Source organism: Streptomyces sp. SID13666 (genome assembly GCF_010548325.1).
Taxonomy (GTDB): Bacteria; Actinomycetota; Actinomycetes; order Streptomycetales; family Streptomycetaceae; genus Actinacidiphila; species Actinacidiphila fildesensis.
Window position 1 is genome coordinate 1 of the sequence record NZ_JAAGLX010000033.1, and the last position, 57,671, is coordinate 57,671.

Sequence of the window (57,671 nt, forward strand, 5' to 3'; positions counted from 1 at the left end):
GGATCCAGCCGCACGCCGGCCCCCCGCTCCCCGACGACCTCGACGAACTCATCAGCCGCCGCCGCGGCACCCGCTTCCTGCTCGCCCACCCCCGCACCATCGCCGCCATCGGCCGCGAATGGACCCGTAAAGGCCTCTACCCCGGCAACGCCGAAGTCGACGGCAGCAGTGTTCTCGCCTGGCGCGGCGTGCCCATCCTCAGCTGCGGAAAGATCCCGATCAGTGAGGCCCGCACCAGCTCGATCATCGCGGTGCGTACCGGGGAGGACAACCAGGGCGTCATCGGCCTGCGCCAGACCGGCATCCCCGACGAGTACGAGCCCGGACTCAATGTGCGGTTCATGGGACTGAGCGAGAAGGCCATCATCAGCTACCTCGTCAGCACCTACTACTCCGCCGCGGTACTCGTCCCCGACGCCCTCGGCATCCTGGAGAACGTCAACATCGCCAACTGGCGCTGAGAACTGTCCCGGTGGCCGGGCCCGCCCGTCACACGGGCCCGGTCACGCCGCGGGTACCGAGAAGCAGAGGAGTTTGCCCGAGCTGCTCACGTAGAGCTGGTCGTCGACGGGGAACGCCGCCCAGTAGCCGGATCCGCCGCTGACCGGGTAGTGCCAGACCTGTTTTCCGGTGCCGGCGTGGAAACCGTAGAGGCCTCCCGGTGCCGCGGCGAGGAAGAGGCCGCGTGCGGAGCCCAGGAACTGGAGTGTGCCGAGGCCGGAGCCCGCGGTCCAGCGGGGTGCTCCGGTCAGCGCGTCGACGGCGTGCAGGGTCGAGTCGAGGTAGCAGACGGTCGCGCCGGACCGGTCGTAGCCCCGGTTTCCGCGGGCGGCCGTCTGCACACTCCACAGGGACTTTCCCGTCGACGGGTCGAAGGCCGCGAGCAGGCCGCTGACCGCTCCCGAGGCATCGGTGCCCGGGTAGCAGTACAGGGTTCCCCGGTGCAGCTCCAAGGACCCGTCATAGGCGAGGATTTGGCTGTTCGTGGGCGGCAGGCTGGTGGCGCGGCTCCAGAGGGTGGCGCCGTCGGCGGCCTTGAGGGCGAGCAGGTTCATGGCGCCGTCGAGGGCGTAGAGCACATCGCCCTCGGACGGCGGGTAGAGGGCGACGAGGTCCTTCGCCCACAGCCGGGCGCCTGTGTCCGGAGCGACGGTGGTGTATCCGCGGAGACTCGCGGTCGTGGACGTCTGCGAGGTGCTGCCCCAGAGGACCAGGCCGCCCGCCCGGGTGGTGCCGGTGACCGCGATGCCGTCACCTTCCGGCGACTTCCACCGCTCGGCGCCGGTCGACGCGTCGAGGCCCTGGAAGTGCCCGCTGTCGACCATGGCCACGAGCAGCGAACCATTGGCGAACTCCAGGTGCGGTGCGCCGGTCGCGGTCGCGGGCCGTTCCCACAGCTGTTTCCCGGACCGGACGTCGAGCGCGTGGATCTTTCCGTCGGTCCGTACCGTGTAGACGTGTCTGTCGTCCGCGATGGCGGCCGTGTTCTGGCCGCTCAGGTCCTTCCAGAGCGCGTTGCCGGTGCTCCGGTCGTAGCAGGCGCCCGAGGTCTTCCCGGCGCAGAGCAGCGCGGACGGCGTGACCGCCCGCAGGGCCATGTCGGGCTGCGGGAGGTCCGCGCTCCAGGACAGTTCGGGAGTGGCGGTCGCGCCCCGGCCGCCTGAGCGGAGCAGCAGCGCGGTGCCTCCGGCGGCCGCGGCCACGGCGAGCACCCGGGCGCCGGCCAGCAGCCGGCGCCTGCTGAACAGGGGCGTCCTCACCGCTTCGTGGAGGTACCGCTCCGACGCGTTCACCTGCAGCTCGACGGCGCCGAGCCAGCCCGCGGTGGTCACCGTACGCAGCCACACCTGCAGTTGCCCGACGGCCGGGCGCCGGGCCGGGTCCTTGTCGAGGCAGGCGGTGAGGATGCCGAGCAGTGCGTAGGGCACGCCCTCCAGCCGTGGTTCCTCGTGGGATGTGCGGTAGAGCAGCGCGTGCGCCGCGCCGGTACCGAAGGGCGGGGCTCCGGTACCGGCGAAGGCCAGCACGCTGCCGAGCGAGAACACATCGCTGGCGGGCGTGAGTTCGGCCCCCGTCGACTGCTCGGGCGACATGTAGCCGGGTGACCCGATGATCTGGCCGTCCGCGGTGAGCACCGTCCCGTCGACGGCCCGGCTGATGCCGAAGTCGATGACCCGGGGCCCGTCGCGGGCCAGCAGGATGTTGGACGGCTTGAGGTCGCGGTGGATCAGCCCCACGCGGTGGATGGCGGCCAGCGCCTCGGCCAGCCCGGCGCCGAGCACGCGCAGGGTGGCTTCCGGCATGGGCCCATGGGCCTGGATCGCTTCGCTGAGCGAGGGGCCGGGGATGTACTCGGTGGCCAGCCAGGGCTGCGGTCCTTCGGGGTCGGCGTCGACGACGGGCGCGGTGAAGGCGCCGCCGACCGCGCGGGCGGCGTCCACCTCTGCCGTGAAGCGCCGCCGGAAGCCGGGATCGGAGGTCAGCTCGGGACGGACGACCTTGACGGCGACGGCGCGCCCGCTGCGCGAGGCGGCCAGGTACACCCGGCCCATGCCGCCCGCGCCGAGTTCCCGGATCACCCGGTACGGCCCGATGTGCGGGGCGGAGCCGGCGGCCGGGGTGGCCGGCGTGGCCATCGGGCTGGTCATGAGGTGTCGCTCCGGAACGCGTAGAGGGTGGTGTCGGACGCGGCGTAGACGGTGCTGCCGACGGCCTGCAGCAACCACGCGTTCTTGCTCGCGGATTCGGCGCCGGAGGGCTGGTGCGCCCAGAGCAGCTTGCCGTCGGAGGCGCGCAGGACGAGGAAGCCCGGGGTGTCGCCTGCGGCGAACAGCGGGACCGCCACCAGGGACGTGGAGACGGCGGGGCCAGGGTTCAGCGAGTTCTGCGGGTCGAGGGTCAGCGGACTCGCGGTGTGCCACACCTGGTCGCCGCTGCCCGTATCGAGGGCGAAGACGGTGCCCTGGCCCTCGGCGACCACGTAGGCCCGCTGTCCCAGGACCGTGGTGGGGTTGAGCGTGGTCGTCGAGTTGACTGCGGTCCACAGGCGGTGGCCGTCCGAAGCGCGGAACGCCTGCACCTTGACGCTGGTGAGGAGCAGTGCCTTCCCGTCGCTGGCCAGGCCCGGGTAGTCGCCGGGCCTGACGACGTCACGGACCGTCCACCGCACCGCGCCGCTCCGCAGATCCACTCCGTGGACGTCACTGCCGTCGTGCAGAAAGCAGCCGACCCCGTCGGAGTAGGCGTGGAAGTCGCTGCCCTTCACCTTGTGGGACCACAGCAGCTTCCCGGTGACGAGGTCCACGGCGCGCACCTGGTAGGCCCTGTCGCCGCTGGTTCCGATCAGGGCGACCGAGCGGGCGACGAAGAAGACGTCGTGAATGGAGTCGGCGTAGGAGTCCCCGTCCTCCGGCCCGGTGACCGCGTGGGTGAACCGCAGGGTGCCGCCGCCGTCCACGCCGAGCAGATGGCCGCGCTCGCCGCCCCAGGCCGAGGCGAACAGCGTCGATCCCCGCACGCCGAGCCACTCGAGCTTGCCGGAGACGTCGGACGGCACCCGGGGGTCGGCCGTCCAGCGCTTCTGTCCGGTCGCGGAGTCGTAGCCGGTCGCGGTGGTCTTGTCCCAGTGCACGAGGGTGCCCCCGAGGAGCTCCAGGTGCGCGCCGGCCTGCAGTTGCTGCAGCGGCATCGACCACTGCGGCTTCGGTCCCGCCGCCACCTTGGCGCCGGGCCGGATCGTGGTGCCCGCGCTGCCGGGGGCGCCGCCCGGGGTGCGCCCGGGCTTCGACCTCCGGTCGATCAGGGCCGTGGCGCTCGCGGCGGCCCCGGCGGTGCCGCCGGCGGCGATCCACAGGAAGCGGCGGCGGCTCGGCCCGCCCGGGGCCGCCGTGTCCGGCGGGCCGACGGGGATCGGGGGTACGGCCAGCAGGGCGGCGGCGCTCGCTTCCCGTGCGGCGATGTCCGCCAGCAGGCCCGGGGTGAGCAGTGAGGAGGGTTCGACCGGACCCAGTGCGGTCAGCAGCGCGGTGACGGACGGCCTGCGGGCGGGCTCCTTGTCCAGACAGACCGCGACCAGGGGACGCAGAGCGTCGGGTACCCCGTCCAGTCGCGCCGGGGCGTGGACGGCCCGGTAGAGGATCCCGGGCGTGCTCCCGGTGCCGAAGGGACCCCCGCCGGTGGCCGCGAACGCCAGGACGCAGCCGAGGGAGAAGACATCGGCCGCCGGTCCGGTCTCGCGGCTCGACGCGATCTGCTCCGGAGCCATGAATCCGGGCGTTCCCATCACAGCGTTCGTCCGGGTCACCTGGGTCGCCTCCGCCACCCGGCTGATCCCGAAGTCGATGACACGGGGCCCGTCGTGGGCCAGGAGCACGTTCCCCGGTTTGAGGTCGCGGTGGACGATGCCGGCGGCGTGGATCGTCAGCAGCGCCTCGGCGAGTCCGGCGCCGAGGGCCCGCAGGGCCGGCTCGGACAGCGGGCCGAAGCGCGCCACGGCGTCGTGCAGGGACGGCGCGGGGATGTAGGCGGTGGCCAGCCACGGCTGCTCGGCGCCCGCGTCGGCGTCGAGCACCGGCGGGGTGAAGAACCCGCTCACCTTCCGGGCGGCGTCGGCCTCGCGCCGGAAGCGCCCGCGGAAGTCCGGCGCCTCGGTGTACTCGGGCCGGATCACCTTCAGCGCGACCAGCCGCGATCCCGGCGACCTGGCCAGGAAGACCCTGCCCATGCCGCCCTCGCCCAGGAGTTGGAGGACCTCGTAGGGGCCGATCCGGCCTGGGCTCTGCGACTGCGGTTGCCGCTGTTCCTGCCCCTGTTCCTGGATGGTGGTGCGCTGTCGCGGGGCGGTGGGGTCGTTGGCGCCGTACGCCGGTGTCCGCACGGTGTCGTGACGGCGGGTCAGCTGAGGGAGCCGAGTACGTCGCGGGCGGCGGCGACGGCGGCGTCCTCGGACTGTTGCTGGCGTGGGCCGGAGTCCGAGGTGTCATAGCCGAAACTCACGGAGAACGCGGCGTTGCCCTCGTGGACGATCACCGTTGCCTCTGCCAGGCCCCCCATGTCCTTGTCGACGGCGTGGACGACGTAGGCCTCTTCGCCGAGACCGGTGAGCGACCGGGAATCGGTGGTCGTGCGCATGTCCTTCAGGGCGTTGAGAGCGGTCGACTTGTCCATGTCGTACATGCCCTTCGCTCCGGGGCTGACCGTGAGGTGCACCCGCAGATGCAGCAGCCGGCCGCCGGAACCGGAGGGAGTGTCCCAGCTCGGCATCTTGGTGATCATCGCTGCCATGGTCGTGTTGTCGAACTGCGACGGCTTGCACTCGGTTCCGGGCGCGATGCTCGCGATGGTGGCCTCCTTGATCAGCCGGCACCCATCGGGGACGTGGGTGAACGTCCGTCCCGCCGGGGCCTGCGACGGAAGCTTGCCGTCGCCCGGGGCACCGGACGGACTCCCCGACGCGGCGTTCTTGTCATCGCCCCCGGATGTGGCGATGATCACGCCGACGATCGCGGCCACGACGAGCACGGCGCCGCCGATCAGCCAGGCCTTCCCACTCCCGCCCGGCCGCCCCCCGTTCGGCGGTCCGTACTGCGGCGGGGTCGGCGGGAGGTGCTGCGACCAGGCCGAGGGCGCGCCCGGCGGCTGGGCCGGGACCGGCGGCGGCAGCTGCCCCGGGGGCTGCGCCGCCGGTCCCCAGCCCGGCCCTCCCGGCATCCCCTGCCCTGCCGGCGTCCCCTGCCCGAGCGGCTGGGTGGGGTCGGTCCGGTAAGGGCCCTGCCGGGGGTCCATGGGGTTCTGCGGGGTCTCACTCACGGGGCAGTTCGCTTTCCGTCCGGTTCTCGGCATAGGGAACGGCGCAGGCCAGTCCCGTGGGCCGGGTCCGGGACGAAGGCGCACCGGTACCCCACGCACTTGCCAAAGTCTTCCGCGAGGCGCTGCAATGCTGATGAAATCTTGCTGAATCGGGGGACGCGGAGGACTACGGGGTGGGCGCAGATTCAACGGGGTGGCTACAGATCGACCTGCTCGGGCCGGCCAGAGCCACCAGGGGCGACGCACCGCTCGAACTCGGTCCGGTACGGCGGCAGGAAGTGCTGGCCGCGCTGGTCCTGCGGCCGGGCACCCTCGTCACCCACCAGCAGCTGCTCGACGACGTCTGGGGAGCCGATCCTCCGGGAACGGGCCATCGGGTCCTGCCGAGTTACGTCTATCCGCTGCGGAAGCTGCTGGACACGCGGGATGCCGGTCCTGCCGAGTCGTTGATCCGCAGCGAGCGCGGCGGCTACCGCTTCGTGGCCGGCGGGGCACGGAGGGACGTCGACGAGCTGGCCGAGCGGGCCGGCGGCGCCCGGCGCGCGCAGGCCGCCGGCGATCCCGCGGCCGCCCTCGACAACTTCGCCCTGGCCCTCGGGTTGTTCCGCGGCGAGCCGCTGACCGGTCTGCTGGGGCCGTTCGCGGACGCCGAACGGCAGCGGCTGGCGCAGCACCGGCGCACGCTCGAACGGGAGCGACTGGAGTGTCTGGTGCTGCTCGGCCGGTACACGGACGCCCTGGACGGCCTCGTGGTGCCGGCCGCGGCCCGGCCGTACGACGAACCGCTCGCCGCGCTTCGGATGCGCGCGCTGTACGGCAGCGACCGGCAGGTCGAGGCGCTGGCCGTCTACGGGGAGACACGGGACCGGCTCCTCGACGAGCTGGGGGTGGAGCCCGGCGAGGAACTGCGCCGGGTGCACCAGGGCGTCCTGCGCCGGGACGACGGGCTGCTGCTCGGCCGGGTGGTGCGGCAGCGCGCGGCCGGGTCGGCGCCCGCGCGCCCCGCGCCGCGGCGGAACGAACTGCCCGGGGACACCGCCTGCCTGGTCGGCCGCGAGGCCGAACTCGCTCTGCTCACCGCGCCCGCGTCCGCCGGCGCCGTGTCCGTGGCGGCCGTGGACGGCACGGCGGGTGTCGGCAAGACCGCGCTGGTGGTCCGCGCCGCCTGGACGCTCCGCGACCAGTACCCGGACGGCTGCCTGTTCGTGGACCTGCACGCGTACGGCACCGGCCAGGAGAGCGCAGGACCGCAGCGGACGCTGCACCGGCTGCTGCGCGCGGTCGGGAGCGCCGACGGTGAACTGCCGGACGAGCTGGACGAGCTGGTGACGGCCTGGCGTGCGGCGACGAGTTCGCTGCGGCTGCTGCTGGTCGTGGACGACGCTCCCAGCGCCGAGCTGGTGCGCCCGCTGCTGCCCGCCGGGCCGGGCAGCAGGGTGCTGGTGGTGGGCCGGCAGCGGCTGTCCGGGCTCGACGCCGACCTGCGGCTCACCGTGGAGCCGCTCGGCACGGGCGAGGGGGTCGCGCTGCTCCGGCACCTCCTCGGCGAGGCGCGCGCGGACCGGGAGCCGGAGGCCGCGCGGGAACTCGCCCGGCGCTGCGGCGGTCTGCCGCTGGCGCTGCGGATCACCGGGGCCCGGCTGCAGAACCGCCGGTCCTGGACGCTGGCCCACCTGGTGGACCGGCTGTCGGACGACGAGCGCCGCCTCGGTGAACTGCGGGCCGAGGACCGCAGCGTGGAGGCGGCCTTCCGGATGTCCTACGACCAGCTCGCGCCCGGGCCGCAGCGCGGTTTCCGCGCGCTGGGCCTGTCGCCGACGGCCGGGTTCGACGCGCTCACCCCGGCCGTCATGCTGGGTTGCTCCCGCGAGGACGCCGAGGACGTCCTGGAACAACTGGTCGACGCGAGTCTGCTGCAGCAGCCGCGGCCGGGCCGCTACCGGCTGCACGACCTGGTGCGGGACCACACGCTGCGGCTCGCCGCCGCGGAGCCCGAGGAGTCCGCGGCCGCCCGCGCCGCCGTGCTGCACCTCTACACGGCCGCCGGCCGGATCGCCAGCGACTGGGGCCCCGAGGGCTTCCCGACGGGACCGGACGTCACCGGCTCGCCGTTCGCCGACTGGCAGGCCGCCGCTGCCTGGTTGGACGCCGCGGCCTGCCAACTGGTCGATGTGGTGGCCTGCGCGGTGACCGCCGGGGAGGTCGACCACGCCTGCTGGATCGCCGAGGGCCTGGTCGATCATCTGGTCCGCCAGGGGCGCTATCACGAGTGCCGGTCGGCCCTGGAACTCGCGCTGACCTGCGCGGACACGGCCGATGACCGGCGGATGCCCTCCTCCCTGCGGAGCTGTATGGGCATCGTCGACATCTACCAGGGGCGGTTCCGGCAGGCGCACGCCTGGTTCACCGACGCACTGCGCATCGCCCGCCGCCTGGGCGATCTGCGGGAACAGGCGCGGGCGCTGGCCGGGATGGGCGCCTCGGAGCGGTCGCTGGACCGCACCGGGGAGGCGGTCGCCCACCTGAGTGAGGTGGTGGAGCTGGCGGCCCGGCTCGACGACGACTGGCTGGGCGGGATGTCGACCTGCAACCTCGGCGCCATCCACCACCATCAGGGGCGCTACGAGGACGCGCTCGCGTACTTCGCCACCTCCCTCGCGTTCGCCGAGAAGATCGACCGGCCCAGGATGATCAGCAAGACCCTGTGTCACGCCGCCGAGGTCCATCTCGACCTCGGACGGCACGCGGAGGCCAGAGGCCTGCTCCGGCGGGCGGCAGAACTGGCCCGGGAGGTCGGGGACCTGCCGCTGCGCGCGGTGAGCCTGTCGCGGCTCGGCGCCGCGGAGCACGGCGAGGGCGATCTGCCCTCGGCCGTCGCCCTCCACCACGAAGCCCTCTCCACCCTCAACGAGCACACCAGCACGGCGCTGGAGATGGAGGTCCGCAGCCGCCTCGGGAGCACCTACGCGGCAGCGGGCCGCCGCACCGAGGCGGAGCAGCAGTTCCGGACCGCCCTCGCCCTGGCCGGGGCCATGGACCACCCCCGGGAACAGGGCATGGCCCTGGCCGGCCTGCGGGACTGCTGAACGGCGGGGCGTCAGGGGGCCGGGCGAAGGGGGCCGGGCGTCAGGAGGTCGGGGCGGCGCCCCCGGGGACCAGGCCGTCGGCGACCAGGCCGGCGAGGACCGCCTGGCCCAGGGCCTGTACGGCGGACTGGGGACGGACCATCACCGTGAACTCCTTGACCCGGCCGGCCTCGTCGAACTGGAGCATGTCGATGCCGTGGATCTCCTTGCCGTCCACGGTGGCCCGGAAGACGAGGATCTCCGACGGGGCCTCTGCGCCGTCGGTACTGGTCTCGGCCGTGCCGTCGAACCGTCCGACGTAGCGGAAGTCCTCGAAGGTGCGCAGCAGCACGCCGAAGAGCCCCAACACCATGGCCTTGCCCTCGAAGGGCGTGAACTTCACCGGGCTGTAGAAGCGGATGTCGTCGGTGAACAGGTCGTCCAGTGCGGCGAGATCGCGCTTCTCCACGGCGGTACGGAAGCGTTCGGCAGTCTCCATGACCCCTCCAGATACGCAGGTGCCCCGAGTTCGGATACTCAAGGATATGACTAATCATGTTCTTGGGTAGGATGCGGTGCCGGACGGAGAAAGGGAAGGGGCCGCTTCGATGGCTTTGCGACATGCCGTGCTGGCGGCGCTGCTGGACGGCGAGTACAGCGGATACCAGCTGGCGAAGGCGTTCGACATCGGCGTCGGGAACTTCTGGCACGCCCTGCCCCAGCAGCTCTACGCCGAGCTGACGAAGCTGGAGAAGGAAGGACTCGTCGCGGGCCGGCAGGTGGTCCAGGAGTCCCGGCCCAACAAGCGCATGTTCCACGTCACCGACGCCGGCCTCGCCGAACTGGAGGCCTTCGCCGCGGCCCCGTCCAAGCCCTCGGTGATCCGCGACGACCTCCTCGTCAAGGTCCAGGCCGTCGACCGCGTCGGCACCGCGCCCGTGCTCGAACAGCTCCAGGAGCGCGCCGCCGCGGCCGAGGCCAAGATCGAGCTCCTCGGCACACTGCTGCACCAGCTGCGCGGCGACGCCGACGAGGAGGAGTTCCTGCGCCACGGCGAGCGGATCGGGCCCTATCTGACCTGCCTGCGCGGCCTGGCCTTCGAGCAGGACCACCGGGACTGGTGCCTGCGGATCGCAGCCGTGCTGCGGGATAGGCAGTCGACCCATGCCGAACGGTGAATACCTGCGCTACGTCGCGCTGGGTGACAGTCAGACCGAAGGGCTCGGCGACGGGGACGACACCGTCGGCCTGCGGGGCTTCGCCGACCGGTTCGCGGAGCACCTCAGGGCCGTCAACCCCGGCCTTCAGTACGCGAATCTGGCCGTACGAGGACGCGTCGCCGGCCAGGTCCGCGCCGAACAGCTGGAGCCCGCCCTGGCTCTGCGCCCCGACCTGGCCACCGTGGTCGCCGGGGTCAACGACCTGCTCAGGCCCCGGTTCGACGCCGCGGAGGTGGCCGGGCAGCTGGAGGAGATGTTCGCCGCGCTCACCGCCTCCGGAGCCCACGTGGTCACCCTCACCTTCCCCGACATCGGGAAGATCGCACCGCTCGCCCGGCCCCTCGCGTCCCGCGTCCTCGACCTCAACGACCGGATCCGCACCGCGGCCGCCCGGCACGGCGTCTCGGTCGCCGAAACCGCCGCGCCTCCCGTCACCACCGACCCGCGCATGTGGACCGTGGACCGGCTCCACGCCAGCCCCCTCGGCCACGAGCGGATCGCAGCGGCCATCGCCGACGCCGTCCGGCTGCCGGGCAGCAGCGACGCGTGGACCCACCCGCTGCCGCCCCAGGCGGCCCCCACCCGGCGGCAGACCGCGGCGGCCGAACTGCGCTGGGCGACCGCGTTCCTCGGCCCCTGGCTCGGACGCCGGCTGCGCGGCCGGTCCTCCGGCGACGGCCGCACGGCGAAGCGCCCCCGGCTGCTGCCGCTGAGCGCCCCGCACGACGCCCCGGCGGACACCGGCCTGCGCGAAGCGCCCTCGGACCCGGCCTAGGCCGGGTCTGGCAAATCCCTCCCCCAGCTACGGCTGGGAGGTGCCCCCAGCCCGGGGCGCCTGGCACGCACGCTCTTCGGGCGGACGCCGGTATGTGTCGGACCCGGCCTAGCGCCTTTGGGTTGCGGACCTGCGGGGAAGCGGTCCATTGTGGAAATGCGTGGGGTGTGCTTCTTTGACCGGAGGCGGCCGTTATGGGTGTACCTGTTGTCCCTCCCCCTCCTGCGGCCCGGCCTCCGTCGGGACCTGGATCGACGGAGAAGGGGCTCAAGGACGGCGCGCTGGGGCTGTTCTCCAGCATGGTGATCGGCCTGGCCTCGACGGCGCCCGCCTACAGTCTCGCGGCGACCCTCGGGGTCATCGTCGCGGTCGTCGGGTTCCAGTCACCGATCGTGATCATCCTGGCCTTCATCCCGATGTTCCTGATCGCCTACGCGTACAAGCAGCTCAACGAGGCGGACCCGGACTGCGGCACCACCTTCACCTGGGCCTCCAGGGCCTTCGGCCCGCGGACCGGCTGGATGGGCGGCTGGGGCATCATCGCCGCCGACATCATCGTCATGGCGAATCTGGCCCAGATCGCCGGGGCCTACGGCTTCCAGCTCATCGGCGCCGACGGGCTGGCCCAGAACACCACGTGGGTCACCGTGGTCGGCGTGCTGTGGATCGCCGTGATGACGCTGATCTGCTACATCGGCATCGAGCTCTCGGCCAACCTGCAGAAGGTGCTGCTCACCATCGAGATCGTGGTGCTCTTCCTGCTGGCCATCACCGCGCTGGTCAAGGTGTACGGGGGAACGGCGCCGAGCGTGGCGACGGAGGTCTCGTGGTCGTGGTTCAACCCCGCCAAGATCGACTCCCTGGACGCCCTCACCAAGGGCATCCTCGCCGGAATCTTCATCTACTGGGGCTGGGACACGGCCGTGTCGGTCAACGAGGAGACCAAGGACCGCGGCCGTACCCCGGGCCGGGCCGCGGTCATGTCCACCGTCATCCTGCTGCTCGTCTACGTCGTGGTCACCGTGTCCGCGCAGGCCTTCGCCGGGGTCGGGGACAAGGGCATCGGGCTCGCCAACCCCGACAACTCCGGGGACGTGCTGTCCAGCCTCGGGAACGAGGTCTTCGGTACCGGGGGCTGGGGCGGCTTCGCCACCAAACTCCTGATCTTCATGGTGCTCACCTCGGCCGCGGCCTCCACCCAGACCACCATCCTGCCGACGGCGCGCACCACGCTCTCGATGGCCGCGTTCAAGGCGATCCCGGACCGGTTCGCCCGGATGCACCCCCGGTTCCTCACCCCGACCTGGTCGACGGTGGGCATGGGACTGGCCTCCATCGCCTTCTACGTGATGCTGACCCGCGTCAGTGAGAACGTGCTGGCCGACTCCATCGGTTCGGTGGGCCTGATGATCGCCTTCTACTACGGGCTCACCGGGTTCGCCTGTGTCTGGTACTACCGCAAGGTGCTGACCCGGAGCCCGCGCGATCTGTGGGGCAAGGGGATCATGCCGGGGATCGGCGGCGTCCTGTTGCTGTACTTCTTCATCAACGCCTGCGTGGTGTACTCCGCCTCGGACTACGGCAGCACCTCGTGGACCCTGCCGTTCCCGCCGCACTGGACGTTCGGCGGAGTCTTCGTCACCGGTATCGGCGCGCTGGTGCTCGGCGGCATTCTGATGCTCGTCTACCGGGTGATCCGCCCCGCGTTCTTCCGCAAGGAGACCATCGCCGTCTCCGCCCATCAACCCGGCGACGGTCCCCTCCCGGAGCGGGAACCGCGGTAGGGATTCCGCCGGTCGGCGCCGGCCCGGCAGGACAGCGGTCCGGCTGTCCAGGAGCCGTGGCCGGGCCTTGTGGGGCACGGTTCACCCAGTGGTTCGTCTGCCGCCACGCACCGTACGAACGGAATTGGCGAGAACTCGCCCAACCGTTCTCGGGGGTCTTCGCGCGGCTTTCCGGCACTTTACCTGCGTAAAATTGGCCGCCCTTGAACCGGCTCCGGGCGCAGGCTAGTGTTGCCCTCAAGTGCCACTTGAACACAGCTCGCCTCAAAGACATGACTCGCGCGAAGTACCTGAGCAGTAGGCGTCAGGAAAACGCTAATGCGTTCTCCCGCCCGCCACACCGCCGACCCGCCGAAGCTGTTCACGGGAGGAGCAAGCCTGAGAGATGAGCGGAATTCAATATTCCGAATTGACGTCCTCCAGTGCCGCCGGCCACCCCTCCCGACCTTCACAGACTCTGCACAGGCCCTGCACGGCACCTCGGGCGCGGGCGGCCCTCCCGGAGAGGGACTCCCCGGGGACGCGGGGCTCATATTCGGCCGCCCGGGCGATGACGACAGCACCGGCCGGCCCTCCTTTCCCCTTGCCTTCATCAGTGGTATCCGCACGCATTGACACGCCATCCCATACCGGCTCTCCTGCCGGTTCATCAACCGGTTTACACGAGGTGCCAGCTCCGAATGAAGAAGCACTTGACCAGTCTTCGGGCATATCTTGAGGAACTGCGGGAAATAGGCGACTTACGCGAAATCGACGACGAGGTGAGTACCAAACTCGAGGCCGGCGCGGTGATCCGTTACGCCGTGGAGAACCAACTGCCCGCACCCCTGTTCAACCGGCTCGCCGGACACCCGCCGGGCTATCGGATCCTCGGAGCACCGGGAGCACTGAGCTCGCTGCCCGAGGCACGCTGGGCACGGGTCGCGCTGTCGCTGGGGCTGGAGCCCGGGACCCATCCGCTGGCCATCGTGGACCAGCTCACGGCCGCGCTCGACGCCGAACCCATCCCGCCGGTGGAGATCACCGACGCACCCTGCCAGCAGAACGTGCTGCTCGGCGACGAGGCCACGCTGGACGCGTTCCCGGTGCCGCTGGTGCACGCGGGCGACGCCGGGCGCTACCTCAACACCTGGGGCGTCATCATCGTGCGCAGCCCGGACGGCTCGTGGACCAACTGGGCCATCACGCGGGTGATGGCGGCCGACAGCCGGACGCTGGTCGTCATGATCAACCCGCCGCAGGACATCGGGAAGATCTACGCGATGTGGAAGGAGCGCGGCGAACCCATGCCCGCCGCGCTGGTCCAGGGCAGCGAACCGGCGATCCCGTTCGCGGGCGGGATGGCGCTGCCCTCCGGCCGTGACGAGTCCGGGTACCTCGGCGGCTACTTCGGCGAACCGCTGGAGGTGACGCGCTGCCGCACCGTCGATCTGCAGGTGCCGGCCTCCGCGGAGATCGTCGTCGAGGGTCATGTCTCGCTCGACGAGACCCTGCCGGAGGGGCCGATGGGCGAGTTCTTCGGCTACATATCCGGGCAGCCCCGACAGCGGCCGGTCTTCCATATCTCCGCGATCACCCACCGGGACGACCCGATCCTGCCGGTGGTCTCGGCGGGCAAGCCGGTCGAGGAGGTCCACACCGTGGTGGGCCCCACGCACGCCGCCGAGGTGCTGCGCAATCTGCGCGGTGCCGGGCTGCCGGTGACCGCCGCGTGGCTGATCCCGGAAGGCTCGTGCACGCTGGCCGCGATCACCGTGCCGCGCGACTGGCGGCAGTGGGGCGGCGGCATCCACACCACGACCCGCATGCTGACCCGGGCCATCGCGAATGTGGTGCTCCGGCCCAAGGTGGGTTTCTGGATCACCCGGATCCTGGTGCTCGACGACGACCTCGACCCCACCGATCTGCGCGATCTGGCCTGGGGGTTCGCCACCCGCTGCCATCCGGTGCAGGGGCAGGTCCTCATCGAGGACCAGCTGTTCACCCCGCTGCACATCATCTACTCCGCCGCCGAGATGCAGAGCCTGAGCGGCCCGAAGATGGCGTACGACTGCCTGCTCTCCCCGGACGCGGACAAGCGGCCCGTGAGCACCGCCTTCGAGCAGAACTTCCCCGAGCACATCAAGCGGCGGGCGCGCGCCCTGTGGGACCGGCCGGGCAGCTGACCGGTCCCGCAGCGGCCGGCCGCCGCACCGGAAACCGGCCCGCCCGACCGGCCGCTGCCACGAACAGCCCCTCGCCGTATCGATCCGATCTGGAGACCGGGACACCATGAACCTTTCCGACCAGCTCACCGCCACCGTGGCCGACGAACTGGCGCAGTGCGGGGTCACGGAGGCGGTGATCTCCCCCGGGCTGCACTCGGGGCTGCTCGCCTCCGCCCTGTACCGGCACCCGGGCCTGCGGCTGCACGTACGGATCGACGAACGCTCCGCCGGATTCCTCGCGCTCGGGCTCGCCCGGGCCAGCGGCCGCCCGGTCGCGGTCGCCTGCACCTCCGGCACCGCGGCGGCCAACCTGCACCCGGCGGTCCTCGAGGCGCGGCACGCCCGGGTGCCGCTCGTCGTGATCACCACGGACCGCAAGCCGGTCTGGCGCGGCACGGGCGCCAACCAGACGACCGACCAGGTGCGGATGTTCGGCACCTCGACCGGGTTCTTCGCCGAGCTGGAGTCCGTCCCCGGCGACGAGGCGACCACCGGGTACTGGCGTTCGGTGCTCTCCCGTACCGTCGCGGCCGCGGCCGGAGGGCCCGTCCAGCTCAATCTGATGCTGCCCGACCCGCTGGAGAACACCGCCGACGCCGAGGCCGGCCGGGCGGGCGTCGCGAACCAGGAACCGCGCCCGAGGATACGCGTGGTGCGCAGCCTGCCCGAACCGCAGGCGCTGGAGGTCCCGGCGCGCGGGGTGGTCGTGGTCGGTGACGCCGCGGCGGACCCGGCCGGCGCCGTGGCCTTCGCCGAGCAGGCCGGCTGGCCGCTGCTGGCCGAACCGCAGAGCGGTGCCCGCCAGGGCGGCAACGCGATCACGACGTACGGCTATCTGCTGTCGCACCCCGGGTTCCGCGCCGTGGCGCACCCCGAGGCGGTGGTCGCCGTCGGCCGGGCCGGGGTGAACCTGGCACTGCTCAACTACCTCGGCTCCGTCAAGGAGTTGATCGTCGTGGATCCGGCGGAGGACTGGGCCGATCCGGCGCGCACCGCGACCAAGGTGATCTCCCGGCTCGGGAAGCCCGTGCAGGAGCGGACGGATCCGGACTGGCTGCGGCTGTGGCGGGACGCGGACAAGGCGGCCCTGGAGGCGCTCGACAGCACGCTCGACGCGGGCGGGGTCACCGAGCCCCGGATCGCCCGTGACCTGGCGGCCGCGCTGCCACCCGGATCGCTGCTGTTCGCCGCGTCCAGCATGCCGGTACGCGATGTCGAGCGGACCCTGCGGCCGCGCGGCGATCTGCGCGTCCTGGCCAACCGGGGGCTGAGCGGGATCGACGGGGCGGTGTCCAGCGCGATCGGCGCCGCACTGGCCCATGAGGCCGAGACGTCGGGGCGCGCGTACGCCCTGCTGGGTGACCTGTCCCTGCTGCACGACCAGAACGGGCTGATCACCGGGGCGGCTCCGGCCCGGCCGGACCTGGTGATCGTCGTGGTCAACAACAACGGCGGCGGGATCTTCTCGATGACCCCGCAGAGCGAACCCATCGACGGCTTCGAGACGTTCTTCGGCACGCCGCACAACGTGCGGCTCGACGCCGTCGCCCGCGCCGCCGACTGGCCGTACACCAGAGCCGGTTCGATGACGGAGCTGCTGGACGCGGTCCGGGCGCCAGGCCCCCGGCTCGTCGAGGTCGTCACCGACCGGCGGGGCAACGCCGAGTTCCACCGCTTCCTGGCGGGCGCCGTCGGCCAGGCGATCAGCGAGTCGCTGACCGGTCCCGCACCCGAGGCGGAGTGAAGGCGGGGCTGCCATGAGGAACCTGCGCGGCAACCCGTGGGCCACGCTGATCGTCATCTCGCTCGGCTACTTCATGACGCTGCTCGACCTGACGATCGTCAACATCGCCATCCCGGACGTGGTCGATGACCTGGGTGCCTCGCTCGATCAGATCCTGTGGGTCATCAACGGCTACACCCTGGTGCTCGCGGCGCTGCTGATCACCGCGGGACGCATCGGCGACCTGTGGGGCCCGCGCAGCACCTTCGCGGCCGGCGTCGTCCTGTTCACGCTCGCCTCGATGGCTTGCGGGTTCGCCACCGATCCGGGTCAGCTGATCGCGTTCCGGGCGGTGCAGGGGCTGGGGGCGGCGATCCTGATGCCGCAGACCCTGACCATCCTCACCCACAGCTTCCCGCCCGAGCGGCGCGGTACCGCCTTCGGGATCTGGGGCGCGGTGGCGGGCATCGCCGCGATCGCCGGGCCGACGGTGGGCGGTCTGCTCGTCACCGCGTTCGGCTGGCGGTGGATCTTCTTCATCAATCTGCCGATCGCGATCGTCGTGCTGGCCGGAACGTTCGCGGTCGTCACCGAGGTCCGCGAGAGCAGATCGCGCCGGCTCGACCCGCTCGGCGTGCTGCTGATCACGCTGGCGCTGCTGGCGCTCTGCTACGGGCTGGTCGAGGGGCAGCGCTACGACTGGGGAACGGTGGTCTCGTTCATCAGCATTCCGCTGGTGCTCGGCGTCGGAGTGGTACTCCTCGCCGTCTTCCTCGGGTTGCAAGCCCGCTCGCAGGAACGGGATCCGCTGATCCCGTTCGCCCTGTTCCGGGACCGCGACTACGCGCTGATGAACGTCGTCGGCGGTGCGGTCAACATCGGCATGCTCGGCTTCCTGCTGCTCTTCAACCTCTATCTGCAGTCGGTGGCCGGGATGAGCGCGCTGCGGGCGGGGCTCACCCTGGCGCCCGCCGCGATGGTGTCGATGGTCCTGGCGCCGCTGGCGGGGCGGCTGACCGACCGGATCGACGGCCGCTACATCCTGGTCTCCGGGCTGCTGCTGTTCGCGGCCGGGATGGGGTGGATGGCCGCGATCGCCCAACCGGACTCCCGCTGGTACCACTTCCTGCCCCCGCTGCTCGTCGCCGGAGCCGGCATGGGGGGGACGTTCGCGCCGATGCCGACCATCGCGATGCGCGGGGTACGGCCCGAACTCAGCGGGGCGGCCTCCGGGGTCTTCAACTCCAACCGGCAGTTCGGCGCGGTCATCGGCACCGCGGCGGTCGGTGCGCTGCTGCAGAACCGGCTCGTCGCGTCGATCGGCGACCAGGCGAACAGCCGCTCCCTGGCGCTGCCGGAGCAGTACCGCGCCTCCTTCGTGTCGGGGCTGCGCTCCACCGCCGAACGCGGCCTCGAAGTCGGGGCGGGCAGCGCACCCGGGCCGCCGGCCGGGGTGCCCGCCGAGTTGGCCGGTCAACTCAGGGAGGCCGGGCGACAGGCCCTGGCCCACGGATTCATCGACGCGATGCACGCGACGATCGCCCTGCCCGTGGCCGTGACCGCGCTCGCCGCCCTCACCTGTCTGGCCGTCAAGAGGCCGGCCGTAAGGCCCGCCGTCGAAAAGGAAGACCGAAAGAAAGCGATGACGCAATGAGTGGCAATGACCGGACGAACGGCCCGGTGGACGAGGAATCGACGTCGGATCAGGAAAGGGCGGCCGCGAGCCGCAAACTGCTCGGTGCGCTCACCGGATCCTGGGTGGCACAGGCCTGTTATACGGCCGCGGTGCTCGGCATTTCCGACGTCCTGGCCGAAGGTCCCAAAGCGGCGGCGGAGATAGCCGCGGAATGCAATGCGCATCCGGACGGGGTGCACCGCATTCTGCGGGCGCTCGCCTCGGTCGGGATCTTCGAACAGGACGAGCAGGACAGGTTCTCGCTCACTCCGGTCTCCGCCCTGCTCCGCTCGGATGTGCCCAACTCGATGCGGAACAGCGCGATCATGCTCGGCGAGGAGGTGTTCCGCTCGTTCGGCGCGCTCGTGCACGCCGTACGCACCGGAACGCCCGCCTTCGACGAGGTGCACGGCATGCCGATGTACACCTATCTGCAGGAGCACAAGGAGGTCGCCCGCACCTTCAACGCGGCGCTGGGCAGCCGCGGCGCGGTGCCCGCCGCGTTCGCGCAGTGCTCACTCGACGGTGTCCGCACGGTCGTGGACATCGGCGGCGGCAACGGGAACCTGCTGGCCGAGGTGCTCACCGACCGCCCGGAACTGCACGGAGTGCTTCTCGAACTGCCCGAGGCGGTGAACCAGGCCCGGCAGCGGCTGGAAGCAGCGGGCCTCACCGACCGGACGACGCTGGTGGAGGGCAGCTTCTTCGAGGAGGTCCCCACCGGCGGCGACCTCTATCTGCTCTCCCGCTGTCTGCACAACTGGACCGACGAGAAGGCCCTGGCCATTCTGCGCACCACCCGCGCGGCCCTGCCGGCAGGCGGCCGCCTGGTGATCCTGGAGAAGATCATCCCCTCAGGACCCGGCCCCAGCCAGGCCAAGGTGTACGACCTGCTGATGCTGGCGATGGTCGAGGGCCGCAACAGGACGGGACCGGAGTACCGCGCGCTCGCCGAGAAAGCGGGCTTCGAGGTCACCGCCGTCCGTCCGGCCCCGGCCACCGACCCCAACGGGGAAGGCGCCATCGAGGTCATTGCCGTCTGACGCGTGAGGAGTACTGCCCGTGATGCCCTGAGAAACCCACCGGAACTCACCGCAATTCCTCGATCGCCGAACCGCCGCCCGCACCGCGGCGGCTTCCGCGTTTTCCTCCCGGCGCAGAAAGCCAGGACTTCCGGACGGTGACACCGTGAGTTGGAAAAGATATTACCCGCATCCGAACCAAGTACTGAGAGACTGCAACTCGTGACCCAAGAACGCGCGTTATTGCACGTCAGGGATTTCGAAGAAGAGGCTCGCCGGCGCCTTTCCCCGCCGGTGTGGGACTATCTGGCCGGAGGCAGTGGCGATGAATCCGCCGTCCATGCCAACCAGGCCGTACTCGACCGGCTGGGACTGCATCCTCGGGTCCTCACCGGTACCGCCGGGCCCGACCTCGGCACCACTTTGCTGGGGCGCCCGCTGCGGGTGCCGCTCGGAGTGGCGCCGATGGCGCACCACCGGCTGTTCCACCCCGAGGGCGAGGTGGCCACCGCCCAGGGGGCGGGTTCCGCCGGCGCCCTGTTCATCGCCAGCATCTTCGCCAACCGGACACTGCAGGAGATGGCCGGCGCGGCGTCCGGACCGCTGTGGCTGCAGCTGTACTGGCTGCGCCGCCGCGACCAGTTGGAGAAGCTCGTCGCGAGCGCCGAGGAGGCCGGATTCGGCGCGCTGGTGCTCACGGTGGACGCCCCGGTGGTCGCCCGCAGACCGCGGGACCTGCGCAACGCGTTCTCGGTCCCCGCGGACGTACGTGCGGTCAACCTGGACTCCTCGGTCATGACCACCACCCATCGCGCCGTCGCCGGTACGTCGGCGCTCGCGGCACACTCCGCCGAGCAGTTCGACACCTCGGTGGGCTGGGCCGACCTGGCCTGGCTGCGCGGGCGCACCAAACTGCCGCTGCTTCTCAAGGGCGTACTGACCGCCCAGGACGCCCGGCTCGCGGTCGAGCACGGCATGGACGGCGTCGTCGTCTCCAACCACGGCGGCCGCCAACTGCCCGGCGCCGTCACGGCGGTGGCGGCGCTGCCCGAGATCGCCGCCGAAGTGCGCGGACGGTGCGCGGTGCTCGTGGACGGCTCCTTCCGCCACGGCTCCGACGTCCTCAAAGCGCTGGCGCTGGGCGCCGACACCGTCCTGATCGGACGGCCCGCGCTGTGGGGTCTCACCTGCGGCGGGTCCACCGGGGTGGCGGCGGTACTCGGCCTGCTGCGCGACGAGCTGGCCGAGGCGATGCTGCTCTGCGGTCTGCCGGAACTCAACCTGGTCGACCGGACGCTGCTCCATCCGCACGACCGGCCGCCCGGCGGACGCCCCGCCTAGGAACAGCGCCATCCGCCAGCGGACCAGTACTTTCACAACGGGGGAACACCGTGCACATCAGCAGTGACTCGACCGAACTTCTCGTCCAGCGCCGGGAGGCCATGGGCCTCACTCAGGAGGACCTGGCCCGGCGTACCGGGCTGAGCGTCCGCATGATCAGTGACCTGGAACGCGGGAGGACCCGCAAACCCCATCCCCGCTCCCTGCAACTCCTCACCACCGCACTGGAGTTAGATCCGAGCGACATGGCGCGGCTCGCCTCCGGGCGAGCCTCCGACGGGGACCCCGCGGCGGTGCCCGGGCCGCCCGGCAAGCCCGTCGCCCAGGTGGTGGTCCCGCAGCAGATACCCATGGCGGCCCGCCACTTCGCCGGCCGGGACCGCGAGCTGCGCTCGCTCACCGCGCTGCTCGAACACCAGGGCCGGCACGCCGGTCTCGCCGTGATCGACGGCCCGCTGGGGGTGGGCAAGACCGCCCTCGCCGTGCGCTGGGCCCATCAGCACGCCGACCGCTTTCCGGACGGCCAGCTCTATGTGAACCTGCGCGGCAGCACGCCCGCCCGGCTGGGGCCGGACGAGGCGATCGCGGACTTCCTCGACTCGCTCGGCGTGCAGCCGGACCAGGTGCCCGCCGGGCTGCCCGCGCGGTCGGCGCTGCTGCGGAGCCTGCTGGCCGGCAAGCGGATGCTGCTGGTGCTGGACGACGCGCAGTCCGCGGAACAGGTGTCGCCGCTGCTGCCGGGCGCCGCGGGGTGTCTGACGCTGGTGACCAGCCGCCGCAAGCTCGTCAGCCTGGTGGCTCATCACGGGGCGCACCCGGTCAGCCTCGATGTGCTCTCCTTCCAGGACGCCCGGGCCTCGCTGGAGGTGCTGCTCGGCCACAGCAGGGTGGTGGCCGAGGAGGAGGCGACGGCCGAGTTGATCAAAATCTGCCGCCGCTCCCCCCTCGCGCTGAGTACGGCCGGCGCGCACGCCGCCCTGCACCCGTCCATGCGGATCACCACCCTGGTCGCGCAACTGCCCGTCCAGCCAGGCCCGCACCTTCCCGGCGTGGAGCTCTTCTGACCCCCGCCCTCCGACCTCGAGCCACCGATCCCGCCGTCGCGCCCGGCCGTACGGTCAGACGGGGGTGAGCAGCGACCCGAACGCCGAGGCGAGCCAGGGCTTCCGTCCCCCGGCGACGATCCGGCCGCGCAGCACCTGGCCCCACTGTCCGACCCGGCCGTAGCCCATCAGCACGAAGGCCGCCGGGTCGGCGGTGATCCGGCAGTCCGCGCGGGCGCCCGCCGGGGTCACCTCGGCCGTCCCGTCGTCCACCGCGAACCGGTATCCCGGGCCGCCGCGGAAGCGCAACTCGTACGCGATGTGCCTCCCGGCGGCCCGCTTCCGGTCGACGTACTCCGGGGCCATGGCGAGCACGCCCTCGACGATCAGCAGCGCGTCCCGGCGGTCCACCGGCCAGGGCGTCCGCCGGGCGCGGGCGATGTCCAGGCCGTGGACGACCTGTTCGCCGAGCAGGGTCGCCGCCATCACCGGCACGGTCATGTGCAGGCCGTTGGTGGTGAGGACGGGTTCGTCCGGGCGGCGGCGGCCGGCCGCCGCACCGAAGTCGGCGGCCGCCGACTCCAGCAGGTCCGCGAGCACCTTCGGGTCCCGCTCGGGGAACCCGGCGAGCAGATGGGTGTTGGCGGCGGCGTTCAGCTCGCCCGGGGTCACTCCCGGCCCGGTGGGCAGGACGTCCAGCACGGTGCGGGCGTCCAGTTCGCCGCCGGCGAAGCCCGCGTAGTGCTGGAGCTCCACGACGAGATGGGCGGCGGTCTCACCGATGGTCCACGCCAGGCCCGGCACGGGCGCGCCGGGCTCCGGCACGGTCCGCAGCAGCGCGGCCGTGCGGGCCGCGGCCCGCCGCAGGTCTTCCGGGGTCGTGGTGAAGTCGGGGAACATCCGCGTCACCACACCCGCAGCCGGCGCAGCAGCGCCGCCTGCTCCGGATCGCCGTACGCGGTGACGTCCAGTTCCTCCCAGCTGCCGCGCTGGGTGATCCAGCGGACGAACGAGGTGGTGTCGCCGGCGACCCGCAGCGTCCGGCCGCCGGCCCCCAGCTTGATGGTGCGGCCGCCGGGCCCGTCGAGCACCAGGTCGGCCGAGCCCGAGAGCCCGGCGAGCAGCTCCCGGTTCTGCTGCGGCAGGGCCGCCTCGATCCAGTCGATCGCGGCCGTGAGCCGCAGCTCGTCGGAGGGTGGCGGCGTCCCGGTCAGCGGGCCGCGCGGAGCGAACAGGTCGGCGCGGATGTGGGTGTAGTGGTCGAAGGCGAAGGCGTTGGGCAGCAGCGCCGCCGGATGCGTCCCGAGGTCACCGAGGTCCAGCTGCCGGTCGACGGCCGCGAGGCGCTCCAGCGCCCCGATGGCCTGGGTGCTGACCGATGCGTAGTCCCGTACGACCTGGGCGGCCGACCAGGAGCGCCGGAACTCCACATGGACGTCCTGCGCCCGCTCGGTCGCGAGGCCCGCGGTGTCGGGCAGCGTCCCCGGAGCGACCACCGAGGTGAACAGTGCGCCCATGTGCGCCACGACATCCTGTACGGACCAGCCGGGGCAGCCGCTCTCCGTCTTCCAGTCCGCCTCGCACAGGCCCGCGCAGAGATCGAGAAGTGCGCTGCGGTCCGCCCGTAATGCCTCTGTCGCTTGCGTCGGCACGTCGTCCTCCTGGTGGGATTCAGCGGGAGTCATGTGAAGTTCCGTCGCTGCTGGCTGAAGTGACGTGACCTCAATGATGGCTGTCAGGCACGGACTTCCGCGAGGATGCCGTCCCACAGCCGGACCCGGGCGTCGAGTGCCCCGTTGATGGCCTCCTCGCACTCCGCCCACTTGTCCTGATCGTCGCCGCACAGGTCGGCGAGCATCTGCATGGCCATCGGGGTGTGCTCCTCGCCGTCCACCTCGATGTGCCGTTCCAGATAGTCGACAAAGGAACCGAGCCGGTTGCCCTGGTCGCGGTTGACGGCGACCACCTTGTCGAACATGTCCGGAATCAGATCCTCGCGGCCGAAGGCGAAGGCCGCCGCCTGGCAGTGCACCGGGGAGTTCTCGATGAACTCCCAGGTCTTCGTGGCGAATTCGATGGACGCGGCGGGCGCGCCCGCCTCCTTCAGGGACGGCAGCACCGGCTTGCCCTCGCGCAGCAGCGCCACCAGGGAGTCGATCGGCCCGGTGTCGGCGCCCGCCTCGGCCATGCCCTGCAGATAGAGCTCGAAGTGGCTGATGAAGCCCTCGCCGATCTCGTCGCTCTCCTCGACCAGCACGATGTCGTTGATGAGCCGCCGGCTCGCGGCCGGGCCGCTCGGGATCCACGGCACGGAGACGCAGGTCAGGTTCCGCTGCAGCGACTTGAGCAGGGACATGAAGTCCCAGACGGCGAAGACGTGGTGCTCCATGAACGTGACCACCGCGCCCAGGCTGTCCAGGCTGTGGTAGACGGGGTGGGCGACCACCCGGCTGCGGGCGCCTTCCACGGCCTGCTCAAGGCGGGCGATGCCGGGGTTGTCGATTTCCCAGTCGTAGCGTGACATCTGTTCCTCCAGAGTGGGACAACTCGTGAGACCGCCGGGACTCTTGGGTTCCCGGAGCATGTGGGCGCCGGGGATCCGGACTCTTCCGGATCCACGGATTCAGCTGAACAGCGCGCCGGGCCAGGCGACGTCCGCACCGTGCGTGTACGCCTCGGCCGCCGAGCGCAGGAACCGGTCGGGGCCGCCCTCACCGCGCCGCACCGACTCGATCACCCGGCCGTCCGGCACGTCGCGGAGCGTGCGCTGCACTCCCCGCACCAGCACGGGGTGCGGGCTGCTCTCCACGAACCGCAGATGGCCGTCGTCCGCCGCGGCGCGCACCGCGGACTCGAAGCGCACCGTGCGGCGCAGGTTCCGGAACCAGTAGTCGGCATCCAGTTCGGTGCCGTCGATACGGCCCGCGGCCACCGACGAGTAGTAGGGGATCCGGCCGGGGCCGGGAGCCACGCCGGCGATGCCGGCGAGCAGCTCGTCGCGGATCTCGTCGATCTGCGGCGAGTGGGAGGGGTAGTCGACCTTCACCATCCGGGCCCGGACGCCTTCCTCCGCGCACCGCTGGACCAGTTCCTCCAGGGCGGGCACATCGCCGGAGACGACCAGGTTGCCGGGGCCGTTCTCGGCGGCGAGCGCCAGCCGCGCCGAGTGCTCCGCCACGTACCGCTCGACCCACTCGTACGGCATCGGCACCGAGAGCATCCCGCCGCGCCCGGTCAGCTTCCGCAGGACGCGCCCGCGCATCACCACGATGCGTACGGCGTCCTGGAGGCTGAGGATCCCGGCGACGTGCGCGGCGGCGATCTCGCCCTGCGAGTGACCGATCACGGCCGTCGGGACGACACCGTACGACTCCCACTGCGCGGCCAGCGACACCATCATCGCGAACAGCGCGGGCTGCACCACGTCGACCCGTTCAAAACCCGGCGCGCCCTCCGCGCCCGCCATGGCGTCGAGGAGGTTCCAGTCGTTCCACCGGCCCAGTTCGGCGGCCACGGCGTCGAGCCGGTCGTGGAAGACCTCCGACCGCGCGTACAGCTCCGTCGCCATGCCCGGCCACTGGGAGCCCTGGCCGGGGAAGACGAAGGCCGTTCCGGCGCCGGTGACGGCCTGTCCGGTGACGAGGTGGTCAGCGGGCCGGCCGGCGGCCAGCGCGGACAGGCCGTCGAGCAGCCCGGCCCGGTCCTCCGCGAGCACCACGGCGCGGTGCGGCCCGGCGGGGCTGCCGGCCAGACCGCGCGCCGCCTGGGCCGGGGACACCCCGGGGTCGGCGGTGAGCTTCGCGACGAGCTCGCGGGCCAGTGCGCCGAGCGCGTCGGGCGACTGGGCGCCGAGCGGACAGGGAACGGTGCGGGTGGCGTGCATGGGGTCCTCCCCCGGTCGTCTGCGGTTTCCAAGAGCTGACGTGACGTGATCCGGTCCGACGTGACCTGTTGCGGCCTGACGTGATCCGGTCCGACGTGACCTGTTGCGGCCTGACGTGATCCGGTCCGACGTGACCTGCGGTGTCAGTGGCCCATGCCGAGTCCGCCGTCCACCGGCAGCAGGGCCCCCGTGATGTAGCCGGCGGCATCCGACGCGAGGAACGTGACGGCCGCCGCGACCTCCTCCGGCCGCCCGTAGCGGCCCGCCGGGATCTGGGCGAGCGCCTCCCGGCGGACCTTCTCCGGCAGGTCCGCGTTGATGTCGGTGGGGATGAAACCGGGCAGTACCACGTTGGCGGTGATCGCCCGGGAGCCCAGCTCGCGCGCGACGGCCCGTGCCAGCCCGCCCAGACCGGCCTTGCTCGCCGCGTAGTTGGCCTGCCCGGGAGCCCCGCGCACGGCGGCCACCGAGGAGATGAGCACGATCCGTCCCCAGCCGCCGCGCACCATGCCGCGCGCGGCCCGCCGGGCGACCCGGTAGGCGCCGGTGAGGTTGGTGTCCACGACCCGGGTGAACTGCTCCTCGCGCATCCGCAGCAGCAGGACGTCGTCGATGATCCCGGCGTTGGAGACCAGTACCTCGACCGGCCCGTGGGCGCGCTCGGCCTCGTCGAAGGCCGCGTCGATCTGCCCGGAGTCGGTCACATCGCACCGCACGGCCAACAGCTTTCCGTCCGGCGGCGGGGATTCGCGACAGGTCACCGCGACCCGGTCGCCCTGCGCCAGGAAGGCGTTGGCGACCGCCAGACCGATACCGCGATTGCCCCCGGTGACCAGGACCGACCGGCTCATCTGCTGTCTCCTCTCCGCTCGTCGTTCATGGCTGGGCGTAGGACGGGACCGGGCTCGGGACGGGACCGCGCGCAGGACGCGGCTAGGCGTAGGAAGGGACCGCGACCGGTGGCGGCGCGGGGGCCGCGGCCGGCTGGGCCGTCATGATGCGGGCGCGGCCTTCCCCGCCGCGGTCCAGCAGCCCGGCCAGCGCCCTCGGCGGGGATCCGGGCGGAGCGCCCGCGATCTCCCGCAACTGGACCAGGGCGGCGGTGAGTTCGGTGATCAGCGGCTCCAGTGCCGCCGCGACCGCACTCGCGTTGCTGCCGAGGATGTCGCTCCACAGTCCGGTCTCGCCCGCGGCGATCCTGGTCGCGTCCCGGATCCCCGCCCCGCACAGTTCGACCACTTCCTGCGGAGCCGCGCCCACCGCCGAGGCCAGTGCGCTCGCCACCACGTGCGGCGCGTGCGAGGTCGTCGCGACCGCCCGGTCGTGCTCGGCGCGGCCCATCACCACCAGCCGCGCCCCGCACGCCTCGACCAGCGCGAGGGCCGCGGACAGTGCGGCCGTCCCGGTGTGCCGGTCCGGGGTGAGCACCCAGGGCCGGCCCGTGAAGAGCCCGGCGCGCGCCGCGTACGGTCCCGGCCGCTCGCTCCCCGCCATGGGGTGGCCGCCGACGAAGGCGTCCAGCGCACAGCCCGCCGCCGTGGCGGCCCGGTGCACGGACTCCTTGGCGCTGGCCACGTCCGTGTAGCAGCGGGCCAGGCCGCGGGACTGCCACTCGCGCAGCACCGGAGCGACCGCGCCCGGCGGCACCGCGATCACCGCCAGGTCGGCGGGTTCCGGCGGTGCGCCCTCGTACCCCCGGCAGCGTTCCGCGGCCACCGTCTGGGTCGCCGGGTCACGGTCGATGACATGCACCCGCACCCCGCACCCGTGCAGATCCATACCGATCGAGGTGCCGATCAGCCCGCCGCCCACCACCGCCACCGTTCGCATCGGCGGCTCAGCGTCCCGTGCCGGAACGCCAGACGACCGGGCAGAACGCGGGGTCGGAGTAGTCGGGTTCGCCCGCGGGCGTACGGCGGACGAGGACGTCGTGGTTGTACTCGACCGGTGAGCCGTCGGACAGCTGGAACGGCCGGTGCTGGTTGGCGCCGTCCTGCAGATGCAGCGAGATCGCCCGGCGCGGCCGGTCGCTGAGGTTGGGTCCGCTGCCGTGGTACGTCCGGCAGTGGTGGAAGCTCACATGGCCCTTGGGGATCTCCATCGGGACCTTGGTGACCTGGGTGCTGTTGTACGTGGCGTTCTCGGCCAGCATCCGGTCCAGTTCCGAGCGGTCGCGTTCGGCGAAGTGCCGGGTGGCACTGTCGACGACGGCGGCCTCGCGCCAGCGGTGGCTTCCGTCGATCATCGTGATGGTGCCCATCCCGGTTCCGCAGTCGTGGAACGGGATGAAGGCGGTGAGCATGCGCTCCGAGGTGCAGGTGGCCCAGTAGTGCTTGTCGAAGTGCCAGGGCACCAGGTTGGTGCGCTCGTCGGGCCGCGGCGGCTTGTAGATCATCGTGGCCTGGAAGACCCGGATCTCGTCGGCCTCGGCGAGCCGGGCCGCGACCGCCCCGAGCAGCGGCTTGCGCAGGATCGCCGCGATCCGGTCGTCCTCGTAGTGGATGTAGTCGTTGTGCCGCTGGACCGGCCCGTCCTCGGGGGTCCAGTACGCCAGCCTGGCCGGCCGGACCGGCAGCGTGCGGTCCCGGTGGCCCGCGTAGTACCGGTCGCTCGCCGAGGTCAGTACGTCGATCTCGTCGTCGGTGAACAGCTTGCGCGACAGATACCAGCCGCGCTCGGCGTACTGCCGTACTTCGTCGTCCGTCGGCAGCAGTGCCGCTTCCTCGTCGGTGAGCTTGAATTCCGTCTGTCCCGCGTCCATGAACTGCCTTCCCCGCTGTCCTGTTCTCCCGCTCGGATCAGCGGCGCTCAGACCGCCGCGGCGCTCGAACCGTCACGTTCCACGGCCTCGTAGAGCGCCCTGATGTTGCCGCTGCCGAAGCTGCGCGCCCCGCGCCGCTCGATGACCTCCATGAAGTAGGTGCGCCGCACGTGCATGGACTGGGTGAAGATCTGCAGGATCTCGCCCCAGTGGTCCCGGTCGATCAGGACGTTGGTGCGGCGCAGTTCCGCCGCGTCGACCGTGGTGGCCCCGACCCGTCCCGCGACGCCGTCGTAGTAGCCGTCCGGGGTGGCCAGGAAGCGGGCTCCGCGCTGCTGCAGCCGGTCCACGGCGGTGAAGATGTCCGGCGCCAGGAAGGCCAGGTGCTGCACTCCGGCGCCGCCGTGCCGGCCGATGAAGTCGTCGATCTGGCCGGGCCTGCGGGTGGTGTCGGGCTCCAGGATCGTGAAGGTGACGCCGCCCGAAGGGGACTGCACCACCTTGGAGTTCATCGCCTGCTCGCCCACCTCGATGTGCTCCTCGAAGACCTGGGCGAAGCCGAAGGCCTTCTCGTAGTGGGCGACCGTCCGGTCCAGCTCCCCGGCCGGCACGCACACCGCGACGTGGTCGATCAGCTCGAACAGCGACTCCCCGTCCTCCGGGTCCGGGGCCAGGGTCTGCATCCGGCCCGGCAGGAACGCGTCCGGGTCGCCGTGCCGTTCCACGAAGCGGTGGACGACATCGCCGAACCCTGCGACCTCGGCGACCACCACCCGGGCTCCGGCATCCGCGTACACGGCCGGCTCCCGCACGGGGGCCGCGCCCTGTTCGACGGCGGCGTGGAACTCGGCCCTGGCGTCATCGGTGCCGAAGGCGATCACCGCCGCACCGTCGCCGTGCCGGCTGACGTATCCGGCCGCCTCGGCGGTCGCGGTGAGCGCCGAGGTGAGCACGAGGCGGACCCCGCCCTGGCGCAGCAGCAGCGAGCGGTGCCCGGTGAGGCCGGTCTCCGGGCCGCCCTCGGCGCACAGCCGGAAGCCGAAGGCACCGCAGAGATAGAAGGACGACTGCTGGGCGTCGCCCACGAAGAACTCGACGTGGTCAATACCTGCGATCATGGGTGTGGATCTCCCTTGGACGGGACGTTCCGGCAGGGCGCGTTCGCGCGTGCGTTCAGGCCGGATCCGGGTCGGTGCGACGCACGGTCGCGCGGAAGCGGCAGACCTCCGAGCCGCTGGTCATGCACTCGCTGCGGCTGTCCTCGACGGTGAGCCCCATGCCCTCGAACCAGCCGGCCCGCATCTCCAGGCAGGGGCACCGGTAGCTGTCGAAGGACCGGGCGGCCTTGAGCATCTTCAGCGCGAAGTGCTCGGTGACCACGGTCTCGAAGGTGTCGGGACCGACCGCGTGGTGCTGGTAGTTGGTCATGTCCTCGGGCCACATGACCCGGGGGATCTCCTTGAACCGGTCGACGAACTCGTCCATCGGCAGCTTCTCGAAGTCGACGTCGTGCCGGGCGGTGTACCAGCGGGCGACGCGGCGGGCCACGAAGAGCATCGCCTCCGCGTTGATCTCGTTGGCCGCCTCCTGCCCGTACCGCTTCATCACTCCCTGGTACCAGCGGGCGTCGTGCAGCCACCAGAACTTGTGCAGCGGCAGGTCGCCTGCCCGCTCAGCCATCGCTGCGCGTTCCGTCGGCGAGGCGCCGGCCCCGGGTGGTGGGGGTGCCGATGGCCAGCGAGATGTTGTGGCCGCCGAACCCGAAGGAGTTGGAGAGCGCCGCCCGCACCTCGGTCCGGTACGCCTTTCCCCGCACGTGGTTGAGCTCGCAGCCCCGGCCGACCTGGTCCAAATTGAACGTCGGCGGCAGCGTGCCGTGCGCGACGGCCAGCACGGTGGCGGCGGCCTCGAACGCCCCGGAGGCGCCCATCAGATGGCCGGTGACCGACTTGGTGGAGCTGACCGGCGGGGTCTCGTCGCCGAACACCGCCCGGATCGCCCGCGCCTCGGCGATGTCGCCGAGCCCGGTGCTGGTGGCGTGCGCGTTGACGTAACCGATGTCCTCGGGCCGCAGCCCGGCCCGCGCGACGGCCTTCCGCATGCAGGCCGCGGCGCCCGAGCCGTCCGGACGGGGCTTGGTCACGTGGTACCCGTCGGTGGTCGCGCCCCAGCCGATGACGTCGGCGTATCCGGCGGCGCCGCCGGCCTCCGCGTGCTCCGCCCGCTCCAGGATGAACATCGCGGCGCCCTCGCCGAGCACATAGCCGTTGCGGTCCTGGTCGAACGGCCGGCTCGCCTTCGTCGGGTCGTCGTAACCGTTCGCCAGCGAACGGGCGTTGACGAAGGCGGCCGCGACCGTGGGATGCAGCGGCGCGTCGGAGCCGCCGCACACCACCACGTCCGCCTCACCCTCGCGGATCAGCCGGAACGCCTCGGCGACGGCCTGGCCGCCGCCCGCACAGGCGGTGGACAGCAGCAGGCTGTAGCCGCGGATGCCGTACTTGATGGCGATCCGGGCGGCCGACATGTTGGGGATCATCCCCGGGCACAGATACGGGCTGACCGCGCTGCGGCCGCGCTCGCGGCGCGCCGCGGCCTGCTCCTCGTACGTCCGCAGCGGTCCGCCGGCGGTGGAGGTGATCACCGCGACCCGCTCCGGGTCCGCGTTCTCGCCGACCCGCAGCCCGGAGTCCGCCATCGCCTGCTCCGCCGCGGCGAGCGCGAGGATCAGGAAGCGGTCGACGCCCGGGTCGATCGGCGGCTTCAGCACCTCGGCCGGGTCGATGTCGGGTGCCTGTGAGACCACCTCGACCAGGGACTGCTCACCCAGTTCCGGGGTGGGCCGGGAGAGCTGCGAGCGCCCCTCGCACAGGGCGTCGAAGGTGTCCACGAGGTCCCGCCCCAGGGAACTGACCACACCGATGCCGGTGACGACCACACCCGTTTCCGACCGTACGCTCATACCGTCTCAACTCCCTGCTCGATCACGGGCATTGCCTTCGCCTGGCTGTAGCGCTCGCGCAGAATGACCTTGCGGACCTTGCCGGTCGGCCCGTGCGGGATGTCCTCGTCGTCGACCACCACGACGCTCCGTACGGTGGCCGCGACATGCTCGTCGAGCGCGGCCCGCACCTGCTCGTCCAGATCCCCTGGCGCCTTCGCGCCGGGGAGGATACTCACCAGCACCTCGGTGGTCACCGCACCGTCCGGGCCCGGCACCGCGATGACGGTGCAGTCGGACACCTCCGGGCAGCGGGCCAGGATCTGTTCCTCCGACTGCGCGGTGTGCAGATAGCGCCCGCCGGACAGCGCGACCGTGTCCACGACCCGGTCGACGTGGTAGTAGTAGCCTGCCTCGTCCCGGTAGACGAGGTCCCCGGTGAGGAAGTAACCGGCCCTGCGGGTGCGGTAGGTGGTGGCCGAGTCGTTCCAGTACCCCGGCGACACGGTGGGCGCGTTCACGCCCAGCTCACCGATCCGGCCGGGCGGCAGCGGCTCGCCCAGCTCGTCGAGGACGGCCACCTCGGCGAACGCGTGCGGCTTGCCGATGCACCGGTTGTAGCGGTCGGTCTCGGCGGTGTGCGTGATGAAGAACATCGAGTGGCCCATCTCGCTGGAGCCCAGGCCGTCCATGAAGGTGGCGCCCTCCTTGCGGGCGATCCCGCCGCCGCGCTGGGCGACCAGCCGGTGGCCGACCGCGACCAGCTTCCTGATGTGCGCCTCGTGCGCGGCGTCCCCGGTGTTCCACCACATCTGCACGCTGTCCAGGTCGTACGCCCCCAGGTCCCGGTTGACCAGCTGCGGCCAGGTGGCCGCGAAACCGAAGACGCACGACGGCTTCCAGCGGTCCACCGCCTCCAGGACCTTCAGACCGTCCTGCTCCGACACGAGCATCAACTCGGTGCCGCTGCACAGCGCCAGCGTCACCGCGATCACCATCGCCGCGTGGTTGGCGGGCAGAGCGCTGAGCATCCGGTCGATGGTGCGCGGCTTGGGCAGCGAAAGCCGGTGCCGGGAGGCGGCGAACAGACTGGCGTGGGTGGCGATCACCGGCTTGGGCAGCCCGGTGGTCCCGGAGGAGTGGGTGATGACGGCGGCGTCGGTGGGGTGGAAGCGGTACTGGCCGGGAGCCAGGGCCGGGTCGCCGGTGCCGGTCCCGGCGATGTCACCGAGCAGCAGGCCGGGGAACTCCCCGTCGCCGAGGCGTTCGCGGTGCGCGGCGTCGGTGAGCAGCGCGCGGGGCGCCACCTTCCCGATGTAGGCGCGGGCCGTGGTCCCGTCCATGTTCGCGTTGAGCAGCGCCGGGATGGCCCCGATCCTGGTCAGCGCGAGATAGGCGAGCACATGGTCGGCCGCGGTGGAGACGAACACCGCGACCGCGTCGCGTGGCTGCACCCCCCACGCGTGCAGCCACGCCGCGCGGGCGGCGACGGCACGCTCCAGGTCGGGCAGCGTCAGCCGCTGCCAGGCCGGGTGCCCGTCGACCTCGGAGTCGAAGGTCAGCGCCGACTCGGCGGACTCCCCGGCGCGGGCGACCAGGGTGCTGAGCACATTGCCGACGCCCAGCTCCTGGTCGGCCGCGAGTTGCGCTCGCAATTGTCGGACGGTCATGTGGCTTTCTCCCTGTGAGGGTCGAACAGGAGGGGCTGGACAGGGTGATGGGGGGCGCTGCGGGGAGCGCCGGCGGGCCGTTCGTGACCGGGCCGGACCGGCGCGCTAGGCGGCCTGGAGGCGGCTCGCCGACTCCTCCGCGATCTGATCGATCGTCATCATCGCGAAGCGCTCGGACTCGTCCTCGTCGATCTGCACCCCGAAGCGGTCTTCCAACTGCATCACGAGGTCGGCCACGCCCAGGGAGTCGAGGTCGATGCCGGCGGGCCCCAGCGAGCTCGACCCGCTGACCGTCTCCGGGTCGTACTTCATCTTGATCAGGGCCGAGATGAGGAACTGGCGAATGTCGTCCTTCACTGGTGTACTGCCTCTCATGTCTGCGCGCCCGGCGATGGATCCGAACGCGGTCACTGTGGTGCTGGCCCCGGCCTGCGGGGACCGGCGGGACGCCGCCCGGCGACTGCTGCTACGGGTCGCGGACGAGCTGCTCGGGGCGCCGGCTGCGGCGCGCATCGAGCGCGACGGACTGGGCCGCCCGTATCTCACCCGGGCGGACGGGGCGGAACTTCAGGTGAGCATCAGCCACTGCGACGACGTCGTCGCCGTGGCCCTCACCCGGTCCGGACGGATCGGTGTGGATGTGGAGTCGGTACGAACGCTGCCCGCCCTACGGCTGGCCGGGCGCTACTTCGACCGTGCCGAGGCACAGTGGCTCGCGGACCGCCCCGCGGCCGGCCGCACCCCCGACTTCCTCCGCCTGTGGACGGCGAAGGAGGCGCTGGGCAAGGCACTCGGCGTGGGACTGCGGGGCGGCGGACTGCGGCGGCGGGTGCCGCCGGAGCTGCTGGCGGACGCGGACGAGCTGGCGCCGCTGCCGGACGGTCCTGACCTGTCGCTCGCCCTGCCGCCCGCCCCGTACGGCCTGGTCGTGGCGGTGGCGGCGCAGGGATCCCCGGCCGGAGTGCCTCTGCGGCTCTACGGATCGGGCCACGCGGGGTGCCGGCCCTGGCCCGTTGGCGGCGGCTCATGACGGGGCCGCCGCGCCGAGCCGGGAGGCGTTGAGCGTCGCGGCGTTGCGGATCGGCTTGCCACTGCTGGTCCGCGGGAGCGCCGGTAGCACGTAGACGGCGCGAGGCCGCTTGTAACCTGCGAGTCGCTGTCTCAGATACGCCTCGATCCCGGCCGCACCGGTGCCTCCGCCGTCCAGTGCCACGAACGCCTGGATCGCACCGTCGTGGACGACCACGGCCTCGGTCACGCCGGGCGCACCAGCCAGTGTCTGTTCGACCTCGTTGAGGTCGACCTTGAGCCCGCCGACCGACACCTGGGAGTCGAGTCTGCCGAGGACGGTCACCCGTCCCGTGGACGTGTCGACCGTCCCGGCGTCCCGGGTGTGCAGCCAGCCGTCCGACCACCGGCTCGGGTCGGGGTCGCCGAGATAGGGCGACGCCGGCTGTCGCAGCATCAGTTCACCGTTCTCGACGCGGAGTTCATGACCGGGTGCGGGCAGCAGTGCCGGACGGTGCTCACCGAGGACGTCGACGGCCATCACTCCGGCCTCGGTCATCCCGTACATCGTGCCGATGCGTACCCCGTACCGCTGCGCGAAGGAGTTCCACAGCGCGTCGCCGACCAACTCGCCGCCGGTGATGACGCGTCGGAACAGCGGCAACGCGGGCGGGTCGGCGACCCGGGCGAGCAGGTCTACCTGGGAGGGCACCCCGATGAGCACGGTGGGTGCGGTCGCCTCGACGAGGGTGCGCAGGATGCCGTCCTTGCCGGTGTGCCGGGGTATGACCATCTCGGCGCCGGTGTGCAGGCTGTTGAGGAGGCCACCGACCAGGCCGAGCACGTTGGTCATCGACGCGAGCATCACCACCTGGTGGCCGGCGCCCGGGAAACCGTCGATCCGGGTGTAGCGCTCGACCTCGGCCACCAGGTCCGCGGCCGTGCGGCCGATGACCTTGGAGGGACCGGTGGAGCCCGAGCTGAACTGGATGAGCGCGTGCCCGGTCCCGGGCGCACGGCCGCCCTCCAGCGACCTGATCACGCTACGGGTGTCCTGGAAGCCGCGCATCATGCCGGTGGCCGGTTCGGCCGGCTCCACGATGAACTGCGGAGCCAGCCGCTCGACACAGGAATTCACTTCGAATTCGGTGAACCGGTGGTCCACCAGAATCGCCTGCGCACCGCATTTCCAGACGGCCAGCACATGAGCGATGTATTCGAGCGAAGGAGGCAGATGAACAGCGACGGAACCCCCGGTGTGCAGCCCGGAGTCCCGCAATTGCTGCTGCCGTTCCGACACCAGCCTCCGCAGCCGGCCACGATCGATGGATTCTCCGAGCCGGAGCACCGGCTCATCGGCCGGACCGGCGAGAAACAGCTCGTCAACGTCCACGCGGACTTCCCATTCACCTGACTGGACAGCCACCTGATGCGGTCGCCTCAGGACGCTTCAAGCTTCGCTCAAGCGGTTCCGGCAGTCCATGCGTTACAGCTGCGGTTGCCGGAGCAGTACCGGCAGAATTCCCCTCAGCCGACGGCGGAAATGCTGGTCGCCACCGAGTGGTGAACAGCCGTGGATTCCGACTCCGCGACGAATTCGGCGAATCGCCGAACGCCCTCGTCGACAAGCTCGGGTGGCACCGCGCTGCACGACAGCCGCAGCCTGCGCACACCGCCACCGCCGATGTAGAACGGGCTCATGGGCGTCCACAGCACCTGGTGCCGCCCCGCGGACCGCTCAAGGGCCTGCTCGTCCGCGTCGAAGGGCACGGACAGCACCACGAAGAAACCGCCCTCGGGCCGGTTCCAGTCGATGCCCCGCGCGGTGCGCTCCGGTTCGGGGAAGTGCCGGTCGAGCGCGTCGAGCAGCCGCGCCATGTTCTCCCGGTAGAAGGCGGCCGCGGCCAGCGACGCCGTCCGCATCCGGTACCCGTGCCGCACCAGGAGCCCGCCGATCACGGCCTGGCTGAGCGCCGGGGTGTTGACGGTCGTCATGCTCTTGACCTTCGCGAGCTGGTCGGCGAGCAGGGTGCTCCCGCCGGGTCCCTCGACGCGCTGGTCGGCGACGACATAACCGACCCTGGCCCCGGGGAACCCGGTCTTGGCCAGCGAGCCGAGGTAGATCACCCGGCGGTCGGTGTCCAGCGCCTTGAGGGTGGGCCGGGTGCTCTCCGCGTCGGCCCGGAACATCCCGTACGGATTGTCCTCCAGGACCAGCAGCCCCTCCTCCTCCGCCGCCGCCAGGAGTTCCCGGCGGGCCCGCACGGTCATGCAGACACCGGACGGGTTGGCGAAGTCCGGCACGAGGTACAGGGCGCGCGGCCGCAGCCCCTGCGCGCGGGCCCGGCGGGCCGCGTCCACCACGTCGGCGGCGTCGATCCCGTGCTCGCCCTCCGGGACCGGGAAGAGCGGGATGTCGAGCAGCCGGGCCGCACCGCTGATGCCGACGTAGCACGGCGAGGGCGCGAGCAGCACGTCGTCCGGCCCGGCACACAGGGCCCGCAGCACCAGCAGCATGCCTTCCTGGGCGCCGACGGTCACCACGATCGCCTCGGGCGGGACGTCGATGCCCTCGTCCTCGGCGAGCGAGCGCGCGATCGGCTCCCGGATGATGCCCGCGGTGGGCCCGTACTGCATGAGCAGAGTGCTGATCTGCGGCTCGCTGAGTCCCCGGTCCCGTCGCAGATGGTCGGTCCAGGCGGTGAGGCAGTCGGTGATGACGCCGGGGTCGAGCAGCGGGTCGTAGGGGCGGCCCGGCGCGAACGAGATGGCCTCGGGGTAGCGCGAGACCACCTCGTTGAGGAAGTTCATCGCGTCGAGCACCGGGTCGCGGAGCGAACCGTGCAGATCCTCGATCCGCAGCGCGGTGTCTCCGGCGGGAGTCGGCGAGGTCATACGCGCACCTCCGCGAGCCGCTCGGCCAGGAACGCGGCCGCCTCGTCCTGGGCGGTGGTGGCGGCGTCCAACTCCCCCGGCATCGCGAAGAATCCATGGATCATGCCGTCGTACCGGCTCAGCGCCACCGGCACCCCGGCGGCGGCGAGGCATTCTGCGTACTGCTCGCCCTCGTCCCGCAGCGGGTCGTACTCCGCCGTGATCACCAGCGCGGGCGGCAGCCCGCCGAGGTCCCCGGCGCGCAGCGGTGACGCGTACGGGTCCGCGCCGTGTGCCGGATCGGCCAGGTAGTGCCGCCAGTACCAGTCCACCGAACGGTGGTTGAAGAACACCGTGTCCTGGTTCTCGCGCCGCGACGCGGTGTCGGCGAGATGGTCGGTGTTGGGGTACACCAGCAACTGGGCGGCGATCGGCGGGCCTCCGTGGTCGCGCAGGTGCAGCGCCAGGGCGGCGGCGAGGTTGGCGCCCGCGCTGTCACCGCCCAGCGCGAGCCGCGAACCGTCGCCGCCGTGCGCGTCGGCGTGCCCGGCGATCCATTCGACGGCGGCCCGGCAGTCGTACAGCGCGGCGGGGAACTTGTGCTCCGGGGCGAGCCGGTAGCCCACCGACACCACGACGCACCCTGCCGCGTTGGCGAGCCTGCGGCAGATCGCGTCACAGGTGTCGAGCGTGCCGAGGGTCCAGCCGCCGCCGAAGAAGTAGCAGAGCACGGGGAGCGGGCGGCCGTCGGACTCCGGCCGGTACACCCGGACGGGCAGCAGCCCGCCGGGCCCCGGGATCTCGGCGTCGAGGACGCTCCCGACGGGCTCCGGTACCCCGCCGGCGGACCGGGCGGCGGCCAGGTCGGCCGCACGCGCCTCGGCGAGATCCAGTGTGTACAGGGGCCGGGTCCCGGCGGCGACGAGGCGCGCGCGCAGGGTCTCCACTTGGGGATGGAGCGACACATGCCCTCCTGAAGGAGCGGACGAAACGGATGAGCGAGCGGACGGTGGTCCCGCGGAAAGCCGCTCTCCAGCACACCCGTTCACCACGGGTGGTGTCCACGCGTCCGGTCGGCGCTTTGGCAGCAGTTTCCGCCGCCGCCCGCAGCGCTGGGGACCGGGAACGCGGTGAAGTGACGTGACCAGTCCGTTTGTTCCTCGCACGCGAAGTGCTCCCGCCGGCTCCGCACGCCGGGGTACCGTGCGGTCGGGGGGACGGGGGCGCGATGGCATCGACGCACTGGCTGACACCGCGGATCGCGGCGGCGCTGAGCCGCCCGCGGTTCCGGGCCCGCCGCCACGGCCGGCCTCCCAGCGCGCCGCTCGACGTCCCTGACGCCACCGACTCGCCGTCACACGACCCGGCCCCGCCGGAACCGGAACCGCACGACGCGATCCCTCCCGCCCCGGACCTCCTCGAGAGGGCCGCTCGGCTGTTTCCTGCCGCGGAACCCTTCGGCGGTGCCGTCCGGGACGCGCTCGGCCCGGTGCTCTTCGACGACGGGGTCATCGAACTCCTCGCGCACTGCGGCACCGCCAGGAAGGTCCGCCCCACGGAGGACTGGCTGCGCGAGACCGGGTATCTGCTGACCGGGGCGCCCAGCGGACCGCGTGCGCTCGCCGGGATGCTGGAGGCCGCGTGCACTGTGCCGGAGCACGACGCCGTCGGACCCCTGCTCACCGGAGTGGCCTGGGCGGCCTGCACATCGGGCGACCCCGTCGCGGTCCTGGCGCTCGGGACGGCGGTGCGCCGGCGGAGCCGGCCGTCGCGCCGACAGCCGCGCTGGGTGCGCGCCGGGCTGCGGTCCGGTGGGTGACGGGGGGTGCGCGCGGGACGGTGGGTGACGGGCGGTGCGCGCGGGACGGTGGGCGGTGCGACGCACCGGGTACGCCCGGGGGTGGCTCAGCCGCTGTGCCCCGCGTGCTCCGGTGCCGCCTGGATCGTTCCGCCGAGCGTCGCACGCAGGCCCTTCAGGGCCTCCTGGGACTGGGCCGTGACGATCCAGCGGGTCCCGACGAGGTAGATGCCGCCGTACGCCTGGGCCTCGGTCAGCCAGTCGCGCTGGCCGGTTTCCGCGGCGAAGGTGAGCATGCGGAACTCGCCCTGCCCGGTGCGGCACGAACCCTGTCGCAGTTCCGTCGCGACCACGCTGATTTCGGCCTTGCAGCCGAGAACAGCGGCGATCTGCTGTATCGAAGCGGGGCCGGCGACCGCCGGTACGGTGGTGGGAACTGCTGCCGCCGTGCTTTTCGTGTGCGCATTTCCGGCGCAGCCGCTCAGCAGGACCACACACAGCGCCGCGACGACACGTCCCAGTCGCAAATTCGGCACATCAACCCCATTGATTCGGTCGGAATTCCGGAATTCCGTCGTTCCGCGACTCTGCTTCTTCTCCCCGCGCGGGGCGGGTGCCCGCACGGGGAGGCCGGGGCCCGGTGGCCGGGCCCGGTCCTCCCCGTGCGGATGGGCGCCGGGGGCGGGTGCTAGGAACCCGCGCCGGCCTTCTTGCCACCCTGGGTGACCGCGAACCACAGACCCATCTTGCCCTGGCCGTTGATGTCACCGGGCTTCTCGTCCCCGGTGAACCAGTAGACGGGCCAGCAGTCGATGGCGAGCTGCTTCGTTCCGTCGGGCCGGGTGACGGTGCCGACCAGCTTGGACGCCACTCCGCGCACCTTGGTCTTGTCGACGGGCTTGGCGGGCTTCCAGGTGTTCAGGCAGGCGTCGAGGCAGGCGAACTTCATCGGCCAGGCGCTGTCCTTGTTGAAGCGGTAGAGCGTCCGCATCTTCCCGTCGACGATGATCTTGCCCAGTTCGTCGTTGTCGGTGACCGACAGCTGCACGTCGCTGACCTGGCTCTGGGTCTGGCTGGGGCTGGGGGCGGGGGCGGCGGCCTGCTGTCCGGCCTTCTTGCCGTCGGGCGCCAGCGCGTTCCACGTACCGCCGACCCCGTGGCCCTTGGTGTCGCCGGCCTGGGTGTCCATGGCGTAGCGGTACACCGGCCAGCCCGCGAGGGTCAGTTGGCGGCTGCCGTCGGTCCTGATGACCTCGCCCAGCAGCTCGGGCTTGATGCCCGCGGAGGCGGTGGCGTCGTCCGCCGGCACGGCGGGCCAGGTGATGGCGCAGGCGCCGTCACAGTTGGACTTGGGCGGCTGGGCGGTGTCCTTGTCGAACCGGTAGAGGGTGAACCCCTTGCTGTCGGTGACGATCGGCCCCAGCTTCCCGTCGCTGCGCACCGCCAGCTCCTTGGCCGGCTCGCCCTTCTTCGCGCCCGCCTGGGCGTCGGTGCCGTATCCGCCCGTACTGCTGGCACCGTAATCCGAGCCGTATCCGGTCCCGATGTCCTTGCTGTCTCCAGCGGGCTGGACATTGGTTCCCTGGGCGTTGTTGCCCTTTTCGCTGCTGCCGCATCCTGCCGTCAGCAGAAGTACCACGGTGGCCGCTCCAGCGAATGCCGCTCGACGCCTGTTTACCATGACTGCTCCTTCGCATTCGGTCCGGCGGCTTCGCTCGCCGTTGCTCATGGATACGGGGGGACCCTGGTGGGTGTTCAGCCGAATCAAAACTTGTCACATCAGAGCAAGAACCGAGAGATTCAACGCTGCGTGGACGCAGGGCATTTGCCCACGTGACGACGGGAATTGCCGTCGTGGGGCGGGCGGTCGGGCCCGCCCTACGGACGGGTCTAGGGCGTGTTGCGAAAGTCCCGCCTGGCCCACGACGCCCTCCGGGCGAACAGCGCTACTTTCGCAACACGCCCTAGTCCTGGATGCGCAGCGCGAGGGCGGGGCAGCGGCGTATCGCGCGCAGCGCCTTCGGGCGCAGCCGCCCGGGCAGTTCCATCGACGCCTTCTCCGGATAGCCGTCGGCGCCGAGCTGGATGATCTCGGGGAGAACGTCCATGCAGAGCCCGTGCCCCTGGCACCGCGTCCAGTCCACGAGCAGCCGCTCGGTGCTCTCTTCAGCGGCCGGCGCCGCGGCGGTCTCGTCGGCGCGCAGCGGGAGGGTCCCCAGGACCGGCCGGCCGCAGCCGCTGCCGAGCGCGTGGTCGTAGAACTCGTCCGGGAACGTGGCGAGCGCCGACTCCACGAAGTTCGACGTCCCGTCGGGGTGGCTGCAGGCGCCGCGGCGCCTGACCGATTGCATACGGGCCTGGACGGCGTCGAGCGCGGCCTGGCCGCCTCCGCGGACGGCCAGTTCGAGGGTGTCGGCGAGCGCCGGCAGCCCCAGTACGCAGGGTCCGCACTGACCTGCGGATTCCCCGGCCATCCAGCGGGTGACCCGCAGTACCTCACCGGCCGGGCAGGTGTCGTCGGGCAGCGGCAGCACCGCTCCGGCTCCGAGCACCGCGCCGAACGAGACCAGGGATTCGCGGGATATCTCCGCCGCCTTCGCGGAGTACGGGTCCAGCCACTTGCCGTGATAGCCGCCGACCAGCACACCCTGGCCGGGGCCGAGCCCGCACAGTTCCAGGATGTACGACAGCGGGACACCGGTCGGTGTCTCCATCACCGTGGCCCCGGCGACGGTCAGCAGCAGCGTGCCCGGCTCCGTCGGCAGGCCCACCGAGCGGTAGCCCAGTGCGCCGACCCGTGCCGCGAGGGCGAGCTGGGCGTATGTCTCGGTGTTGGACAGCAGGGTGGGCAGACCGCCCAGGCCCCGGTCGCTCGTCCGGATGGAGCGCCCCGAGGGCAGCGCGGGACCGCCGCTCAGCCCGCTGACGTGAGCGGAACTCTCGCCCGTCACGAAACGCTCGGGGAGCAGCGTCACCCGGAGCTTGAGGCCGACCGGGCCGCGTTCGTAGATGGCGTCCTGAACGGACTGCTCGACGTCGGTCCTGGTCACCCCGACGACGACCTCCTCGGCGTTCAGCGCCGCGGCGGCCAGCAGCGCTCCGTCGATCACCAGATGCGGGGAGTGCAGCAGCAGCGCCGTGTCCTTGAGGCAGCTGGGCTCGCCCTCGCTGCCGTTGACGACGACGGCCGTACGGCCGTCCCGGCTCTCGGCCGCCCGGGTCACCGACTTCAGTTTCCGGGCGAACGGGAAGCCCGCTCCCCCGCGGCCGCGCAGGTCGATGTCCTCGGCGAGCGCCAGCAGTTCCTCCGGCCGCAGCCGGGGCAGCGAGCCGTGCACGGCCAGATGGGTGACACGGTCCAGCCGCGGCACCTCGTCCAGTCCGGCGAGCACCCGGGGCGGTCCGACACAACCGATGACCGGGCGGGGGCCGTTCACAGCCGCCATCCAGCAGTGCTGTCGACCCGCCCGCCGGAGCGGTCCATGGTGCCCGTGTCCTGGCGGGGCACGTAGAGAGCGGCCCTCGGTGGGCGGTCCGGCTCACGCGGTGGGACGACCCGGTAGGCGGCGGCCGTCACGGCCTGCGCTCCGGCGGCCGTTCGCTTCTGCCGGGTCCTGAGCCGCACGGTGAGGACCACGACGATGCCGAGCAGGCACAGGATGTAGGACACCGTCACCCAGGTGCTCGCGGGCCGGCCGGCTTTCAGACCGTGCAGCAGCGACGCGCCCCAGGCCGGATAGGCGCCCATGTGCAGGGCCCGCCACCAGCGCGAGCGCGTGCCGGAGGCGAACGCGCTGCGTACCGCGCCGGTCACCGCCACGGTCAGGAACAGATACCCGGCGAGGGTGCCGAGCCCGATCAGCAGGGGCTGGCGGCCGTCCGTGAAGGGCACGGCCGCGGCACCCGCGCTGGTCTCCTGTCGTTGCACCTTCACCCAGATGTGCAGGGCGAGGAAACCGAGTCCGCTGCTCGCCAGACCCCGGTGCACCCCCTGGGCGAGGAGCCGGTGACTGGAGTGCAGCAGCAGCCGGTCGGTGGATGCCAGACCCCACAGCACGGTGGCGGTGAGCGACACCAGCGAGAGCACTCCCGCTCCGAAGTCCAGGAAGTCCAGCGGCCTGCTGAACGCGCCCACGTTGCCCGCGACGGCCAACGCGATGAGGATCGCCAGGACGAGCGTGACGATGGTGACCGGGCGCCGGCTGCCGGCTCCGGACAGCAAAGGAGGCCGGCGGACGGCTCGCCGTCCGCCGGCGGCCGCTCCGGCACTCATTCTCCTTCGGTGCGACCGCCCCGACTGGCGCGGTCCGTGCGAGCGGGGGAACTGCATGGGGGACAAGGGCATGGGGAAAGCCTCCCGAGCGGGGGGTACCGAGCACTGCAAGTCGCACCCGGAGCCCAGGGGGTTGATATCGGCGCTGCCTGGCGGCAGCTGGTGGGACCCGGGGCAGCACAGGCCCGCACGGGGATATGAGGAGCCGGAACCCGCCGCAACACAACGGCGGTCGGACCGGCTCCGGTGCGGATTCTCGGAGGGATCGCCTCCACAGCCGACGAGCAGTGACCCGGGGTGCAGCAGCATCGCTCAACTTCCCAGCATCTCCACAAGATTTATCGCATCGTGACAAGTTCCTGCTTCCCCGTCGTCGTCACGGTGTGCAACTGCGGAAGATGCTCAACCAAGTGCTTCCGGTTCCGGCCGGACCGGGTCTAAACCGGCCCGGCCGCACCCTGGTGGTAAAGACCCGGTAAAACTCCGGGACCATCGGCGGGAAGCAACCTCTAGGAGGGCGCAGGAGGACCCTCAACTCCTCCGCCGGACAAGGACGACGGCGATGGAGGCAACCTCCGCAAGACCTGTCCTCCCCCCAGGCAGGTCTTACCCCGGCATGAACGAGGTAGAGATGTGCGAACTTCTTAACCGCATCTGGTCCCTCCCCCGTGGCGAATGGACTCGCGTTCTGCGCAAGGAACTCCCGTCACTGGCAGATGAGATGGTCGAGGCGCTTCGGCATGAAATTCCCGGCTTCGCCGACCTTCTCCAGGACATGGGCCGCGAAACGGTCAGGCAGGGGCTCGAAGAAGCCCTGCTGACGGCTCTCGGCTACCGGAAGCCACCGAAGGACGAAGACATCCCCCAGGAGCTGCCCACCACCGCGGCACCCCTCGACCGGTCACGCCAGGACCTGTTCAACGCACTGACCGGTGCCACCGAGGTACCGGACGCGGTCCTCCCGGAACTGGCCCGCAGGGCCGGCTGGCCACTGCCCGACACCGTCCGGGCCGTCGCCGTCAGTTCCCCCGGCGAGGCCCATCAACTGGCGGCGACCCTGGACGACTGCCTGGTCGGCATGGGCGGCGACGGACCGTGCCTGCTGATACCGAGCCCCGACCCGGACACCCGCGGCGCACTGGAGGCCGCCCTGCGCGGCCGCTCCACCGCCGTCGGACACTCCGTCCCGGTCCGTGACGCCGCATCGTCACTGCGCTGGGCACGACGCCTGCTGACCCTGACCCCCGCCCCCGGAGGACCCGACGCCCGGCCCGTCTTCGTCGACGACCACCTCTCCACCCTGCTGTTGCTCCAGGACGAACCGCTGGCCAAGGCATTGGCGGCCCGCTGGCTGCGGCCGCTGGCAGGACTGACACCACGCCAGAGCGAACGGCTGGAAGTGACCCTGCTGGCCTGGCTCGAAGGCGGCGGCGCACCGGAGGCGGCGAAAGCCCTGAGTGTGCACCCCCAAACGGTGCGATACCGCATGCGTCAACTGGAGAAGCTGTTCGGACAGGGACTGCGTGACCCACGCACCCGCTTCGAACTGGAGATGGCCCTGCGCAGCCGCCGGCTGATGGCGGAGATAGGACGGCGCGGCTCCCGGGTCACCCGAAGGGCGCGCACCGTCGCGGTGGGCTTCCGCCCACTGGTCGTCGCACGGGAAGCACGCGTCAACGGCCTCTGACCCACCCGGGCCGGCCGGCCCGCCCCGGCGGATCACGGAAACATCCGTGATCCGCCGCAGGCGCGTCACAACCCGGCAGGGACCGCCGCGCGCATCGTCGCGTTGAGGTCGAGCAGCTCGGTGTAGGCCCGCGAACAGGAATCACAGTCCGCCAGATGCCGCGCCAGCTCACGGCTGCGGACAGCGCCGCTGCGCCGTATCGCCGCACCGATCATGGCACTGAAGTGCCGGCACCGGTCGTCGCCCACACTGTCCACATGTGCGTGCAAATAGGCCTCGCGCAGCCCCTCGCGGGCCCGGAACGCCAACGACGTGACACCACTCGGAGTGATGCCCAGCAGCGCGGCGACCTCCGGCAGGGAATCGTTCTCCACGAGCGTGTGCCACAGAACGGCCTGCCAGCGCTCGGGCAGCGTGTTGAAACTGCGGACGAGCAACTGGCGGTCCTCGCTGGCCAGCAGATGCTGCTGCGGATCGGTACCGGCCGCCGACTGCTGCCACCACGACTCGAAGTCCGCCGTCAGCAGCGCCTTGCGGTCACCCGCACCCCACTCGATGGCCGTATGACGCACGACCGTCAGCAGATACGGCCGCCAGGCCCCCAGCGGGCCGGCCCCCGAACGCACCGCCTGGAACGTACGGATGAACGCCTCCGACACCAGGTCCTCGGCGTCGTGCGAATCGCGGCAGCACCGGTGCGCGTACGCGAGCGCGGCCTCGCGGTGCCGGCGGTAGAGGATGTCACCCGCGGCCGGGTTGGCGGTGCCTGAGCCGTAGCCGTCCTTGAGCTGCCGGGTGAGCTCCTCGTCGGAGGGCACGGCGTCCTGCGCCACCGTGCGTTCCCGGTCGTTCGCGGCTTCGCGAGAGCCCAGCACTGCCACCTCGCACAATCGAGCGACTACGGAGTTGTTTCCGGATTCGGCCCCGGCTCCGTAGTCGTGTTCCGTGGGACGTGCGCCGAACCGTACGCGTTCCACAGCCGTCGCACAGGTCGGTCGGCAGGATTGTGGCACGACATGGCGGTGGCCCCGGAGTCGGCTCCGGGGCCATCGCCCGTCTCGGGGCCGGGCGGGGGCATGGGGAGCGCCCAGCCCCGAGGGTTCTAGCGGAGGAAACCGCTCCGGGCGGGCCCGGAGACGCTTCCTCCCGCTACCATCAGCACTTGCGGCCGCTGTTCACGCAGTTCACCGCCTGCCGCATCAGCCGGTCCGACATCGCCTCGACGAAGTCACCGTGGTCCGTCACCGGCTTGTGCAGCTGCTCGGGGAAACTGTCCACGGCGATCCGCGCGCCCTGCGGGACGCTGTAGGTGACCCGCTCCACCAGCTGCGGAATCGCCTTGAACCCCTTGCCGCACGCACCGTTGCGGTCCGCGAAGGCGACATGGGTCCGGTGGTTGGCACTGTCGATGTTCTTGCCGTCCCAGCAGCTCTGGAAGGTGAAGGTACGCACCACGTCACTGCCCTTCGGGCAGATCGGGTATTTGTCCTTCAGCTGGCGGTTCTCGAACCCGGTGCAGCTCCACGAAGCGTTCGCGTTGGCCGTGCCGTTCGTGAAGGCCTTGGCGTCGCCCGTGATGATCCGCAGGAAACGCGGCATCGCGGTCACCCGGCTGACGGCGCTGCCGTCGAAGCGGATCGTGGTGGTCTTCGGCTGCAGGATCGTACCGACGTTGGCGTCCTGGCCACCGCCCGGCGCGTTCACGTCCGGACCCTGGCCGGCGTTCTGCACGCGCAGCACGGGCCAGTAGTAGGCCGACTGGTCCCCGTTGCTGCACGTCGTGCCGGCCGCCGCGAGGGAGTCGTTGGTGGAGAACGCATCCGTGGTCTTGTTGCCCACGTAGTCGTGCATGTGGTGGGCGCCGTTGCTCACACCCGGTGCCACGATGACATTGTCCGGATTGAGGTGCTTGTTCGCGTTGACGCCGCACTTCGAGGTGAAGGAACCGGTGGACGCACCGGCACGGGCACGGGGCTTCACCACGTTCGGCTGGACCTTGGTGATGTCGACGAAGTCCGCCTTCGACGGGCCCTTGCCCTGCTTCTTGCTCTGATCCTGCACAGCCTGGTTCTGAACGGCCTGACCCTGCCCGTCCTGCTGGCCCTGAACGGCAACGGCGTCATCCTGACCGCCGCCCCCGGTGTCACCGGGCTTCACATCCGTGGCCTTCATCTCACAGGCACTCAACTCGTCCAGCCCGGCGGGCGGCTGGGCCACCTGGGAGATCGCGTCGTCGATCTTCGCGATCGTGCCGCTGCGCTTCTGCTGCAGCTCACTGAGCGACGTGTCCTTGTTCCACTGCCCGGCGGAGAGCTGCTTGTACGAGTCCGCGACCTGCGCGTCGAGCTGCGCCAGATTCTTGTCGACCTCCGGCTTGGCCTGGTCGGGAACGTCACGCAGCCGGTCCCCCACATCGGGACAGGCGATCGTGGCCGCCCCCACCTGCTCGGTCTTCGCCGAATCCTGCCGCGAGTTGCCGGCGGAGGCGTTGGCGGCGACGAAAGCGACCCCGCCCGCGCCCAACACCAGCGCGGTGATCACCGCGACGGTCTTGTTCGTCAGGCGGGAGCGTTTATGGTCCTTTTTGCTCATGAGATCACTTCACTTCACTTCGTTGTTCCGGAGTCGAAGCGGAAGCCGTGACGGTGACCACTGGCTTCCCGGAGGGCGAGGCCCCGTCAGCGAGCGCGCCGAAATCGACGAGCCCGGTTTCCTCGAGAACCGAGATGTGGTCGAGGACCACGGTGTTGGCTCTGGTGGCCAGGGACCGGACCATGGAGTTACGGGTCTGCCCCCGAACCTGCGCCACGAGCGCGAACACCTTCCCGTGCGCGCGGCGCAGAAGATTGGCGAACAGCCGGTCGTACTGGGCCCCCGTGGCGGCATCCATCTGGGCGAGCCAGCCCTGCTGGTCCGAGTTCGGCTGGTTGGGCAGATCGATATGGAGCGCCTGGCCCACCTGCAGCACGCGCGCGTCCAACTCGGCATGCCCGTCGATGAGATGCAGCCCCGCGGTCCTGACCGATTCCTGCGTGCCGCGCTGCTGCGCCTGGTGGCCGGCGGGGCCCTCCCACAGCCCGGCGAGCCGGACCTTCCGGACGAAGTCCCGGTCGAGCGGGGTCAGCGGTCCGTACTGCGTGTTCACGACCCCGAGGCCGTCGTCCGTGATCGGAGGAGCGGCCACCGCGGAATTCTGACCGCCGAACTTCTGCATGGGGATCAGCAGCGCCACGAGCGTCACCGCGAGGGCACCGATGACGAGGACGGTTCCCGTGGTGTACCGGAAACCGACGGACGCGCCGAGGGCGGATCGCCGGACGAATGTCCGCACAGTGCCTCCTTGCGCTTTGCCGGGAGGGGGATGTCGGCGCAGAGGATCCGCACCGACATGCGGCTGGCACCGCCTTCCCGGGTGCCACCGGACGCTAGTGCCGGATGTGGCACTCCTGTTGAGGGATCATCACCATTGGATAAACATCGGAGCCCTACCCGGAATCCCTGGTACCGTTCCGTACCCACATGTGACCGGCCCGCGGCCTCGGCGCAACCATGCCCGGAACGCCGCGGACCGGCGGGAACAGCGATCGCGAGGATCGCCCTTCCCACCGGCCGGCAGTCGTACTCGGCTTCGGCGCTCAGCTCTGTGTGTAGGTGAAGTGCGGAGTGTCGTACTGGGGACCGTTCTTCTCGTAGGTGAACCAGTAGGTGATGACGCTGCCCGCGGAAAGCTGACTGACCGTCTGCGTCCAGGTACCCCCGCTGTTCGCCATCCGGAAGTTCTGCTGACCCGCCCCGTTGACCAGATAGTGCACGTCCACGTACTGCGCGGCCGTGGTCGGCGTGAAGGAGATCCGCGCCTGAGTGGCATTGATCCGGGTGGCGCTCGCCGAGTAGTCGGGTGACGAGGTGCCGCCCGTGGTGCCGCCCGTGGTACCACCGGTCGTCGTCCCGCCGGTCGTGGCTCCCCCGGTGGTCGTCCCACCGGTCGTCGTCCCACCATTGGTCGTGCCACCGTTCGTGGTACCACCGCCGTTGGTCTGGTAGACACCGAACCAGTCGATACTCATACCGGCGCCCGAGGTGATGTCCGCCGAGGGCGAGGTGCAGCCACAGACCTTGTTCGGGTACGAACCGCCGATCGCCACATCGAAGATGGCGAAGAACCCGTGGTCGACGGCCGCCTGCCAGGTAGCCGTCGACACCTGGTTCTGATTGACCTGATAGGTCAGACCGCCGTCGAGGTAGAACCGCAGCTGCTCGGCAGCGGTGTTGGTACGGTCCACGATCACCGAGTACGTGTGGAACCCGGTCTGGCAGCCGCCGCACGCCTGCAGCCCACTGCTGATGCCGTCCGGGTCATGGCACTCGCCGGCCCAGACACCGCAGTGGAAGGTGGTCGAGTGCTGACTCAGCGCGTTGACGTCCTCCATGATGTCCAGCTCGCCGATGTTCGGCCAGTTGGTCGCACCCACCGGGCGGGCCGCGGCGCCCATCGCCCAGAACGCCGGCCAATAGCCCAGTCCGTGTGCCGGGTTGGGCTGCTGGATGGAAGCGCTGATCTGCAGCTGACCGCCGGCCGGGGCGGCGAAGTCGGTGCGCTGGGTCTCGATCCGGCCGGAGGTCCAGTGCCCGCCGGCGTCCTTGATCGGCTTGATCACCAGATGGCCCGCACCGTCCTGGTAGACGTTTGCCGTTGAATCGGTCGCCGTCTCCAGTTCACCGGTCCCCCAGTTCGGCGCCGCACCCGGGTAGTTGTAGTTGGTACCGATGTCGTAGAGCCAGTTGGCCCTGTTGAGACCGCTGCCCGACGCGCCGCTGAACTCATCGCTGAAGACCGTGGTCCAGCCGGCCGGAGGCGCCGGCGCCGCGGCGGCCGACCCGCCCGATACGGACAGACCCAGGGCGCCGGCGACCAGCATGAGCAGAGCACTGAAGACAGTGAGCGGAACACGCCGCATACGGCGCGCGGCGCTCGACGCGGTTTCGGGCGGGACGTTTTTCCTCATGGGCGGTCGTGGCCTTTCTGCAGAGCTCCGAGACGTACGCGATGTACGAGAGGTGCGGATGGGTTCCGGGGAGGCGACGTCAGCTGAAGGGATCGAGGATGAGTGATGCCTGCTGCGGGCTGCCGTCGTGCACCAGCGACTCGTGGTGGCCGACGTCGTCGAAGGCGAACGCGTACGCGTTCCCGTCGGCCATCTGCGCGTGGATGAAGCGCGCGTAGTGGTTGGTCACCGCGTCCTGGTAGAAGTTCGCGGAACTCGCGTCGGGCTGACCGGTGTTGACCAGCAGTGTCGAGCGGTTGAATCCCGCGCACAGCGTGCGGGAGATCGGGCCGCGCACCAGGTCGTTGGGGGCGTCCAGGAGCTTGTAGCAGCCGAAGACGCTGTCGGCGTCGGGCTTCTGGAAGCTGGTGACGACCGCCCCTGAGGTGTTGGTGAAGTTCATGACGTTCCCCGACACCCGGCCGAAGTACTTCGTGTTCGGCTGGTCGGCGAAGGGCGTCACGGTGAGCGTCGAGGTGGAGTACTTCTGCCACACCCGGTTGATGTAGTCGTCGAGGACGCCGTTGGACAGCGCACCGGACTCGATGCCGTGCCCCGGCGCCAGCGCCCGCAGGACCGAACCGTCCGGCGCCGTCTGGATCAGCCCGCCCCAGCCACCGGACTGGCCGCGCAACGCGTTGAGGACCGCGTTGTATCCGCCGGGCTTCAGATGGCCCGTGGTCTGGCCGGCCCCGGTGGTGGACTGCACCGCGACCGCGTAAGGCGCGGAGAACATGTCCACCTGAGTGCTGTTGATCCACAGCCCGCTGTCGTTGAGCGTGTACTCCGACCAGTTGAACAGGATGTTGCGGTTCGGGTCGCTCGGATTCTGTACCGCGGGCTGCACCAGACCGCCGGTGGTCAGTTTGAACGCCAGCTTCTGGCCGTAGGAGAAGTAGACCCGGCCGGAGAACTTCGGGATCTGGATCGTCACCGACTGCCCGGAGGCGGGGCCGGGGATCGACGCGTCAGGGGCGGGGGTCGGCGGATTGCCGCCCGCCGGCCAGGCGTGGAACCCGCCGTTGGCGTCCGCCCAGCCCTGCTGACCGCTCGACAGCTGGGTGCCCAGGTCGTAGATGTAGACGCTGCCACCGCGCCCCGAGTTGTTGGTGATCTTCAGCGGTATGGTCCCGGGCACCGGCTGCCCGCCACCGCCGCCACCCGTGGTGCCGCCGGTCGTTCCGCCGCCGCCCTGGGTGTAGGTGAACTGGGGGGTGTCGTACTGCGGTCCGCCCTTCTCGTAGGTGAACCAGTAGGTGAGGACCGAGCCCGTCGAGAGCTGATCGACGGTGCGGGTCCAACTGCCCCCGCTGTTGGTCATCCGGAAGTTCTGCTGGCCGGCGCCGTTCACCTGGTAGTGCACATCGACGTACAGCGCGGTCGTCGTGGGGGTGAAGGTGATCCGCGCCTGAGTGGAACCGGTAGCGGTGACGCTCTGCGTGTAGTCGGACGGGCCGGCCGCCGCGTTCCCCGCGACGGCGGTGAGACCGAACAGTCCCGCGAGCACCAGGACGACGGCGGAGGCGAGTGCGGTGGCGCTGCGGCTCCAGCGCCGTCGGGGCCGATCAAGGCGCGGAAGTGGGGTTCTGCGCATCGGAAACTGGTATCCCTTCTTCTGTTCACGAAGCGAAAGGGAAGTACTGGTCCGGGCAGGTCGCGCTTTCACCTCACAGCCGAAGGCAAGCGATCATCCCCAGGGATGCCTTCGAACCAGCGAGATGAGAGCGCTCTCACCCAACAGGATCGTGTTGGATTCTTAGCGCACGACGTGTTCGCGTCAAGAAGTTGAACAAGATCTACTTAACGACCAGGACATATACCGGTGATGAGGGGCGCCCCCTCCTCCGCCGGCGCTTTGGGCCTTTCGTCGGCGACGGGAAAACAAGCCACAGGGCTTGTTATTAATCGAACGACGGCTTACCGACCGCGCTCCCGCCGGCCGAGCAGTTCGAGGGCCGCTTGGACGGTGCCGATCAGCGTCTCCGCGTCCGCTCCGCCGCGCGAGCGCAGGTTCACGCCGTAGGCGAGCAGCGCCAGCGTCTCGGCGGCGGCGTCCGGGGAGACGCCCGGGGCGAGCTGCCCCTGGCGCCGGGCCGTCTCGAGTTCCGCGCACAGCGCGTCCCGCAGCAGCCGGTGGTGTTCGTCGAGCAGGGCGCGGACGGCGGGGTCGCTGCCCTCGGGGCCGATATGGGCGTTGACGACCATGCAGCCCCATCCGGCGTACTCACCGGAGCAGCGGGCCTCGATCAGACCGGCGAAGAAGTCCCGCACGGCGGGCAGGCCCCGCCCGTCCTCCGCCAGTTCGCGGAACGCCGGCTGCGCGCGATGCAGCAGATAGCGGCGCAGGGCGGCGAGATAGAGCTCCCGCTTGTCGCCGAAGGTGGTGTACAGACTGGACCGGCTGAGCCCCGTCGCGGTGGCGACGGCCTGGATCGACGCCTTGTCCGAGCCGTGCTGCCAGAACAGCCGCTCGACGCGCTCCAGCGCCGTGTCCGGATCGAAGTGCTTGATGTCGGGCATCACTCACCGCTCCCGAGTACTTGGAATGGTGATTCCAAGATAACCCTTGACGTGCGAACCGACCCGCCATCATCCTGGAACGAGTGTTCCAAGATGTTCGGGATGTGTTCCGCACTCCCCTGCACAGAGAGAGGACGGCGATCGTGAGCCTCCAGGATGAGCTGCGCGACCTGCGCGACCTGTACGAGAACGGACCCCGGAAACTCCCCGCCGAGCTGCTCGAGGTCATGGACCGGGGCGGGTCCGAGCTCGCCGCGTCCGGCCTGGCGGAGCGCGCCCTGGGCCCGGGTGCGCCGGCTCCTCGGTTCACCCTTCCGGCAGCCACCGGGGAGCAGATCGCGCTGGACGCGCTGCTCGCCGAAGGACCCGTGGTCCTCACCTTCTACCGCGGCGCCTGGTGCCCGTACTGCAATCTCGCCCTGCGCTCCCTGCAACTGCACCAGGACGCCGTCACCGCCCGCGGCGCCCGCCTGGTGGCCGTCTCGCCGCAGATCCCGGACGAGACCCTCTCCATCACCGAGAAGGAGCAACTCACCTTCGACGTTCTCAGCGACATCGGCTCCGACGTCGCACACCGGTTCGGCATCGCGTTCGACCTCTCCGGCGAACTGGGCGAGGTGTACGACCGGTTCGGTTTCGAGCTCCAGCGGGTCAACGGCGGCCATGCCCGCACCCTGCCGCTGCCCGCCACCTACGTCATCGACCGCTCCGGCGTCATCCGCTGGGCCTTCGTCAGGTCCGACTACACCGTGCGCGCCGAACCCGCCGACATCCTGGCCGCACTCGACGCGCTGGACACGCTCGGCTGAACGCGCTCTTCCCGGGCGGTCGACTATGAGTGGCGGGGCCTGATGATCACCCATAGCTTCGAACCGGCGGGCGCACGCTCTGTACGGGCGAGGAATGCGGTGCCGCTGTCGAACGTCCCTCGGATCCGTCGCCGAGCCCGGCGCTGTTACGGGAGGACCATCCTGGAGAGCGGGTTCCGGTCATGGCTACGCGACGGTTTCATCAACTGGTGGGTACTGCTGTCGGCGTCGCCGCCGTAGGGCTGGCGGCGGCGCCGCCCGTACAGGCGGAGAGCGTACTTCTCGTCAGCAAGGGTCAGTCGATCCAAGAGGCGGTGAACCGGGCGAAACCCGGGGACACGGTCCTCGTTCTGCCGGGCACGTACCAGGAGAGCGTTCAGGTCACGATCCCGAATCTGACGATCCGCGGCTCCGGCGACCGGACGCTGATCACCCCTCCGGCCGTACCGGGTGGCAACACCTGCGCCGCGGGCGGCTACGGGATCTGCGTCACCGGAACGGCGGACCAGCCGGTCACCGGTGTGACCGTCGAGTCGCTGGCGGTCTCCGGGTTCACGAAGCACGCGATCAACGCGTCCGACACCGACGGACTGAGCGTGCGTTTCGTGCTCGCCCAGGACAACGGCCAGTACGGCATCAGCGTCGAGAAGTCGACCCGCGCCCGGCTGTCCATGAACCGGGCACGGAACAACGGGCAGGCCGGCATCTTCATGGCGAACCTGACCAGCGGCGAAGGCGGCGCCCTGGACACCCAGAGCGCGATGATCAGCGGCAATGACGTCTCCGGGAACCGGATCGGCGTCGTCGCACGGCGGGTCCGCAATCTGACGGTCGAGAACAACACGATGACCGGCAACTGCGGTGGCGTCTTCGTCGTGGGGGACGAGGGGACGCCGAGGGCGGGAGCGATCGGCATCCGTCTCAACAAGGTGGTGGCGAACAACAAGTTCTGCCCGGCGAACAGCCGGCTGCCGGTCATCCAGGGCTCCGGAATCGTCCTGACCGGCGTGGAGAACACGACCGTGGAGCTGAACAGGATCACCGACAACGTCGGGACCTCACCGCTGTCCGGCGGCGTCGTGCTGTTCCCGAGCTTCGCGGGCGGTCCCAACTCCGGCAACACCGTCAAGGACAACACGGCGCTCCGCAACGGTCCGGCCGACCTGTCCGACCGGGACACCGGCCTCGGCAACACCTTCAACGGAAACCACTGTCTGGTCTCAGCTCCGGTGGGCCGCTGCTGACCGAGTGGTCCGCCGCGCCGCGTCCGACACCCTTCCGATCCCCAGGAGAGGCAGCCCCATGACGACCACCCCTTCCACCGCACCCGTCCCCGCGGCACCCGCATCCGCATCCGCCATCACCCCGCACGCCGGCATGCGCCTGCGGGAACTCGTGTTCGGCGCCGCCTGCGCCGCGGCCGTCCGCGCCGAGGCCCGGCTGCGGGTCGCGGATGCCCTGGGCGACACCCCCGCGACGGTCGAGGAACTGGCCCAGGAGGTCAACGCCGAGCCCAAGCCGCTGCGCCGGCTGCTCCGTGCGCTGTCGTGCTACGGGCTGTTCGCGGAGACGGAGGACGGCCGCTTCACGCACACCGAGATGTCGCGGCTGCTGCGCGAGGACTCCCCCGACAGCCTCCGGTACATCTCGCTGTGGTGCACGGAGCCGTGGACCTGGGACGCGTGGCCGCTGCTCGACGACGCGGTCCGGTCCGGCAAGGACGTCTTCCCCGAGCTGTACGGCAAGAACTTCTTCGACTACCTGCACACCGACGCGAGCGAGTCGGCCGTGGTGTTCGACCGGGCGATGTCGTCGTCCAGCAGGCAGTCCGCAGAGGACCTCGCCGAGTTCGTCGACCTCACCGGGGTGTCGAGCGTCGCGGACATCGGCGGCGGCCAGGGGCTGGCGCTCGCCTGTCTGCTGGAGCGGAACCCGGAGCTGAGCGGGACCCTGCTCGACCTCCCCAAGGTGATCGCGAACGCGGACCCGCGGCTGCGGGACGGCGGCCCGCTGGCCGGGCGTGTCCGGCTCGTCCCGGGCGACTGCCGCAACGAGATCCCCGTCCAGGCGGACCTGTACATCATCAAGAACATCCTGGAGTGGGACGACGCCAGCACCCGCGCCACCCTGGCCAACATCGTCAAGGCCGCGCGCCCCGGCGCCCGGGTGCTGGTCGTCGAGAACCTGGTCGACGACAGCCCGTCGATGCGGTTCACCACCGCCATGGACCTGCTGCTGCTCCTGAACGTCGGGGGCGCGAAGCACTCCAAGGTCAGCATGGCCGCCCTGATGGAGGAGGCCGGGCTCGCTGTCGGCCAGATCCGCCCGGTCAACCCCTACCTGCACGCGTTCGAGGCCGTCGTCCCCGTCTAGGGGCCGTCACCGTCACCACGCACTGTGCGCCACGCCCCTGAGGGGCGTGGCGCACAGTGCGTCGTACGGTCCGGTCAGCCGACCGGTACGGATTCCTTGCTCGTGTCGCCGTCCCGGTCGGCCTCCTCGGCGGTCATCGCGCCGACCAGCCCGGTGGTGTGCAGCGCCGCCTGGAACAGCGGGTGCGCCAGCGTCCTGCGCAGGAAGCCGAGCGTGGTGTGCACACCGGGTCCGCTCACCCGGAACTCGCTGAGCGCGCGGTCCATCCTGGCCAGTGCCTGTTCGCGGTCCGGAGCCCACACGGCCGCCTTCGCCAGCAGCGAGTCGTAGTCGGGCCCGACCGGCCAGCCCGGGTAGGCGTGCGTGTCGACCCGTACGAACGGGCCGCCGGGCGGCACGAACTCGGACAGCAGCCCGGGAGTGGGCGAGAACTCGTTGTCGGGGTTCTCGGCGTTGACGCGGCACTCGACGGCCACGCCGCGCAGGGTGATGTCGCTCTGCCGGAACGACAGCGGCCGCCCGGCGGCCACCGTGATCTGTTCGCGGACGATGTCGATTCCGGTGACCAGTTCGGTGACCGGGTGCTCCACCTGGAGACGGCAGTTGATCTCCATCAGATAGAACCGGTCGTCCGGCGTCACGACGAACTCGAACGTGCCGGCCCCGACGAAGCCCACCGCCGTGGCTCCGTGGACGGCGGCCGCCAGCATCGCCTCGCGCAGCTCCTGCGGCAGCCCGGTGGCCGGCGCCTCCTCGATGAGCTTCTGGTGCCGGCGCTGCACCGAGCAGTCGCGCTCGCCCAGGTGGACGGCGTTGCCGTGCCGGTCGCACAGCACCTGCACCTCGATGTGGCGGGCGTCGTCGACGAACCGTTCGAGATAGAGCCGGTCGTCGCCGAACACCGCCCGGGCGTGGGCGCGGGTCTCGTTGTAGGCGAGGCGGAGGTCGTCGGCGGACCGGACCACGGCCATGCCGCGGCCGCCACCGCCCGCGACGGCCTTGAGGATCACCGGGTAGCCGACCTGCCGGGCGAGCTCCTTCGCCTCGGCCGGCGAGGTCAGCGCGTCCATGCTGCCGGGCAGTACCGGCAGCCCGGCCTGCGCCATCAGGGAGCGGGCCGCCGCCTTGTCGCCGAGCTGCTGCATGACCTGCGGGGGCGGCCCGATGAAGACGATGTCGTGCGCTTCGCAGATCTCGGCGAAGTCGGGGTCCTCCGAGAGGAAGCCGTACCCGGGGTGGATGGCCTGCGCGCCGGTCTGCAGCGCCGCCTCGATGACGGCGGGGACGTTGAGGTAGCTGCCCTTGGCGGGCGGCGCGCCGATGTGCACGGCCTCGTCCGCGAACCGCACGACCGCGGAGTCGCGGTCCGCGGTGGAGTACACCGCGACCGTACGGATGCCCATTTCACGGCAGGTGCGGGCCACCCGCAGGGCGATCTCCCCCCGGTTGGCGATCAGGACGGTGGAGAACACGGGCGTCACCTCGACGGCCCGGAGACGGCCGCCGGCTCACGGACCGCGACCGGGTCCGCATCCGCACCCGCTTCCGCGTCCACCGGCTCCAGCGCGATCAGTTGCTGGTCGAACTCAACCGGCTGCCCGTTCGGCGCGAGCACCTCGGTCACCCGGCCCCCGACCTCCGCCGTGATGGTGCTCATCAGCTTCATGGCCTCCAGAACACCTACCGGCTGACCCGGTGCGACCACATCGCCGACGCACACGTACGGCGGCGCGTCCGGGGAGCTCGCGTGGTAGAACGTGCCGACCATGGGCGCCCGGACGTAGTCCAGCGCCTCGCCGTCCCCGGCGGGCGCGGCGTCGGATTCCGGGGCGGCGACCGGAGCGCCGGCGGCCGGCGCGGGACGGCTCAGGGCCGCCGGGTCCGGCCACTCGACCTCGACGGTGATCTGGCCGTCCTGCATCCGGATGCGGGACGGCGGATGGGCGGTGGTCCCGCTCAGCCGCACGACACTGCGGCACACGGCGTCGAGCACCGCTCCGGCCGGCATCGCGGCGTCCGGCATCACGGCGTCGCGCGTCACCGCGTCCGGTACCGGCGGTGCGCCCGGCACCTGGCCGTCCGCCGGGGGGTTTCCGTCACTGCTGTTCCGCTGCTCGTGGTCCGGCTTCACAGCGCACCTCTTTCCACGCTCAGGTTGTGTGCGGTCCCGAAGCGGTGGAATCGGCTGCTGCGGTCGCGCAGCAGCCGCTCCGGCTCCCAGGGGTCCAGTTCGTTCAGCGCCGCGGTCAGCGCGGCGCCCAGCAGGGCGGCGGACTGCGGGTGGTCGGTGTGCGCACCGCCCGGCGGTTCCGGCACGACACCGTCGACGATGCCGAGTTCGAGCAGCTGCCGGGCATCGACGCGCA

47 protein-coding genes and 2 pseudogenes (1 of these 49 running past the window's edge) are annotated in these 57,671 nt (G+C 71.2%); 17 read left to right on the top strand and 32 right to left on the bottom strand.

The genetic code is table 11. The annotated features are described in order from the left end of the window. Positions 1–461: pseudogene (locus tag G3I60_RS31380) on the top strand (Crp/Fnr family transcriptional regulator); the annotation flags it as partial. A gap of 42 nt (positions 462–503) precedes the next feature. Here the strand turns inward: G3I60_RS31380 and G3I60_RS31385 are convergent. Genes G3I60_RS31385 through G3I60_RS31395 form a run of 3 tightly spaced genes read right to left on the bottom strand, consistent with a single transcriptional unit; the run spans position 504 to position 5,808 of the window. After that, entirely contained in the window at positions 504–2,648 is a 2,145-nt protein-coding gene (locus tag G3I60_RS31385) for a PQQ-binding-like beta-propeller repeat protein (protein ID WP_164608047.1), read from the bottom strand. Further along, complete coding sequence (locus G3I60_RS31390) at positions 2,645–4,876, bottom strand: serine/threonine-protein kinase (RefSeq protein ID WP_164608049.1); 2,232 nt, start codon at positions 4,874–4,876, stop codon at positions 2,645–2,647. The genes G3I60_RS31385 and G3I60_RS31390 overlap by 4 nt, the downstream gene beginning before the upstream one ends. Positions 4,877–4,893: 17 nt before the next feature. Next, complete coding sequence (locus tag G3I60_RS31395) at positions 4,894–5,808, bottom strand: hypothetical protein (protein ID WP_239070499.1); 915 nt, start codon at positions 5,806–5,808, stop codon at positions 4,894–4,896. A gap of 173 nt (positions 5,809–5,981) precedes the next feature. On the opposite strand from G3I60_RS31395, the gene G3I60_RS31400 reads away from it, so the two are divergent. After that, positions 5,982–8,894 (top strand): BTAD domain-containing putative transcriptional regulator, encoded by a 2,913-nt coding sequence (locus G3I60_RS31400; RefSeq protein WP_343241981.1) that lies wholly within the window; start codon positions 5,982–5,984, stop codon positions 8,892–8,894. A gap of 40 nt (positions 8,895–8,934) precedes the next feature. On the opposite strand, the gene G3I60_RS31405 is transcribed toward G3I60_RS31400, so the two are convergent. Next, entirely contained in the window at positions 8,935–9,372 is a 438-nt protein-coding gene (locus tag G3I60_RS31405) for a nuclear transport factor 2 family protein (protein ID WP_138357007.1), read from the bottom strand. A gap of 109 nt (positions 9,373–9,481) precedes the next feature. Between G3I60_RS31405 and G3I60_RS31410 the strand changes: the two genes are divergently transcribed. From G3I60_RS31410 to G3I60_RS31450, 9 genes are all read left to right on the top strand, one after another. Then, positions 9,482–10,051, top strand: coding sequence for a PadR family transcriptional regulator (locus G3I60_RS31410; RefSeq protein WP_164296291.1), 570 nt, complete (start codon positions 9,482–9,484; stop codon positions 10,049–10,051). Further along, positions 10,038–10,868 carry an SGNH/GDSL hydrolase family protein gene (locus tag G3I60_RS31415; protein WP_164608051.1) on the top strand — a complete coding sequence of 277 codons (831 nt, stop codon included), beginning with the start codon at positions 10,038–10,040 and terminating at the stop codon, positions 10,866–10,868. The genes G3I60_RS31410 and G3I60_RS31415 overlap by 14 nt, the downstream gene beginning before the upstream one ends. A gap of 194 nt (positions 10,869–11,062) precedes the next feature. Continuing rightward, on the top strand, positions 11,063–12,652 hold the full coding sequence (locus G3I60_RS31420; protein ID WP_164296295.1) for an APC family permease: 1,590 nt from the start codon (positions 11,063–11,065) through the stop codon (positions 12,650–12,652). 680 nt (positions 12,653–13,332) lie between these two features. Continuing rightward, positions 13,333–14,817 carry a UbiD family decarboxylase gene (locus G3I60_RS31425; RefSeq protein WP_164296296.1) on the top strand — a complete coding sequence of 495 codons (1,485 nt, stop codon included), beginning with the start codon at positions 13,333–13,335 and terminating at the stop codon, positions 14,815–14,817. A gap of 106 nt (positions 14,818–14,923) precedes the next feature. Further along, positions 14,924–16,603 carry a 2-succinyl-5-enolpyruvyl-6-hydroxy-3-cyclohexene-1-carboxylic-acid synthase gene (gene menD, locus G3I60_RS31430; protein WP_164296298.1) on the top strand — a complete coding sequence of 560 codons (1,680 nt, stop codon included), beginning with the start codon at positions 14,924–14,926 and terminating at the stop codon, positions 16,601–16,603. 13 nt (positions 16,604–16,616) lie between these two features. Beyond that, positions 16,617–18,236 (top strand): DHA2 family efflux MFS transporter permease subunit, encoded by a 1,620-nt coding sequence (locus tag G3I60_RS31435; protein WP_164296300.1) that lies wholly within the window; start codon positions 16,617–16,619, stop codon positions 18,234–18,236. Next, positions 18,233–19,300, top strand: coding sequence for a methyltransferase (locus tag G3I60_RS31440; RefSeq protein ID WP_164296302.1), 1,068 nt, complete (start codon positions 18,233–18,235; stop codon positions 19,298–19,300). Before G3I60_RS31435 ends, G3I60_RS31440 begins: the two co-directional genes overlap by 4 nt. Before the next feature lie 201 nt (positions 19,301–19,501). Next, positions 19,502–20,620, top strand: a complete 1,119-nt coding sequence (locus tag G3I60_RS31445) for an alpha-hydroxy acid oxidase (protein ID WP_343241536.1) — start codon at positions 19,502–19,504, stop codon at positions 20,618–20,620. 50 nt (positions 20,621–20,670) lie between these two features. Beyond that, on the top strand, positions 20,671–21,684 hold the full coding sequence (locus G3I60_RS31450; protein WP_164296304.1) for a helix-turn-helix domain-containing protein: 1,014 nt from the start codon (positions 20,671–20,673) through the stop codon (positions 21,682–21,684). 54 nt (positions 21,685–21,738) lie between these two features. Here the strand turns inward: G3I60_RS31450 and G3I60_RS44740 are convergent, their stop codons facing one another. From G3I60_RS44740 to G3I60_RS46575, 12 genes are all read right to left on the bottom strand, one after another. Continuing rightward, a complete protein-coding gene (locus tag G3I60_RS44740; RefSeq protein WP_203674356.1) occupies positions 21,739–22,563 on the bottom strand; it encodes a maleylpyruvate isomerase N-terminal domain-containing protein in 825 nt (274 codons plus the stop codon). A 5-nt stretch (positions 22,564–22,568) separates the two neighbouring features. Beyond that, on the bottom strand, positions 22,569–23,348 hold the full coding sequence (locus tag G3I60_RS31460; protein WP_164296306.1) for a maleylpyruvate isomerase family mycothiol-dependent enzyme: 780 nt from the start codon (positions 23,346–23,348) through the stop codon (positions 22,569–22,571). A gap of 50 nt (positions 23,349–23,398) precedes the next feature. Continuing rightward, positions 23,399–24,187 carry a DUF3050 domain-containing protein gene (locus G3I60_RS31465; protein ID WP_164296308.1) on the bottom strand — a complete coding sequence of 263 codons (789 nt, stop codon included), beginning with the start codon at positions 24,185–24,187 and terminating at the stop codon, positions 23,399–23,401. A gap of 99 nt (positions 24,188–24,286) precedes the next feature. Further along, on the bottom strand, positions 24,287–25,546 hold the full coding sequence (locus G3I60_RS31470; protein WP_164296310.1) for an acyltransferase domain-containing protein: 1,260 nt from the start codon (positions 25,544–25,546) through the stop codon (positions 24,287–24,289). 143 nt (positions 25,547–25,689) lie between these two features. After that, entirely contained in the window at positions 25,690–26,397 is a 708-nt protein-coding gene (gene fabG, locus G3I60_RS31475; protein WP_164296312.1) for a 3-oxoacyl-ACP reductase FabG, read from the bottom strand. Between the two features lie 82 nt (positions 26,398–26,479). Further along, entirely contained in the window at positions 26,480–27,376 is an 897-nt protein-coding gene (locus G3I60_RS31480) for a prephenate dehydrogenase (protein WP_164296314.1), read from the bottom strand. 7 nt (positions 27,377–27,383) lie between these two features. Further along, positions 27,384–28,307 (bottom strand): phytanoyl-CoA dioxygenase family protein, encoded by a 924-nt coding sequence (locus G3I60_RS31485; RefSeq protein WP_164296316.1) that lies wholly within the window; start codon positions 28,305–28,307, stop codon positions 27,384–27,386. A 47-nt stretch (positions 28,308–28,354) separates the two neighbouring features. After that, the gene (gene hppD / locus G3I60_RS31490) at positions 28,355–29,425 is read right to left on the bottom strand and encodes a 4-hydroxyphenylpyruvate dioxygenase (RefSeq protein WP_138356981.1); all 1,071 of its coding nucleotides are present in this window, start codon (positions 29,423–29,425) and stop codon (positions 28,355–28,357) included. A gap of 55 nt (positions 29,426–29,480) precedes the next feature. Beyond that, positions 29,481–29,987 carry an L-2-amino-thiazoline-4-carboxylic acid hydrolase gene (locus G3I60_RS31495; RefSeq protein ID WP_138356980.1) on the bottom strand — a complete coding sequence of 169 codons (507 nt, stop codon included), beginning with the start codon at positions 29,985–29,987 and terminating at the stop codon, positions 29,481–29,483. Next, complete coding sequence (locus G3I60_RS31500; RefSeq protein WP_164608053.1) at positions 29,980–31,269, bottom strand: beta-ketoacyl synthase; 1,290 nt, start codon at positions 31,267–31,269, stop codon at positions 29,980–29,982. The genes G3I60_RS31495 and G3I60_RS31500 overlap by 8 nt, the downstream gene beginning before the upstream one ends. Next, positions 31,266–32,918, bottom strand: a complete 1,653-nt coding sequence (locus G3I60_RS31505) for a class I adenylate-forming enzyme family protein (protein ID WP_164296320.1) — start codon at positions 32,916–32,918, stop codon at positions 31,266–31,268. The genes G3I60_RS31500 and G3I60_RS31505 overlap by 4 nt, the downstream gene beginning before the upstream one ends. Before the next feature lie 105 nt (positions 32,919–33,023). Then, a complete protein-coding gene (locus G3I60_RS46575) occupies positions 33,024–33,275 on the bottom strand; it encodes an acyl carrier protein (protein WP_164296322.1) in 252 nt (83 codons plus the stop codon). A 16-nt stretch (positions 33,276–33,291) separates the two neighbouring features. Between G3I60_RS46575 and G3I60_RS31515 the strand changes: the two genes are divergently transcribed. Next, complete coding sequence (locus G3I60_RS31515; RefSeq protein WP_203674358.1) at positions 33,292–33,948, top strand: 4'-phosphopantetheinyl transferase superfamily protein; 657 nt, start codon at positions 33,292–33,294, stop codon at positions 33,946–33,948. Here G3I60_RS31515 and G3I60_RS31520 read toward each other — a convergent pair. The 3 genes from G3I60_RS31520 to G3I60_RS31530 all read right to left on the bottom strand — a co-directional run bounded on the left by G3I60_RS31520 (position 33,943) and on the right by G3I60_RS31530 (position 37,765). Continuing rightward, the gene (locus G3I60_RS31520; protein WP_343241546.1) at positions 33,943–35,319 is read right to left on the bottom strand and encodes a class I adenylate-forming enzyme family protein; all 1,377 of its coding nucleotides are present in this window, start codon (positions 35,317–35,319) and stop codon (positions 33,943–33,945) included. The genes G3I60_RS31515 and G3I60_RS31520 overlap by 6 nt on opposite strands. Positions 35,320–35,453: 134 nt before the next feature. After that, positions 35,454–36,821 carry a PLP-dependent aminotransferase family protein gene (locus G3I60_RS31525; protein ID WP_164296324.1) on the bottom strand — a complete coding sequence of 456 codons (1,368 nt, stop codon included), beginning with the start codon at positions 36,819–36,821 and terminating at the stop codon, positions 35,454–35,456. After that, entirely contained in the window at positions 36,818–37,765 is a 948-nt protein-coding gene (locus tag G3I60_RS31530) for an alpha/beta hydrolase (RefSeq protein WP_343241549.1), read from the bottom strand. Before G3I60_RS31530 ends, G3I60_RS31525 begins: the two co-directional genes overlap by 4 nt. Before the next feature lie 263 nt (positions 37,766–38,028). On the opposite strand from G3I60_RS31530, the gene G3I60_RS31535 reads away from it, so the two are divergent. Further along, positions 38,029–38,619 carry a hypothetical protein gene (locus tag G3I60_RS31535; protein WP_164296328.1) on the top strand — a complete coding sequence of 197 codons (591 nt, stop codon included), beginning with the start codon at positions 38,029–38,031 and terminating at the stop codon, positions 38,617–38,619. 86 nt (positions 38,620–38,705) lie between these two features. Here the strand turns inward: G3I60_RS31535 and G3I60_RS31540 are convergent, their stop codons facing one another. From G3I60_RS31540 to G3I60_RS31555, 4 genes are all read right to left on the bottom strand, one after another. Continuing rightward, entirely contained in the window at positions 38,706–39,125 is a 420-nt protein-coding gene (locus G3I60_RS31540) for a hypothetical protein (RefSeq protein WP_164296329.1), read from the bottom strand. A 161-nt stretch (positions 39,126–39,286) separates the two neighbouring features. After that, on the bottom strand, positions 39,287–40,327 hold the full coding sequence (locus tag G3I60_RS31545; RefSeq protein ID WP_343241982.1) for an SCO0930 family lipoprotein: 1,041 nt from the start codon (positions 40,325–40,327) through the stop codon (positions 39,287–39,289). Positions 40,328–40,562: 235 nt separating this feature from the next. Continuing rightward, positions 40,563–42,044: an NADH-quinone oxidoreductase subunit NuoF family protein gene (locus tag G3I60_RS31550; protein WP_164296333.1), complete on the bottom strand. Its 1,482-nt coding sequence runs from the start codon at positions 42,042–42,044 to the stop codon at positions 40,563–40,565. Then, a complete protein-coding gene (locus G3I60_RS31555; RefSeq protein ID WP_203674360.1) occupies positions 42,032–42,871 on the bottom strand; it encodes a hypothetical protein in 840 nt (279 codons plus the stop codon). Before G3I60_RS31555 ends, G3I60_RS31550 begins: the two co-directional genes overlap by 13 nt. Positions 42,872–43,487: 616 nt before the next feature. Here G3I60_RS31555 and G3I60_RS31560 point away from each other — a divergent pair. After that, positions 43,488–44,558, top strand: coding sequence for a CdaR family transcriptional regulator (locus G3I60_RS31560; RefSeq protein ID WP_232485637.1), 1,071 nt, complete (start codon positions 43,488–43,490; stop codon positions 44,556–44,558). 65 nt (positions 44,559–44,623) lie between these two features. On the opposite strand, the gene G3I60_RS31565 is transcribed toward G3I60_RS31560, so the two are convergent. The 6 genes and pseudogenes from G3I60_RS31565 to G3I60_RS31590 form a co-directional block, all read right to left on the bottom strand. Then, positions 44,624–45,433 (bottom strand): sigma-70 family RNA polymerase sigma factor, encoded by an 810-nt coding sequence (locus G3I60_RS31565; protein ID WP_343241558.1) that lies wholly within the window; start codon positions 45,431–45,433, stop codon positions 44,624–44,626. A gap of 280 nt (positions 45,434–45,713) precedes the next feature. Further along, complete coding sequence (locus G3I60_RS31570) at positions 45,714–47,150, bottom strand: DUF1996 domain-containing protein (RefSeq protein WP_164296337.1); 1,437 nt, start codon at positions 47,148–47,150, stop codon at positions 45,714–45,716. 4 nt (positions 47,151–47,154) lie between these two features. Beyond that, entirely contained in the window at positions 47,155–47,889 is a 735-nt protein-coding gene (locus tag G3I60_RS31575; protein WP_164296338.1) for a DUF4142 domain-containing protein, read from the bottom strand. 304 nt (positions 47,890–48,193) lie between these two features. After that, positions 48,194–49,564 (bottom strand): glycoside hydrolase family 16 protein, encoded by a 1,371-nt coding sequence (locus G3I60_RS31580; RefSeq protein WP_239070478.1) that lies wholly within the window; start codon positions 49,562–49,564, stop codon positions 48,194–48,196. 79 nt (positions 49,565–49,643) lie between these two features. Next, positions 49,644–50,741, bottom strand: a pseudogene (locus G3I60_RS31585) (glycoside hydrolase family 64 protein); the annotation flags it as partial. Positions 50,742–51,520: 779 nt separating this feature from the next. Then, positions 51,521–52,123 carry a TetR/AcrR family transcriptional regulator gene (locus tag G3I60_RS31590; protein ID WP_164296340.1) on the bottom strand — a complete coding sequence of 201 codons (603 nt, stop codon included), beginning with the start codon at positions 52,121–52,123 and terminating at the stop codon, positions 51,521–51,523. A gap of 143 nt (positions 52,124–52,266) precedes the next feature. Here G3I60_RS31590 and G3I60_RS31595 point away from each other — a divergent pair, with 143 nt between their 5' ends. The 3 genes from G3I60_RS31595 (at position 52,267) to G3I60_RS31605 (ending at position 55,305) form a co-directional block, all read left to right on the top strand. After that, complete coding sequence (locus G3I60_RS31595; RefSeq protein ID WP_343241563.1) at positions 52,267–52,932, top strand: peroxiredoxin-like family protein; 666 nt, start codon at positions 52,267–52,269, stop codon at positions 52,930–52,932. Positions 52,933–53,141: 209 nt separating this feature from the next. Next, on the top strand, positions 53,142–54,176 hold the full coding sequence (locus G3I60_RS31600; protein WP_343241565.1) for a right-handed parallel beta-helix repeat-containing protein: 1,035 nt from the start codon (positions 53,142–53,144) through the stop codon (positions 54,174–54,176). A gap of 133 nt (positions 54,177–54,309) precedes the next feature. Then, entirely contained in the window at positions 54,310–55,305 is a 996-nt protein-coding gene (locus tag G3I60_RS31605) for a methyltransferase (RefSeq protein ID WP_239070495.1), read from the top strand. A gap of 74 nt (positions 55,306–55,379) precedes the next feature. Here G3I60_RS31605 and G3I60_RS31610 read toward each other — a convergent pair whose 3' ends face one another. The 3 genes in view from G3I60_RS31610 to G3I60_RS31620 are tightly spaced (at most 5 nt apart) and all read right to left on the bottom strand, a layout consistent with a single transcriptional unit that may run on beyond the window. Beyond that, the gene (locus G3I60_RS31610) at positions 55,380–56,777 is read right to left on the bottom strand and encodes an acetyl-CoA carboxylase biotin carboxylase subunit (protein WP_164296346.1); all 1,398 of its coding nucleotides are present in this window, start codon (positions 56,775–56,777) and stop codon (positions 55,380–55,382) included. A 5-nt stretch (positions 56,778–56,782) separates the two neighbouring features. Continuing rightward, positions 56,783–57,436: a biotin/lipoyl-containing protein gene (locus tag G3I60_RS31615; protein ID WP_343241567.1), complete on the bottom strand. Its 654-nt coding sequence runs from the start codon at positions 57,434–57,436 to the stop codon at positions 56,783–56,785. After that, a protein-coding gene (locus G3I60_RS31620; RefSeq protein ID WP_164296348.1) for an acetyl-CoA carboxylase carboxyltransferase subunit alpha crosses the window boundary here: on the bottom strand, positions 57,433–57,671 show its 3' portion. 1,489 nt of this gene lie beyond the right edge of the window; the window shows 239 of its 1,728 coding nt (coding positions 1,490–1,728); its start codon lies beyond the right edge, outside the window — the gene reads right to left on this strand; it ends in the stop codon at positions 57,433–57,435. The genes G3I60_RS31615 and G3I60_RS31620 overlap by 4 nt, the downstream gene beginning before the upstream one ends.

Bases quoted from the DNA above. Each gene is read 5' to 3' on its own strand.
- G3I60_RS31385 (WP_164608047.1), bottom strand. From the start codon at position 2,648: ATGACCAGCCCGATGGCCACGCCGGCCACCCCGGCCGCCGGCTCCGCC.
- G3I60_RS31405 (WP_138357007.1), bottom strand. From the start codon at position 9,372: ATGGAGACTGCCGAACGCTTCCGTACCGCCGTGGAGAAGCGCGATCTC.
- G3I60_RS31410 (WP_164296291.1), top strand. From the start codon at position 9,482: ATGGCTTTGCGACATGCCGTGCTGGCGGCGCTGCTGGACGGCGAGTAC.
- G3I60_RS31415 (WP_164608051.1), top strand. From the start codon at position 10,038: ATGCCGAACGGTGAATACCTGCGCTACGTCGCGCTGGGTGACAGTCAG.
- G3I60_RS31420 (WP_164296295.1), top strand. From the start codon at position 11,063: ATGGGTGTACCTGTTGTCCCTCCCCCTCCTGCGGCCCGGCCTCCGTCG.
- G3I60_RS31425 (WP_164296296.1), top strand. From the start codon at position 13,333: ATGAAGAAGCACTTGACCAGTCTTCGGGCATATCTTGAGGAACTGCGG.
- menD (WP_164296298.1), top strand. From the start codon at position 14,924: ATGAACCTTTCCGACCAGCTCACCGCCACCGTGGCCGACGAACTGGCG.
- G3I60_RS31435 (WP_164296300.1), top strand. From the start codon at position 16,617: ATGAGGAACCTGCGCGGCAACCCGTGGGCCACGCTGATCGTCATCTCG.
- G3I60_RS31440 (WP_164296302.1), top strand. From the start codon at position 18,233: ATGAGTGGCAATGACCGGACGAACGGCCCGGTGGACGAGGAATCGACG.
- G3I60_RS44740 (WP_203674356.1), bottom strand. From the start codon at position 22,563: ATGTTCCCCGACTTCACCACGACCCCGGAAGACCTGCGGCGGGCCGCG.
- G3I60_RS31460 (WP_164296306.1), bottom strand. From the start codon at position 23,348: ATGACTCCCGCTGAATCCCACCAGGAGGACGACGTGCCGACGCAAGCG.
- G3I60_RS31465 (WP_164296308.1), bottom strand. From the start codon at position 24,187: ATGTCACGCTACGACTGGGAAATCGACAACCCCGGCATCGCCCGCCTT.
- G3I60_RS31470 (WP_164296310.1), bottom strand. From the start codon at position 25,546: ATGCACGCCACCCGCACCGTTCCCTGTCCGCTCGGCGCCCAGTCGCCC.
- fabG (WP_164296312.1), bottom strand. From the start codon at position 26,397: ATGAGCCGGTCGGTCCTGGTCACCGGGGGCAATCGCGGTATCGGTCTG.
- G3I60_RS31480 (WP_164296314.1), bottom strand. From the start codon at position 27,376: ATGCGAACGGTGGCGGTGGTGGGCGGCGGGCTGATCGGCACCTCGATC.
- G3I60_RS31485 (WP_164296316.1), bottom strand. From the start codon at position 28,307: ATGGACGCGGGACAGACGGAATTCAAGCTCACCGACGAGGAAGCGGCA.
- hppD (WP_138356981.1), bottom strand. From the start codon at position 29,425: ATGATCGCAGGTATTGACCACGTCGAGTTCTTCGTGGGCGACGCCCAG.
- G3I60_RS31495 (WP_138356980.1), bottom strand. From the start codon at position 29,987: ATGGCTGAGCGGGCAGGCGACCTGCCGCTGCACAAGTTCTGGTGGCTG.
- G3I60_RS31500 (WP_164608053.1), bottom strand. From the start codon at position 31,269: ATGAGCGTACGGTCGGAAACGGGTGTGGTCGTCACCGGCATCGGTGTG.
- G3I60_RS31505 (WP_164296320.1), bottom strand. From the start codon at position 32,918: ATGACCGTCCGACAATTGCGAGCGCAACTCGCGGCCGACCAGGAGCTG.
- G3I60_RS31515 (WP_203674358.1), top strand. From the start codon at position 33,292: ATGTCTGCGCGCCCGGCGATGGATCCGAACGCGGTCACTGTGGTGCTG.
- G3I60_RS31525 (WP_164296324.1), bottom strand. From the start codon at position 36,821: ATGACCTCGCCGACTCCCGCCGGAGACACCGCGCTGCGGATCGAGGAT.
- G3I60_RS31535 (WP_164296328.1), top strand. From the start codon at position 38,029: ATGGCATCGACGCACTGGCTGACACCGCGGATCGCGGCGGCGCTGAGC.
- G3I60_RS31545 (WP_343241982.1), bottom strand. From the start codon at position 40,327: ATGAGCAACGGCGAGCGAAGCCGCCGGACCGAATGCGAAGGAGCAGTC.
- G3I60_RS31550 (WP_164296333.1), bottom strand. From the start codon at position 42,044: ATGGCGGCTGTGAACGGCCCCCGCCCGGTCATCGGTTGTGTCGGACCG.
- G3I60_RS31555 (WP_203674360.1), bottom strand. From the start codon at position 42,871: ATGAGTGCCGGAGCGGCCGCCGGCGGACGGCGAGCCGTCCGCCGGCCT.
- G3I60_RS31560 (WP_232485637.1), top strand. From the start codon at position 43,488: ATGAACGAGGTAGAGATGTGCGAACTTCTTAACCGCATCTGGTCCCTC.
- G3I60_RS31570 (WP_164296337.1), bottom strand. From the start codon at position 47,150: ATGAGCAAAAAGGACCATAAACGCTCCCGCCTGACGAACAAGACCGTC.
- G3I60_RS31580 (WP_239070478.1), bottom strand. From the start codon at position 49,564: ATGAGGAAAAACGTCCCGCCCGAAACCGCGTCGAGCGCCGCGCGCCGT.
- G3I60_RS31590 (WP_164296340.1), bottom strand. From the start codon at position 52,123: ATGCCCGACATCAAGCACTTCGATCCGGACACGGCGCTGGAGCGCGTC.
- G3I60_RS31605 (WP_239070495.1), top strand. From the start codon at position 54,310: ATGCGCCTGCGGGAACTCGTGTTCGGCGCCGCCTGCGCCGCGGCCGTC.